Consider the following 57671-nt stretch of genomic DNA (forward strand, 5'->3'; position numbering starts at 1 on the left):
CGTCGACGGTGCGGGACGGGTCGTGGGCGCCCCGCCGTTCTCCCCCGCCGGGTTCGGGCGCGGGGTTGCGTGGTGCGCGGACGGAGGTCACGGGCCTCACCTCGCCCGATCCGCGGTCAGCCGCTCCGCCCCGGGCAGGCGGCCGATCCAGCGGTCCAGCGGGAGCAGATTGATCACGACGACGATCGGGATGTGCGCCAGGGCGAACGCGATCGTCGCGCCGAAGGAGATCGGTCCCCCGGTGAACACCGTGATGTGCGGGGCGTCGATGGACGCGGGGATCTCCACCGGGTTGACCAGCTGCCACATGATGTCGAGGAAGCCGGAGAACACGATGACGATGCCGCTGAAGGCGATCTTCAGGCAGCGTCCCGGGGTGCCTCCGCCGATCCGGTAGGCGGCCGCGGAGGTGAGCACGATCCCGGGATAGAGCAGCAGGTACAGGTGCGTGTAGAAGCTATCGTCCTGCACGCGCCCGACGTCGCCGTAGTAGAAGTAGCTGATCCGCGGGATCACGTAGCCGGTGAAGAAGACGAACGGCACGTACAGCAGCCAGTGCTGCCGCCACGACACCCACGGGAAGAACGCGACGGCGCAGCACAGGAGGGCGAAGGCCAGCAGCTTGGCCGCGAACTCCCACACCGTCCCGGCCTCCCGGCCGTGCGGCATGACCAGCCACACGAAGGCGAAGCCCGCCGCCCCGGCGAGCAGGGAGATCCACCACAGATGGGGGGCCCATCCGCGTGCGGCGGCCGGCGCGTCGTCGCGGTCCGGACCTTCCCCGGGGACGTCCCGGCCGTCGAGGGGCGGGGAGGACGGCGGGACGCCACCGCGCGCCGTCATGAGGTCCGGAACCTTTCATCCGATGTCAACGCCGGTTTTCCGGCGGGACGGGGCAGGTCGAGCGGCGCCTTCGCAGCGGAGACCAGGGGGAACATTCGCATTCACAGCCTTATGACGTGCGGCGCCCGGGAAGGCCGTTCACCGGGCCATTCTTTTCCCGAGGGATCGGTTTCCTTTCCCGATCGGGTTATTGCGTTTTTCAACCATCTGGGCGGCCGGTCATCCGACCCCGGATTTCTCGTACGCCTCCGGCCGGGTCCTTCTCCCCCGGTCCAGGAGCATCGCGGGCACGCGCAGGCAACCGGCGGCCAGCCCCGCGACGAGTGCCGTGTGCACGGCGAAGTGGACGGCCATGAAGTAGGCGGTGAAGGCCGCCCCTCGCTCCCGGTGGACGAACCTCAGCAGCGGCGGGTCGGCCAGGACGAACCCCACGACCATGGCGGCGGGTACGGCCAGCAGCGCGGGGTGCGCCAGGCCGAGCGGCAGCCCGGCCAGCGCCAGCGCGCAGGCGAGGATCCCCGCCGGGCGGTTGGCGTGCTCCGGCCTCCCGCCGTCCCGGGAGGCGGCGACCACGAGCAGCGGGATCAGCGGGAGGGCCCGCCGCCACTGCTCGGCGAGGATCGGCAGCAGCCGGCTCCCGTCGTCGTGGCGGCCCGCCACCGTGTCGGTGAGCACGATGCGGCAGCGGGCCGAGAGCCTGCTGCCGTACTCGACGTCCTCGGAGTCGCGCAGGCTCTCGTCGAGCCGTCCGGCCGCGAGCAGCGCCTCGCGCCGGATGGCGGCCAGGGCGAACACCACGCCGTTGACCTCGCCCAGGTGACGGCGGCGCCAGTGGACGGCGTGCAGGATCCGGTAGCGCTCGACCGGCCCGTCGTCGATGAGCGGCTCGGTGTCGTAGACGCCGTGCACGCAGCCGCATCCGGGGTCGCGGTCGAGGATCTCCAGCGCGTTCGCGACCGCGTCGGGCCGCAGCGCCACGTCGGAGTCGAGGAAGAAGACGACGTCCCCGTCCGTGCCGTCGACGCCGGCGTTGCGGGCGGCCGAGACGCCGCGGTTGTCGGGAAGGCTCACGACGCGGCAGCCGAGCTCGCGCGCGATCCGCGCGGAGTCGTCGGTGCTCGCGTCGTCCACCACGACGATCTCGTCGGGCGGCCGGGTCTGGGCCAGTACCGACTCCAGGCACAAGCGCAGCGTCCTGGCGGCGTTGTAGCACGGGATGATCAGGGAAACCGTCGTCATGAGTCCAGGCGTCCTGGCTGTCGGGGGCGAGGAGGACGCCCCCGACAGCGGCTCGGGCGCGCCCGCCGGGCGGGCCGCGGACCGGTGGGCGGGACCGCGAGGGCATGCCGGGACCCCGGTCGCCGGTCCGGCCTCGCGCACGGTCTTCGGAAGGACGCGACCGGCCCGATCACCGGTCAACGCTATGCACCGGGCAGGGTGAATGTCCGTGCGGGAATAACTGCTGTTTTCACCGTCATTGTTGCAACGATTCTCGCCGCGTCTCAGGAGTTGCGTTCGCGCGGGGATCCCCGGACCACGACATTCCATCCTTGAATTCTCATTTGTGAACACCGTAGCGGCGCAAGAGGCCGGAGACAACAGATACGGTCCAAAATTTGGGAGCGCTCCCACGGCAACATCCCGTCAACTTCCGGGTCAAGTCCGGAGTGTGCCGGTGGCCTGGGGCTTAACGGAGAGATCCGATGTCATCCTGCGGATCAGCACCTGTCCGTGCACGTCGGGGTGGTCATTCCCGGCGCCGGCTTCCCCACCGTGGTCATCCCCGGCTCCTCGCCGTAGCGCCCGGTCAGCTCCGCGCCGATCCTGGCGAGCTCGGCGCGGACCCCGTCCGGGGCCACGACCTCGACGAGGGTGCCCCAGCCCGCCAGATGCCGGGCGATGTCCAGGGCCGTGGGCGCCGCCAGGCGGACGCGGACGCGCCCGTCGTCGAGCGTCTCGCCGGCCTCGCAGTGACGTCCGAACTGGTCGCGCAGGACCCGCAGGTGGACGGCGCCGACGAGCACCGTCGCCGAGACGAGCGAGCGCCGCCGCTCCACCTCGTCCACGATCCGCCCCCATGCCTGCGGCAGCTCGAAGCCGCCGGGCCGTTCGAAGGGCAGGTCCGTCATCACGGCCTCGGCGATCCGGTCGATCCGGAAGGTCCGCTGCCCCTTCTCGGTCCCGGCCACGAGATACCAGACGTCGTCCTTGTCGACCAGGCCCCAGGGGTCCACGAGCCGCCGCGTGCGCTCGCGCGCCCGGCCGTCGTAGGTCAGGCGGATCTTGAGCCGGCGGACGACGGCGGTCTGCAGCAGCTCGACGACCTCGGGACGCTCCTGGTCGCGTTCCCCCCAGCGCACCGGGTCGACCATGACGGCGGCCGCCGCGGCCTCGGCCTCGGCCCGGAACGTGCCGGGCAGGGCCCGTACGAGCTTGCGCAGCGCCGACTTGACCGCCGGGGAGGCGGACGCCGCCGGGCCGACGAGCAGGAACAGCGCCCGCGCCTCGGTCGCGGTGAGCCCGCTGAGATCGGTCCTGGCCCCGCCCACCAGCGACCATCCGCCGCCCCGGCCCGGTTGCGGATACACCGGGACCCCGGCGGCCGACAGCGCCTCCAGGTCCCGGCGGGCGGTGGCCACCGACACCTCCAGTTCCCCGGCCAGTTCGGCGGCGGTCACCCGGCCGCGGGACTGCATCAGCAACAGGGTGGCCACGAGGCGGTCGGCGCGCATGGATCGATTCTCGCCAGAAAAGTGCTCATTCGGTGAGCGCTTTGAGGCGAAGAATGGTTCTCATCAGCCGAACGGGGACTGTCACCCCACGACGGAGGGACCTCAGATGTTGCGAGGATTCGCCACCATCTCGTTCTACGCGGCCGACCTCGAGGCGGCGAAGCGGTGGTACACCGAGGTGCTGGGCATCGAGCCGTACTTCAACCGGGAGAACCCGGACGGCAGCCTGGGATACATCGAGTTCCGCGTCGGCGACTACCAGCACGAGCTGGGCGTCATCGACAGCCGGTACGCGCCCGCCGGCCGGCCGGACGTCCCGTCGGGGGCCGTCACGTTCTGGCACGTCGACGACCTTCAGGGGGCCTTCGACCGGCTGCTGTCGCTGGGGGCGGAGGAGTACGAGCCTCCCGTGGAGCGCGGCGAGGGGTTCGTCACCGCCTCGGTGGTCGACCCCTTCGGCAACATCCTCGGCGTCATGTACAACCCCCACTACGTGGAGATGCTGAAGACGGCCCCGGCGACGTGACCGCCGGGGCCGGACCGCTCAGGCGGCCGCGGGGACCTTGTCGAGGAAGCCGTGCACGGCGCCGATCCGGCCGTCCCTCACGACCACGACGTCGAACCCGGTCACGATCCCCTCACCGTCCCGGGGACCGAGGTGCCAGGTGAAGCGGGCCAGGTCGTGGTGGCCGTCCACCGGTCCCCCGAGCCGGAAGACCATGCCGGGGAACTGCTCCCGCACCGCCCCGATCAGGCCGTCGAGGGCGTCGCGGCCCCGCACCGCCGCCAGCGGGTCGGTGTAGGCGACGTCCTCCTCGCACAGGGCGTCGATCATCTTGCGGCGGGCCGGGCCGGTCTCGTTCCAGAGGGCGATGTACTGCTCGGCCAGCGCGGTGAAGTCCGTCATCTTCCTGCTCCCGTCACCTTGGGACGTTCTTCCCTACGGGTCACGACGCTACGGAGATCCGGAGGAGGGCGAATCCGTCACGCATACCTGATCCGACCGGTCCCCGGCGGCGCGGATCAGGTATGCGCCCGGCGCGGATCAGGCGTCCGTACGGCGCGCCGTACCCGTGCGCACCGATCCGCACGCCGATCCGCGCGCCGGTCAGCGCCAGAACCGGACCTCCGGATAGCGCCGGGACGGGCCGTCGAGCAGCCGCTGGGGCCGCTTGCGCAGGTGCAGGTCGAGGAAGGCCGCGACGTACCCGCGGGTGATCTCCATCGAGCGGGTCCCGGGCAGCGTGCCCAGGTCCTCGAAGTCGACCTTGCCGGCCAGCAGCGGCGCGTAGTCGAGGAAGGAGGCGTGGCCCGCGCCGCCGACAGTGAGCCAGCGCTTCCACCCGGTCATCCGCTGCCAGTCGCGCTTCCAGGTGGTGTCCTGGCCGTCCGGCTCGTGGATCTCCCCGGCCCCCAGCAGCATGAACGGCCGGGAGAGCCCCTTGCCGGGGATCGGCATCCAGAAGCTGCCGTCCATGTTGATGCCGGCGCGCACCCGGGAGTCGTTGAGCATGGTCCAGGTGGCGCTGTTGCCGCCGATGGAGTGGCCGGCCATCGCGATCCGGGACGGGTCGATCAGCCCGGCGTGCTTCCAGGCCGGGTCCTCGCCGGTCAGCCGGTCGAGCACGAAGGACACGTCGGCCGCCCTGCCCCTGGTCGTCTTGGGTCCGTAGTCCTGCCCCCTGCAGGCGACGCAGGTGACGGTGCGGCCGTCGGGGAAGGTCGTGCCGGCGGCCTCGTAGGTGTGGTCGACCCCCGCCACGACGTACCCCCGGCTCGCCAGGTCCTCGGCCAGCCCCGTCAGCGAGGTGCGGGGGGCGCCGAACCCCGGCGACAGCACGACCAGAGGCAGGCCGCGCCGGCGCCCGAGCGGCGTGGCGCCGGTGACCGCGTTGGTCCGCGTCCCGCTGAGCAGCCGGGCGGGCACGCCGCCGATGCCGTTCTCCTTCAGCAGCAGCTCCGCCTCCTTCTCGGTCATGTACGGCGCCCGGCGCCCGCGGGACTCCCGGGAGGGGTACCACAGCGACACCATGAGCTCGCGCGACTTCACCGTGGGCACCCACGGATCCGGGCGGGAGTCGTCCACGAGGTGCAGGACGGTCGTGCCGACCGGGTACGGCCCGGTCGGCTCGGGCAGCGCGAGAGCGGAGGCGCCGGGCGGCTCGGTCGGGGTGGGGGCGGAGGCGCCGTCCCCGGCGGCGGGCGCGGCGGCCGCGGGTGCGGGTGCGGCGACGGCGGGTACGGCGAACGCGAGCACGGCGACGGCGGCGGCCAGGGCCCCGCGGATGGGTGACATGGACATGTGGATCACCCTGCCGGGGCCCGGCCCGCGGCCGCCTCGGCCGGGCGGTCACCGCCGGGGTGCGACTTTCGCCGACGGAGTACGACCGTCGTCGGACTCGCCCTCCGCCGGGAGGGCGGCGCCGTACCCCCGGAGCCGTACCCCCGGGACCGCACCCCCGACGCCGTACCCCCCGAATGGAGGAGCGGCGGGGAGGGGAGAATTGTCGGCGGAGACGGATACGGTCGAAGCGCCATGCCTACCGCGTCAGAGACGGCGATCTCGATATGACACCTGCGCTCATCGGGCGAGATCATCCCGCCGGGGTCCTGCGCGCCGAGATCGGGCGCGTGACCGACAGCCACGGCGGCCTGGTGCTGGTCACCGGAGAGGCGGGCATCGGCAAGACCGCGCTGGTGACCGAGGCGGCCGAGGAGGCGCGGCGGCGCGGGGCGCTGGTCCTCGGCGGCTCGTGCTGGGACTCCGACAGCGCGCCGGGCTACTGGCCCTGGGTCCAGGTCGTGCGCGCCCTGCGGCGCGGGGCCGGCGCCGGAGAGTGGGCCGCGGCCCTGGAGGCGGCAGGCTCCGGCCTGTCGCTCCTGCTGGGCGAGTCGCGCCGCGGCGGGGAGGCCGAGGCCTTCCGGCTCTACGACGCGGTGACCGGCGCGCTGGTGTCGGTCTCGCAGAACCGGCCGGTGGTCGTCGTCCTCGACGACCTGCACTGGGCCGACGTCGCCTCGCTCAAGCTGCTGGAGTTCGCGGCCCAGCACACCTGGTTCGAGCGGCTGCTGCTGGTGGGCACCTACCGTGATGCCGAGACCGAGGCGGCCGACCACCCGCTGCGGCCGATGCTCACCTCGCTGACCGCGAAGGCGACGACGGTGACGCTGACCGGCCTGGGCCACGAGGAGGTCGGGGCGCTGATGGCCCGTACGGCGGGCCGCGAGCCGGACGCCGGACTGGTCGCCGAGGTGCACCGCCGCACCGGCGGCAACCCGTTCTTCGTGGAGCAGACGGCGCGGCTGTGGCACGGCGGCGGCCCGGTCACCGCGACGGCGCCGGGCGTGCACGACGCCCTGCGGCGCAGGCTGTCGCTGCTGCCCCCGGCGGTCACCGGGCTGCTCACCACCGCGGCCGTCCTCGGCCGGGAGTTCCACCGCGAGGTCCTCGCGGCCGCCGGGTCCGTCCCGCTCGCCGAGGTGGACCGGCTGCTCGGCCAGGCGGTGGCCGCCCGGCTCGTCGTCGCGCGCGAGGACGGCCGCTTCGCCTTCGCCCACGACCTGGTCCGCGAGTCGCTCTACGAGGCGCTGGGCGGGCAGGAGGCGCGCCGCCGGCACGCCGGGGTGGTGGGCGCGCTCGACGGGGCGCCCGAGCTGGCCCGGCGGGTCTTCCCCAGCGACCTGGCCCGGCACGCCTATCTCGCGGGGGACGCCCTCGAACCGGCCCGCGCGGTGGCCCACCTGCTCGCCGCGGCGCGCGACGCGAGCACCCGCATGGCCGTCGAGGAGGCCATCGGGCACTGCCGCCGCGCGCTGGAGGTGGCCGACGACCCCGCCCGCCGCGCCCTGATCGCGCTCGACCTGGGCCGGCACCTGCGTCACGAGGGCGACAGGGAGGGCGCCTGGCAGTCCTTCGAGCAGGGCGTCGCCGTCGCCCGCGACCTCGACGACGGCAGACTGCTGGCGCGCGCGGCGCTCACGCTCCACTCGGTCGACGACCACGACGAGCGGGCCGCCCGGCTGCGGGCCGGGACGCTCAGACGGGCGTACGCCAAACTGGTCGGCGACGCTCCCGCCGAGTCCAGGTCGCCCGACGACCTCGCCCAGGAGCTGACCGTCCACCTCCTCATGCTCGCCCGGCGCGACGACGACGATGACGAGCTGATGTTCGGCCTGTGGGCGCGGCACGACACGATCTGGGGGCTGGGCACCGCCGCGGAGCGGGTCAAGCTCGTCGACGAGCTGATGGACGTGGCGCGCCGCACCGGAGACCGCGACACCGAGCTCCTGGCCTCCTCGCTGCGCTGGGTGGCCCTGCTGGAGCTGGGCGATCCCGGCTATCTCGACCAGTACGACGCGTTCGTCTCCCTGGCCGAGCGCCACGGCACGCCCCGGTTCGCCACCGCGCTGTTCATCGACAAGAACATCGTCAGCACCCTGCAGGGCCGCTTCGAGGAGGCGCACGGTCACCTCGACCACGGCCTGCCCGCTTTCTGCGAAGGCGACCACTCCGGTCTCCTGGCCATGGCGGACCAGCTGCGCTGGTCGACCCTGATCCCCCAGGGCCGCTTCGAGGAGCTGCGGCGACTGCGCCGCGACCTGCTGGAGCACGGCCACTCCCACCCCGACCTGCTGGAGGGCGTGGCCGCGTTGCAGCGGGGCGACGTCGGGACCGCGCTCCAGCTCCTGCCGGAGGAGGCGCCCGGGCAGGAGCCCTATCCGCGCAACCTCGCGCCGCTGGGCCTGCGCTTCCTGGCCCAGGCGGCGGCCGCGGCCCTGGACGGGGAGCTGTGCGACCGGGCCCGCGCCGCGCTGGAGCCCTACAGCGGGCAGTGGATGGTGTCGATGTACGGCTGCGACATCAGCGGGCCCGTCGACCTCTGGCTGGGCCTTCTCGACGCGGCGCAGGACCGCTGGGCCGAGGCGCTCACCCGGCTCACCGCCGCCTGCCGGTCCGCCGAACGGCTCCGGTCGCGCACCTGGGCGGTCGAGGCCCGCTGCCACCTAGCCGAGACGCTGCTCGCCCGGGGAGAGCCCGGCGACGCGCGGACGGCGGCGGCGATGCTCGACGAGATCGGGCGCGAGGCGGCCGACCTCGGCATGCGGCACATCTCCGGCCGGGTACGGCGTGCCCGCGACCGGGCGGCGCAGGCGGCCACGGCACCGGCGGGACGCGGCGCCCCCGCGGACGGATTCATCGCGGACGGATTCATCGCGGACGGGGCCACCGCGGACGGGTTCGCCGCGGACGGGTTCGCCGCGGACGGGTTCCGCCGGGAAGGAGCCGGTGAGGACGAGGCTGTCACCAACGAGTTCCGCCGGGACGGCGCGGTGTGGTCGCTGGCCTTCGGGGGGCGCAGGGTGCACGTGCCCGACGCCAAGGGCCTGCGCGACCTGCACGCGCTGCTGAGCCTGCCGGGTGCCGACGTGCCCGCCGTACGGCTGCTCGATCCGGAGGGCGGCGAGGTCGTGGTCGCCGCGCGGCGAATGGGCGGCGACCTCGTCCTCGACGACGAGGCCAGGACCCGCTACCGGCGGCGCCTGGCCCTGCTGGACGAGGAGATCGACCGGGCGGCGGAGCTGGGCGACGACCGCCGCGCGGTGGAGTACGACCGGGAGCGCGAGGCCCTGCTGAACGAGCTGCGCGCCGCCACCGGGCTCGGCGGGCGCGGCCGGCGGCTGGGCGACGAGGCCGAGCGCGCCCGCAAGGCCGTCACCGCCCGCATCCGCGACACCCTGCGCAAACTCGGCCCGATCCATCCCGAACTCGCCGCCCATCTCCGCGCCGCCGTCTCCACCGGATCCAGTTGCCGTTACCGGCCCGGCCACGAGATCCGGTGGAGTCTGTGAGAGGTGCTCACCTGCGGTTGTACAGCCGCATGGTGAGGGTGCCGAAGACCGCCATGATCACCGCGCCGGCCACCAGGACCCAGGCGACCTCTCCCGCGGCCGGGGCGCCGGCCATCAGCCCGCGCACCGCGGAGACGAGGTGGGTGACGGGGCTGGCGTCGACGAACACCTGGAGCCAGCCGGGCATCGTGGAGGGGTCGACGAAGACGTTGCTGAGGAAGGTGAGCGGGAACAGCACCATCATGCTGACGCCCATCACCGACTTCTCACTGCGCAGCAGCAGGCCGAACATGGTCCAGATCCAGGAGAAGGCGAAGGCGAAGGCCACCAGCAGGCCCACTCCGGCCACCACGCCCACCACGCCTCCGGCCGGGCGGAAGCCCATGATCAGCCCCACGACGATCATCGTGATCGAGGCGAGCACATACCTCAGCACGTCGCCCAGGAGATAGCCGACCATCGCGGCCGGCCGCCAGACGGGCAGCGTGCGGAACCGGTCGAAGATGCCCTTGGCGATGTCGGTGTTGACCGCCACCCCGGTGTACATCGTGGTCATGACCACGCTCGTCACCAGGATGCCCGGCAGCAGGAACTGCAGATACTCCTGCGTCGAGCCCGCCAGCGCACCGCCGAACAGGTAGGTGAACATCAGCACCATCATGATCGGGAAGGCGGTCACGTCGAAGAGCTGCTCGGGGACGTGCTTGATCTTCAGCATGGCCCGCCACCCGAACGCCGTCGACGCCGCCGCCGGGCTCGGCCGCTTCGGGCGCTCCCCCGGGGTCAGGACGGCGCCGATGCTCTCGGCCGCGGGCGTGTACGTCACCGCCGCGCTCTGCCCGGCCTCGGGCTCGACGCGGGTCTGAGTGGTCGTCTGGGTGCTCATGCTGCGGCCTCCTCGGTGGCGGCGGGCTCGGCGGGACGGTCGGTGAGGGCCAGGAAGACCTCGTCGAGGCTGGGCTGGCCGAGGGAGAAGTCGTCGACGACGATGCCGGCGGCGGCCAGCTCGGCGAGCACGCGGGAGGCCTCCTCCGCGGCGCCGTACTCGCTGCCGGTGCCCGAGACGCGGGCGGTCACCGCCACGGGGTCGGCCTCCGCGTGCGCCGGCACGCCCAGCGCGCGGGTGAGCACCCGTTGCGCCTCGGGTCGCTGCGCGGGATCGCGCAGCCGCAGGTGGACCGTGCCTGTGCCGATCGAGGACTTCAGCTCGCCCGGCGTGCCCTCGGCGATGACCCGGCCGTGGTCGATGACCGCGATGCGGCCGGCGAGCCGGTCGGCCTCGTCGAGATACTGGGTGGTCAGCAGCACCGTGGTGCCGTGGGCGACCACGGCCCGCACGATGTCCCACACCTGGCTGCGGCTGCGCGGGTCCAGGCCGGTGGTGGGCTCGTCGAGGAAGAGCAGGTCGGGGGTGCTGAGGATGCTGGCGGCGATGTCCAGCCTGCGGCGCATGCCGCCCGAGTAGGTCTTCACCTGGCGCTCGGCGGCCTCGCTCAGCCCGAACGCCTCCAGCAGCAGCCCGGCCCTGTCCCTCGCCGCGGGCTTGCGGTGTCCCAGCAGCCGGGCCAGCAGGACGAGGTTCTCCGTCCCGGTCAGGTCCTCGTCGACCGAGGCGTACTGCCCGGTCAGGCTCACCCGGCTGCGCACGGCGTCGGCCTCGCGCACCACGTCGTGGCCGAAGACCCTGGCCTGCCCCCCGTCGGGGCGCAACAGGGTGGCCAGCATCCGCACCGCGGTGGTCTTGCCCGCCCCGTTGGGACCGAGCACGCCGTACACGGTCCCGGCGGGCACCGTGAGGTCGAGGCCGTCCACCGCCCGGGTGTCTCCGAATATCTTGACCAGCCCCGACGTCTCCACCGCCAGGTCGGTCACTCGTCTGTTCATGATCTGTCCTTCGTCCGTCTCGGCATTCACCCCCCAGGCGCGAGACGGCCCCGGGCAGCCGCCAGATTCGATCTGGCAACCGGCCCGCCCGGACCCACCATGGTCATCTTCTCCGCCGCCCTCTAATCTCCTTGTCTCATGCGGACCCCCCTCTCCCTCCTCGTCGCCTGCCTCCTGGCGGTCGCGCTCTGTCCGGGTACGGCGCACGCCTCCGGATATCCCGTCAAGGACTCCCCCGTCCTGACCGACAACGCCCTCTACGAGACCGGCAGGCTGAAGACGACCTCCTGCCGGCCGGCCGCCCCCAAGGCGGGCAGCGCCTCCTCCGCCGAGCGCTACCTGCGGTCCGTGGCCCGGTGCCTGGACGCGACCTGGTCGGCGCACCTCAGGAAGGCGGGCAAGCCCTTCACCCCGCCCCGGATCCGCTTCCATTCCAAGCCGCGCGACTACTGCGGCAGGCCATGGCCCAAGGACATGCTGTCGGACTACTGCCTCCGGGACAGCACCATCGTGTTCCTTTTGAACGGATCGACCACCAAGGTGTCGAAGCAGTACGCCTTCATGGCGATGGCCCATGAGTACGCCCACCACGTGCAGAAGCTGTACGGCATCCAGCAGGCCTACGCCGAGCTGCCCCATCGGAACACCAGGGAGCGCTACGAGCAGACCCGCCGGTACGACCTGCAGGCAGACTGTCTGTCCGCCGCCTTCGCCCGCAGCGTGTGGAAGTCCCTGGACCTGCCGAAGAGCGCATGGAAGGACTTCCTGCTGGTGTCGATCCAAGGAGGTGACGGCTACTGGGGCACGCATGAATACGGCAAGGGCGAGTCCATCGTGCAATGGCTGCTCACCGGCTACGACGAGGCCTCTCCCGGCGACTGCAACACCTGGACCGCCGGACCCTCGTGGGTGGCCTAGCCGTACGGGCGCCGGCGATCCGGTCCGCGTCGGCGAGCTGCTCGGGGCGCTGCGGGAGCTTCCCGTCACGCCGGAGCTGCGGGCCGTAGGAGGACGGCGGCCCGGTGTCGGTCTCGTCCTGAACGGCGCACTGACCCTCCCGGGTTGCGGCCGCATGCCGCGAAGATGGGGTAACGACCCCATCCGACGTCGATTGGATAAACATGCGAGTCGTCGTTATCGGCGGGAGTGGGCACATCGGCACATTCCTCGTCCCCCGGCTGGTGCGGGCCGGTCACGAAGTGATCAGCATCAGCCGGGGCGCCCGCGCCCCCTACGCCGACGCTCCCGAATGGGAGCAGGTGCGCCAGGTCCTCGCCGACCGGCAGCGAGAGGACGGTGAGGGCGTCTTCGGCTCCAGGGTGGCCGGGCTGAGCCCGGACGTCGTGGTCGACCTGATCTGTTTCACCGTGGAGGCGGCCACCGCGCTGGTCGAACGGCTCCGCGGCGGGACCGGGCACCTGCTGCACTGCGGTTCCGTCTGGCGCTACGGCCCCAGTCACAAGCTGCCGATCTCCGAGACCACGGGCACCGCCCCCTTCGGGGAGTACGGGATCCAGAAGGATCGGATCGCACGGATGCTGAAGGAGGAGACCGCCTCCGGGGGCCTGGTGACCACGTCCCTGCACCCCGGGCACATCGTCGGTCCCGGCTGGCACCCGATCGGCCCGCTGGGGAACCTCGACCCCGCGGTCTGGTCCACGCTTTCGGCCGGGAAGCCGCTGCAGATCCCGGGCGACGGCGCCGAGCTGATGCACCATGTGCACGCCGACGACGTCGCGCAGGCCTTCGAGCGGGCGATCGAGCACCGGGACGCGGCGGCGGGAGAGGACTTCAACGTCGTCGCCCCCACGGCGCTGAACGTCCGCGGGTACGCTCACACGGCAGCCGGCTGGTTCGGGCAGAGCGCGTCACTGGAACCGGTGACCTGGGAGGAGTTCCGCCGGACCACGACCCCGGAGCACGCCGGGACGAGCTGGGAGCACCTCTACCGCAGTCACTGTTTCAGCATCGGGAAAGCCGAGGCCCTCCTGGGCTACGCACCGCGCTACGAACCGGAGGCCGCCGTGCTCGAATCCGTCCGCTGGCTGATCGAACACGACGGGCTGCAGGTGGCCCGCCCGCTCATCGCCTGACGGGGGCGAGCGATTCGCCCCCGCCACCCGGTCAGGCGCGCTGCTCCTGCAGGGTACGGAGCAGGTCGAAGGCGGGGCGGTCCAGCGACCGGTTCACGTTGGACAGCATGACGACGGCGACGCCCTTCTCCGGGTCGAAGCCGGTGAAGGAGGAGAACCCTCCCGTCATCCCGTTGTGCCAGATCTGCAGATGGCCGCCCTGCCGTTCGTGCAGACGCTGGCCCATCCAGCCCAGGTGCGTCCAGGAGAAGGGGCTGATCCGGTGCTCGGTCGCGCGGGTGAGCCGTACGGCCTCCGCGAGCTCTCCGGCGTCGTCCAGCTGGGCGCGGACGAAGGCGACCATGTCGGCCGCCGTCGAGCGCAGCCCGCCCGCCCCGGCCAGGTCGGCCAGGTGCCACGCCGGGACGGGACGGCGGCGCCGGTCGTGTCCCCGGGCAAGCCGCGCGGACCTGTCGCCCTCGACGGTGATGCCGGTGTCGGCCATGCCCAGGGGCGCGCAGATCTCCTTGGCGACCAGTTCCTCGTAGGAGGTGCCGGTCCGGTGGGCCAGTGCCAGCCCCAGCAGCCCGGCGCCGAGGTTGGAGTAGCGGAAGCGGCGTCCCGGCGTGGCGCCCAGCCGGGTCCCGGCCAGGCCCTTCAGCAGGAACTCGGCGGTGCAGCCGGCGTACGGGTCCGGCGCCGAGGGCCGCAGCAGCGCCTTCAGCAGCATCCCCTTGGGCAGCCGCGGCAGGCCGGAGGTGTGCGTGGCCAGGCGCCGCGGTGTGATCTCCTCGCCGTCCCGCGACGGCACGCGCGACCCCTCGGGCAGCAGCCCGGCCAGCGGCTCGTCGAGGTCGACCGTGCCCGCCACGGCCAGCCGGGCGAGCGTCAGCGCCGTGAACGCCTTGGTCACCGAGCCGATCTCGAAGATCGTGTCCGCGCCGGGCACACCGTCCCGATCGCCGCCCGTCCGGCCGGCGCCGTGGATCTCCACCGCCTCCCCGGAGACCGCGGCGACCACCACACCCACGTGCTGAGCCGCCAGGCGGTCAGCGGCTTCCCGGACAAGACCGGCAAAATCCGTCATGCCCGAAATTATGGGGCATTCCACGCCGCCCCGCGCGGTACGGCGGAGCGCGCCGGAACAGGGCGGCGGAGGGCGGGGATGCGGGCGGCGGGGAGGCCGGGCCTCAGGCGGAGGCCGGCCCGCCCGCGGACGGATCGGCGGGCAGGGAGAAGCGGGCGCGCTGGTCGGCGGGGACCAGGTCCAGATACTCGGGGTGCCGCTCGATGTAGCCGCGGATGAACGGGCAGAACGGCAGCACCGCCAGCCCCTGCGCCCGGGCGCCGTCCAGCGCGCCGCGGGCCAGGACGGAGCCGAGCCCCCTGCCCTCGAAGCCCGGGTCGATCTCCGTGTGGGTGAGCGAGATCTTCGAACCCGCCCGGGTGTACACGGCGAAGCCGGCCGTCGTCCCGTCCACCGTGATCTCGAACCGCCCGGCCCCGGGGTTGTCCGCGACCTTCGGCTCCGCCTGCTCCGTCACTGCCCGACTCCTACGATCGTCATGCGTTCAGCGGCACAGTACCGGGTCCGCGGCCGCCCGCCGCCCGCCCCGCCGCGCACCGCGGCCGCTCACCCGGCGGCCCGGCCGGTCTCCGGGAGCCAGGTGTCCTTCGACCCGCCCTCCGGAGAGGAGTCGGCGATCATGCTCCCGGCCGGGGCGACGCGGGTCAGCGCCGCCGGGGGGACCGCGACCGTCTCCCCCGACAGGACGAAGGCCCGCAGGTCGACGACGCGCGGGCTGAGCCGCTCGCCGTCGAAGGACGGGTGGGTCGCCAGCGGGATCGTCTCCTGGGCGACCCACCGGCCGGGCGAGGCGACGATCCTGTCGCGGAGCCCGTCGAGCTCCGCGGCGGACGCCTCGGGCCCGACGACCACGTCCTGCCCGCCGCGCCCGTCGACCGGCTTGACCACAAGCTCCTCCAGCCGGTCCAGCACCTGCTCCAGGTCGCCGGCTTCGCGGCACAGGTAGGTGGTGATGTTGCCGATGAGCGGCTCCTCGCCCAGGTAGTACTCGATGAGGCGGGGCACGTACCGGTACAGGCGCTTGTCCTCGGCGACGCCGTTGCCCGGCGGGTTGGCCAGGGTGAGCGCGGAGCTCCCGGCGGCCCGCAGGAGCTCCTCGCCGAGGGTCCCGGCGAACAGCGCGTCCTCGTCGATCCGGCGGTAGATCACGTCGATCGGGCGCCCGGCCGCCTCCACCCGCCCGTCCCTGACGCTCAGGTCGGCGGGATCGGCCAGGACCGCCCCCAGCTCCTCGGCGAGCATCCGGTGCTCGGAGTAGGCGGGCAGGTCCGGCCCGCCGGAGACCACGGCGATGTTCCGGCGCCCGCCCGCCAGCAGCGTCTCCCGCAGCATCCGCAGGCCCTGCCGCGGGTCGGCGACGCCCTCGGCGGGGACGAGCTCGGGCATGACCTCGGCCATCAGGCGCCTGCCGGCCACGGCGTACCCGAGACCCGAGGGCACCCGCAGGTTGTCCTCCAGCACCGCCCAGCGGCCGACGCCGTCGCGCACCAGGTCCAGCCCGGCGACCGCGCAGCGCACGGCCTCCCGCGGCGTCAGCCGCCCGGACTCGCGGTATCCGGGGGACTCCTCCACCACCCAGGCGGGGATCACGCCGTCGCGCACGATGCGGCGCTCGCCGTACACGTCGCGCAGGAAGGCCTCCAGCGCGCGCACCCGCTGCGGCAGGGCCCTGCCGATCTGCGCCCACTCGTCGGCCGGGACGAGCCGCGGGACCAGGTCGAACGGGAGGGCCCGGTGCCCGTCGCCGTCCTGCGGCCTGAAGGTCATGCCGTTGCGGCGCTGGTGCCGCTCACTCTGACGCTCCCGCTCGCGCAGGCCGTCGGCGCCCAGCCGGTCCAGGACCCGCAGGACCGGCTGGTACGGCTCCCGCACGGTGCCCTCGATCAGCACCTCGTCGCCGGGGGCGTCGTAGCCGTCGAGCAGGCGCGTGCGGATCCGCGGCGCCGGCCCGCCGAAGGAGGCCTCCCACTCCTGGGAGCGCGTCTCGGCCAGGACGAGGTCGACCACGTCGGCCAGCCGGCCCTCCCGGGCGAACGCCCGGCGCTGGCGGGCCGAGGAGCTGCCCCGGGCCAGCGACTCCCGGGCCAGCTCGGAGACCAGGTCCCAGTCGCCGAACTCCTCCAGCTGCGGCCGCAGGCCGTCCACCATCCGCCCGACCACCTCGGCGGCCGGGGCGGGCACCCCCTCGACCGGGTCCACGAGCCGGCCCTCCAGCCCCGACCGCGCCGCCCGCCAGCTCGCCGCCCGCACCATCTCCAGCCGGACCGAACGGTCGACCCCGTTGCGGACGTCCTGAAGCTCTCTGGCCACCAGCGCCCGGAACAGCCCGGCGATCAGCACGATGTCGCCCACCCGCGGGCAGGCGTCGCACACCCGCAGCTCGACGGTGGGCACGTGGGCCGAGGGCCGGATGTCGAAGTAGATCATGCCGGGGTCGGTGATCACCTCGGACCGCACCAGGTCCTCGATCAGCCGGTCGTACTCGGCGGCCGAGGAGAACCGGGCCACCGGCCCGGCCGTGGGCCAGCGCTGCCACACCAGCGGCCGGTAGGCGGCGTACCCGGTGTCGGCCCCCAGCCAGTACGGCGAGCTGACGCTCAGCGCGAGCAGCGGCGGCACCCACGGGGCCAGGCGGTGGGCGACGACGACGGCCAGGTCGCGGTCGTCGACCTCGGCGTGCACCTGGGTGCCGCAGATCACCTGCTCGCGGGTGAGCAGCTGGTAGTCGGCGAGCATCTGCTCGTAGCGCGGGTCCGGGGAGATCTTCAGGGCCTCCGTGTCGACCAGCGGCACGCTGCCGGCCGCCGCGATGCCCAGGCCCAGCCCGTCCGCCGCCTTGATCACCGTACGGCGCAGCGCGGTCAGGTCGTGCCCGAGGTCCTCCAGCCGGACGAACGGCCGGCTGTTGCCCTCCACCACCGACCGGTGCAGCTCGTGGGTGAAGCGCTCCTGCGGCAGCCGTTCCAGCAGGGCTCCCGCCCGCGGCACCAGGTGCCGGGTCTCGACGTCGACGACGTGGAACTCCTCCTCGACACCGACCGCGATCGGTTCCGCCAGACCCGCCATATACGACCACCCCTGAAGCGCGCCGGTTGATTTTCCGCACCCTTTGCCCAGAAAAAGGGTTCACGCACCTCAGGAGGCGGACGGGTCTCGATTACCGGGCGGCCCGATTACCGGGCGGCTCGGTCACAGGAGTGCTCAGTCACAGGGCGGCTGCAGCCGGGCGGGAGCGCGGTGGTCGTGCGATCCGGTCTCATCACCGTCCCGGCGGGCGCCCAGCAGCGAGAACAGCAGCGGGCTCGCCTCGTACCGGCTGCGGTCCTCGGCGATCAGGTCGACGTCCTCGATGACGACCATGGACGGCTGGAGCGTGCGGGCCATCGACACGGCGTAGTCGATCTTCCGCATGGCCGGCCCGGTCATCACGATCACGGTGCACTCGCGCAGCCGCCCGGCGGCGGTGAGCCGCTCGGCCACCTCCGCGATGCCCACGATGTGCTCCTCGACGGTCTCCAGCCGCCCCTCGGGCAGGATCACCTCGTGCGCGGCCAGCTCCGGCCGGGGCAGGAAGCTCACCAGCACGTTGTCCCGGTGCTCGGTGAAGCCGAAGCCGAGCACCTGGCCGCGGAACGGGTCGTGCTCCTTCTTGAGCCGGTTCACCTCATCGCGCACGGCCGTGGCCGTGTCCCGGTCGGCGGTCAGGGGGAGGCCGCGTTCTCCTCGCTGGCCTTCTCCGCGACGGCGCCGCAGAGCCGCCGGAGGCTCTCGGCCAGAGCGTGCGCACCGTCCCGATCGATGTCCGCCATGCCTTCCATAGTGGTCGACGGAACCACACGACAACCGTGAAAGCACTTTATTTTGCGACTTGTCACTCCTTCCTCTCCCATAGGCCGGAGACCTCCGCGGAGCGTGTGAACGGTCCGGATGGGTAGAGACGTGGTGCAGTGGCCACACATCGCCGGTTCGGGGTGGGCCCACCATGATCACAGGTGTCGAGGCGGCGGCCGCATGCCGGGCGCCGGAGGGAGAGAGACGACAGGTGGCGCACGGATTCCGGGTATGGGCCCCTGACCGCGAACGGGTGGATCTGGTGCTCGGCGAGCGCAGGCTGCCCATGCGGCGGACCGAGGGCGGCGGGTGGGAGCTGACGGTCCAGGACGCCGGTCCGGGCACCGACTACGCCTACTCGCTCGACGGCGGGCCGCCCCGCCCCGACCCGCGCTCGCCGTACCAGCCGCGGGGGCCGCACGCGCCCTCCCGGCTGGTCGACCACGCCTCCTTCGCCTGGAGCGACGACCGCTGGCGGGGCGTGCCGCTGCCCGGCGCGGTCCTGTACGAGCTGCACGTGGGCACCTTCTCCCCCGCCGGGACCTTCGAGGGGGCGATCGAGTACCTGCCCCACCTGGTCGAGCTGGGCGTGGACGCGATCGAGCTGATGCCGGTGGCGGAGTTCTCCGGCCGCAGGGGCTGGGGCTACGACGGCGTCAGCCTGTACGCGCCGCACCACGCCTACGGCGGGCCGGAGGGCCTCAAGCGCCTGGTGGACGCCTGCCACGCGCACGGCCTGGGCGTGGTGATGGACGTGGTCTACAACCACCTGGGGCCCTCGGGCAACTACCTGCCGGAGTTCGGCCCCTACTTCACCGACCGGCACAGCACGAACTGGGGCGACGCGGTCAACTTCGACGGCCCGGGCAGCGACGAGGTGCGCGACTTCGTCGTCGGCAACGCCCTCATGTGGCTGCGCGACTATCACTGCGACGGGCTGCGCCTGGACGCGGTGCACGCCATCGCCGACGACTCGGCGGTGCACATCCTGGACCGGCTGGCCGAGGAGGTGGAGCAGCTGGCCGCCCACGTGCGCCGCCCGCTGTTCCTCATCGCCGAGAGCGACCTGAACGACCCCAGGTTCGTGCGCCCGCGCGAGGCCGGGGGGTACGGCGTGCACGCGGCCTGGGCCGACGAGTGGCACCACGCCCTGCACGCCGCGCTGACCGGGGAGACCGACGGCTACTACGAGGACTTCGGCTCCCTCGACCTGCTGGCCAAGGCCCTGCGGCAGGCCTGGGTCTACGACGGCACCTGGTCGCCGCACCGCGGGCGGGTGCACGGCAGGTCCCCGGCGGGGCTGCCGGGGCACCGATTCGTGGTGTGCACGCAGAACCACGACCAGGTGGGCAACAGGGCCCGGGGAGAGCGCAGCTCCGCGCTGATGGGCGAGGGCCGCCTGCGGGTGGCCGCCGCCCTGCTGCTCACCGCGCCGTTCGTCCCCATGCTGTTCCAGGGGGAGGAGTGGGGGGCCACCACCCCCTTCCTGTACTTCACCGACCACGAGGACCCGGAGCTGGGCCAGGCGGTCAGCGAGGGCCGCCGCCGGGAGTTCGCCGTGTTCGGCTGGGAGCCCGAGCAGGTGCCCGACCCCCAGGAGGCCGCCACCTTCGAGCAGTCCCGGCTGGACTGGACGGAGGTGGACAAGGAGTCCCAGGCGCGGCTGCTGGCCTGGTATCGAGAGCTGATCGCGCTGCGGCGGCGGATCCCGGCCCTCACCGACGGCCGGATCGACCGGGTCGAGGCCGGGCACGACGGCGCCGGCCTGCTCAGCGTCGAGCGGGGGCCGGTCCTGGTGGCGGCCAACCTCGGCGCCTCCACCCGGACGCTGGTCGCCTGCGGACGCCGCGTCCTGGCCGTCTCCGACCCGGGCGTCCGGCTCTCCGGCGACGAGCTGACCCTGCCGCCGGACACCGTGGCGATCCTGGAGGGCTGAGCGCCCCCGCGGGGGTCATGCCCGGGCCGCACACCGCGCGGCCCGGGAATCACTCCGCACCGGGCGCCGCGGCGGTCACACGGTCCCGGGCTCGGCGCAGTACACCGACCCGCCCGCGCGCACGGCGACGGCGGGCTGGGAGGCCGGCACGAAGGCCGACTCGCCCTGACCCAGGTCGAGGGAGCCCACCCCGGCCGTGCCCTCGGCGCACAGCAGGATCCTGGGCACGCCGCCCTCCAGGCGGTGCTCGCCCTCGGCCAGCCGGCGCAGGCTGAACTCCGGCGACGGCGTGGAGTACAGGCCCTCGGCGGTGGCCTCCACCTCCAGCGGCGCGGCCGACGGGTCGGCCACGCGCAGCAGCTCCTCCACGTCGACGGGCTTGCCGGTCAGGCCGGCGCGCACGACGTTGTCGGAGCTGCCCATGATCTCCACGCCGAACCCGCGGATGTAGCAGTGCAGCACCCCCGCGCCCAGGAAGAGCGCCTGGCCGGGCAGCAGCTCGTGCCGCCGCAGCAGCAGCGGCGCCAGGCAGGCGGGGTCACCGGGGTAGCAGCGCGCCAGCCGTACCACCAGCTGGTAGTCGGGGTGGTGCACGGCGGAGGCCGCCCACACCACCTGCTCGACCACCTGGCGGTCGCGCAGCAGCGCCCGCAGGGCCTCGCGGATGTCACCGGCCTCCAGCAGGGACACCGCCGGCTGCAGCCCCGGCACGCCGAGCCGCTTGACGAGCATCGCCGACTGCTCGGGCGCGCGGAAGCCGGCCAGCGCGGTGAACGGCGTCAGCGCGCACACCAGCTCGGGCTTGGGCCACGGGTCGGCGTAGACGCCCCGCGCGTGCCCGTCGGCCGCCTGCTCGGCGGTCGGGTGCACCTGCAGGGAGAGCGGCCGGGCGACCGCGATGAGTTTCATCAGGTACGGCAGGCGCGCGCCGAAGCGGTCGACGACCGCCTGCCCCAGCTGCCCGGCCGGGTCGGCGCCGATGGCCTCGCCCAGCGAACGGCCGTCACCGGCCAGCAGCGACGGCCCGGCAGGATGGGCGCCGAACCACATCTCGGCCTCCGGCCGGGGGGCGGGCACAGGCCTGCCGGTGAACGCCGCGATATCGGTCTGCGATCCCCAGGCGTAGTCCTTGACCGTGTTGTTCAGCAGATACATGTGCTCTCCGTGGGGGTAGGGGAGCCGGGGCGCGGAGAACGCCTCAGCACGGGCTGTCCTGGGGGAGGACGAGCGCGGCGGCGCCGAGCAGCCCGGCGTCGCGTCCGAGCGAGGTGGGATCCACACGCACGCGACGCAGGAAGCCTAACCCGGCCGACCCGGTGACGGCCCGCCGGAGCGGATCGAACAGGACTGTTCCGGCGGCGGCCACCCCGCCGCCGACCACCACGTGGTCCAGGTCGAACAGGGCCGCCGCCGTCAGAATCGCGGTCGCCAGCGCGTCGGCCGCGCGCCGGAAGGCGCGCAGCGCCACGGGGTGGCCGAGGCGGGCGTCGGCGGCCAGCGCCTTGGCGTCCTCGCCGCTCCAGCCGTTCGCGCGGGCCCAGCGGACCATGTTCGGGCCGCTGGCCACGGTCTCGACGCAGCCGGCCGCCCCGCACGGGCAGGGCTCGCCGCCCGGGTCGACGGCGATGTGGCCGATGTGCCCGGCGTTGCCGGTCGGGCCGAGGTAGGGCGTGCCGTCCAGGACCAGGCCGCCGCCGACCCCGGTGGAGACGACCATCCCGAGCACGGCGCGGGAGGGGGTGTGCTCGGCCAGGCCGCGCCACCACTCCCCCAGCGCCATGCACTGGCCGTCGCCGGCCAGCCGCACGGGCCGGCCGGGCAGCATCCGGCTCACCGCGTCGGCCAGCGGGAAGTCGCGCCAGCCGGGGATGTTGACCGGGCTGACGCTGCCCTTGACGGAGTCGAGGGGGCCCGCGGACCCGATGCCCACGCCCTCGATCCCGTCCCGGTCCACCCGCGCCGTGACGCGCCCGACGACCTCGGCCAGCGCCGCGTCCGCCGAGGCGAAGGCGCTCAGCGGCACCTCGGCGCGGACCGGCATGCCGCCGTCGGCGGTGACCGCGGCCGCGGCGAACTTGGTGCCGCCGATGTCCACGGCCAGCACGGTCCGGGTCTCCCCGGTTCCGTTCGGGGAGCTCACCGCCGGGCCTCGTTCACGCAGCGCAGGACCGGGAAGGCGGTCAGCGCCGCCGGGTCCAGCCGCCGCCCGGTGGCGACGTGGAAGACGGCGCTCTCGCCGGGCAGCAGGGTCACCAGCATGTCGTCCACCGAGGCGGCGGGGTCGAGCCGGTCGGGGAACAGCGCCAGCTCGCGCAGCAGGGTGCGCGCGGTGACGGTCACCCGGTAGCCGCCCTCGACCGGCTCGGCCTGCGCGTCGTAGGCGGCCTCGGGCAGGGCCACCCGCGTGTCCTCGGCGAAGAACGCGACCGTACGGCTCTCGCCCAGGCGGGCGGCCAGCAGCTCGCCCCCGGGGTCGTCGGGCGTGCCGACCGCCGCGGGCAGCGCCACCGCGGCCACCGAGCGCGGTGCCGCCTCCACGGCGACGACCTCCTTGGCCAGCGGCTCCCCGGCCAGGCTGTGCCGTACCAGCTCCAGCTCGCCCCGCCACGGCTCGTCGCCGTCGTTGACCACCGCGACCGAACCGTCGCCGACGACGAGCAGGCGGTCGGCGTAGACGCGGCGCAGGGCGTACCACAGGGGCTTGCGCCGGCCGTCGCCGTCCACGGCGGACCAGGAGGTGACCGGCCAGCAGTCGTTGAGCTGCCAGACGATCGTGCCCGCGCAGTGCGGCGCCAGCGACCGGAAGCGCCCGATGCCGAACTCGATCGCGCGGGCCTGGTTGAGCTGGGTCAGATAGTGCCAGTCGTCGAAGGTCTCCGGCTGCGGCAGGTGCTCGCCGAGGCCGCGCAGGAGCTTGCCGTTGCCGTCGATCGCCTTCTGGTGGTGCAGCACCAGCGGCGCGTCGGCGGCCAGCTCGCCGCTGATCGCGCGGCGCATGGTGGCGTACGCGGCCGGTCCCTGGAAGCCGAACTCGGCCACGAAGCGCGGCGTGTAGGCGCCGTAGCGGGAGTAGTCCTCGCGGTTCCACACGTCCCAGATGTGGATGGTGCCGCGGGCCGGGTCGTTGGGCGGCAGGTCTGGCGCGCCGGAGTACGGGCTGCCCGGCCAGTAGGGGCGGGTGGGGTCCAGCTCGGCGACGATCGAGGGCAGCAGGTCGTAGTAGTAGCCGGCGCCCCAGCTCCGTCCGGCCAGTTCCTCCTGCCAGCCCCAGTCGGCGCGTCCCTCGATGTTCTCGTTGTTGCCGCACCACAGCACCAGGCTGGGGCGGTGCGCGAGCCTGGCCACGTTCTCGCGCGCCTCGGCCTCGACCTCCGAGCGCAGGGGCTCCTCCTCGGGGTAGGCGGCGCAGGCGAAGGGGAAGTCCTGCCAGACCAGCAGGCCCAGCTCGTCGGCCAGGTCGTAGAAGTCCTCGCTCTCGTACAGGCCGCCGCCCCACACCCGCAGCAGGTTGACGCCCGCGTCGGCGGCCTGCCCGAAGCGCCCGGCCAGGCGCTCGCGGGTGACCCGGTTGGGGAAGCAGTCGTCCGGGATCCAGTTGACGCCGCGCACGAACACCGGAACGTCGTTGACGTGCAGGGTGAAGGCGCCGTCGGTCGTGTCGAGCTGTACGGAGCGGAACCCGATCCTGCGGGTCACGCTCTCCTCGCCGAGCCGCACGGTCAGCTCGTGCAGGGGCTGCGCGCCGTACCCGCGCGGCCACCAGCGCTCGGGCTCCGGCACGGTCAGCTCCAGCACCGCCTCGCGCCCGCCCGGCGCCAGGCGCGCCTCGGCCGAGACGCCCGCGACCTCCGCGGTGACCGTCACGGGATCCTCGGTGACGCGCTCGACCCTGACGCGCACCTCGACGTGGCCGTCCGCGCCCCGCATGGTCACCAGCGGCCGCACCTCGGCCAGGCGGGCGCCGCTCCAGCTCTCCAGGCCGATCGGCCGCCAGATGCCGGCGGTGACCACGGTCGGGCCCCAGTCCCAGCCGAAGTTGCAGGCCATCTTGCGGATGAACGGGTACGGCTCGGTGTAGGGGCCGGGCCGCTCGCCCAGCGCGGCCCGCCGCGCCTCGGTGTAGGCGTAGGCCGAGCCGAAGCGCACGGTCAGCGTGTTGGTCCCCTCGCGCAGCAGGTGCCGCACCGGGAAGCGGTAGGAGCGGTGCTGGTTGGCGGTCTCCGCGATCTGCACGCCGTTGAGCGTGACCGTCGCCGCCGTGTCCAGCCCCCGGCAGACCAGATCGGTCCGCTCGTGGTCGTCGGGGACCCACTCGAAGGCGGTCTCGTAGATCCAGTCGGTGCGGCCTATCCAGGACAGCCGGGTCTCGTTGTCGTCCAGGTAGGGATCCTCGATCATCCCGGCGGCGAGCAGGTCGGTGTGCACGCAGCCGGGCACGGTCGCGGCCACGCCCGCCACTCCGGCGTCCGGTGAGGCGGCCATGAGGATCCAGCCGTCGTGCAACGGACGGTACGAACTCAAGTGAAGCTCCTTCTGACGGTCGCTCGCGCCGGTCACTGCGGGCAGGCGTCGAGCTGGGCGCAGGCCACGAGATGTCCGGGCTCCGCCTCGAACATCGCGCCGGAGGCCGCGTTCTCGTGATAGTGGCAGGTCTGCATGGGGGCGGCGTCCTCCCAGGGGGAGTGCAACCGGGGCACCGCCGACAGCAGCTGCCGGGTGTAGGGGTGCAGGGGGTTGCCGAAGACCTTGCCGGTCACCCCCATCTCGACCACGGTGCCGCGCCGCAGCACGACCGTGCGCTCGGCCAGGTAGTTGCCCAGCGACAGGTCGTGCGTGACGTACAGCACCCCGAGGCCGCGCTCCTTCAGCTCGGCCAGCAGGTTGAGCACGTCGATGCGGGTCGAGGCGTCGAGCATGCTGGTGATCTCGTCGGCGACCAGCAGCTTGAGATCCAGCAGCAGCGCCCGGGCGATGAGCAGGCGCTGGAGCTGGCCTCCGCTGAGCTGGTGCGGGTAGCGGCCGAGCACCTGGTCGGGGTCGAGCCGCACGTCCCTGACCGTGGAGCGGACCCGCTCGTCCCACTCCTTCTCGCCGACCTGCGGGTAGTAGGCCTCCTTGATCATCCGGAACACCCGGTCGGCCTTGAACACCGGGTTGTAGCAGCTGAAGGGGTCCTGGAAGACGCCCTGCACGTGCCGGTAGTAGTCCTTGCCGGGCTTGACCGGGACGCCGTCGACGGTGATCGAGCCGCCGGTGATCGAGGCCAGCCCGAGGATCATCTTGCCGATCGTGCTCTTGCCGCTGCCGCTCTCGCCGATGAGGGAGACGACCTCGCCGGCCTGGACGTCGAAGCTCACCCCGTCCACGGCGGCGAAGACCTTCCCTCCGAAGGCGCCGACCTTGTAGACCTTCGTGACGTTGTCGAGTTTCAGCATCAGGCCTTCCAGCACGCGACGAAGTGGTTGGGCTCGATCTCGGCCATGGGCGGCTCCTGCGCGCACTCCTCACCGGCGATCGGGCAGCGGTCCCGGAAGCGGCAGCCCGCGGGCGGGTCGAGCAGCGACGGCGGGCTGCCGGCGATGCCGGCCAGCCGCTTGTCGGTGTACCGCACGCCGACCTCGGGCAGCGAGTCGAGCAGGAGCTTGGTGTACGGATGACGCGGCTTCTTGACGATCGCGGTGGCGGGCGCCTTCTCCGCGAGCTTCCCTGCGTACATGACCATGATCGTGTCGGCGATGTGGGAGGTGAGCGCGAGGTCGTGGGTGACGAAGATCATGCTCTTGACGAACCCGGCGTCGCGGAAGCCGATCAGGGCCCGGGCCACCGCCTTCTGCGTGGAGACGTCCAGGGCGGAGGTGACCTCGTCGGCGATGAGCAGCGACGGGTCGAGCAGCGTGGAGATGACCATGACCATCCGCTGCTTCATGCCGCCCGACAGCTCGATCGGATAGCGGTCCAGCACCGCGTGGGGCAGCTCGACCAGGCTCAGCCGCGACTCCAGCTCGTCGAGGTCCAGGGTGGCGCCCCGGGACCTGAGCAGCTCGCGCACCATCCTGCCGATCTTGCGGGTCGGGTTCATGGCGCTCATGGAGTACTGCGGGATGAGGGAGACCTCGCGGAAGCGGAAGTCGTTCATCCGCCGGTCGTCGCCGATGGGCAGCTCCCGGCCGTCGAGCTCGACCGTGCCGCCGATGTGGCGCATGCGGCCGTCCATCCGGATGAGGCTCTTGCCGAGGGTCGTCTTGCCGCAGCCCGACTCCCCGGCCAGGCCGAGGATCTCCCCGTCCTCCATGGAGAAGGAGACCCCGTCGAGCGCCTTCACATCCCCCTTGAGGGTCCTGTAGTAGACCCTCAGGTCGTCGACCTGCAGACTCATGTCTCCCTCAGCTTCGGGTTGAAGACCTCGTCGAGCCCGACGTTGGCCACGTACAGGGAGCCGACGATCGCGGTGATCCCGGCGCCCGGAGGGATGAACCACCACCACATGCCCAGCTGCATCGCGCTCCACTGGTTGGCGTTCTGCAGCATCAGCCCGAGCGAGGTGCCCTCGGTGGGCCCCAGGCCGATGAAGTCCAGCGAGGAGGCGATGAGGACCGAGCCGCCGAACAGCAGGATGAAGGTCATGAACAGGTAGGAGCTCATGTTCGGCGCGATCTCCCTGGTGATGACCTTCCAGGTGTTCGCGCCGCTGAGCCTGGCCAGGTCCACGAAGTCCCGGGTGCGCAGCGAGAAGGTCTGCGCCCTGATCGCCCGCGCCGCCCACGGCCAGGAGGTCAGGCCGATGAACAGCGCCTGCGCGCCGACGCTGCGCACGCCCAGGTAGGCGTTGATGATCAGCAGGACGGCCAGCGTCGGGATGACCAGGACGATGTTGGTGAACATGTTGAGGATCTCGTCCACCAGCCCGCCCCGGTAGCCGGCCACGAAGCCGACCAGCATCGCGATGACCGCCGCGATGCCGCCGCCCAGGGCGCCGACCACGAAGGTGGTGCGCAGGCCGTACACGAACTGGGTGAAGACGTCCTGGCCGAAGGTGGTGGTGCCGAACCAGTGCTCGGCCGAGGGCGGCTGCATGGGCTGGGTGCCGTACTCGCTGCCGGTCCCGCTGAGGAACAGGGGGCCGAGCAGGCCCAGCAGCAACAGCGCCAGGACGATGCCGAAGCCGGTCAGCAGCTTGCCGTTGCGCAGCGCGAAGTACAGGGCCTCGCGCCGCACGCCCGCGGGGGCCGCCGCGTCCTGCGCGGGAACCTCCTGAAGTGCCGTCATGCCGCAGCACCCGCCATTCCCGCCCGCGTGCGCGGATCGACCACGACGTAGACGATGTCGATGATGAAGTTGGCGATCAGCACGCCGAGCACGATGAACAGGAACGCGCCCTGCAGCAGGAAGAAGTCCTGGTTCTGGATCGCCTTGAGGATGAGGCTGCCGAGACCGGGATAGGAGAAGACGATCTCGGTCACCAGCGCCCCGGCCACCAGCACGCCCAGCTGCAGCGCCAGGCCGGTGATCTGCGGCAGCACCGCGTTCCTGAAGGCGTAGCGGCGGATCAGCCGCTGCGGCGCCCCGAGCGCGGCCAGGTAGTTCGAGTAGTCCGACTCCAGCTCATAGATGATCATGTTGCGCATGCCGATCGCCCAGCCGCCGAGCGCCACCAGGAACAGCGAGCTGAACGGCAGCACCCAGTGGTGCAGCAGGTCGAGGATGAAGTCCCACGACCAGCTGGGCTGCATGGAGAAGCTGTAGCCGCCGGCGACCGGGAACCACCCCGCCACCACGCCCAGCCCCCAGGCCAGGAGCACCGCCAGCCACATGTACGGCATCGCCGTCAGGACGTAACCGACCGGCAGGAGGGTGTTGTCCAGCACCTTGCGCCGGGCGGCGTAGGCCCCGAACCAGTTGCCCACGACCCAGCTGAGCAGCACCGAGGGGATCATCAGCCCCAGCGTGTACGGCACGGCGCCCAGGATGACCTCGCTGACCGGGGTGGGGAACACCCAGATGCTGATGCCGAAGTCGCCCTGGAACAGGGCCGCCCAGAAGTTGACGTACTGCTTCCACAGCGGCTGGTCGAAGCCGAAGAGGTTGGTGTAGTAGACCCGCATGGTCTCCGCGGCGGCGGGGTTGCTCGCCCCCGTCCTGGCCACCATGCTCGAGACGGGATCGCCCGGCATGAACCGCGGGATCATCCAGTTGACCGTGACGGCGACGAAGAACGTCAGCCCGTAGACCAGAAGTTTCCGGCCGAAGTAACGACGCACGAGAAGTCTCTCCAGGAAGGCCCCCTCCTCCCCGGTGGGGGAAGGGAGGAGGGGGCGCGGTGTCAGCCGGTCAGGAGGCGGCCGGCTGCAGCTGCGTCAGCGTCTCGAAGCCGCCGAGCTCGAGCCAGTTGCGCCACATGGTGGGCGCGGTCTTGGGAGCGCCCTCGGCCGAGGACGGCCAGTTCTTCCAGGCCGCGCCGCTGACCTGCGACCACAGGCCGTTGTACCAGAGCGGGATGATCGGCATCTCCTCCAGGTGGATCTTCTGGATCTCGGAGATGACCTTCTTCATGCCCTCGGTGTCGTCGGACTTGACCTGGTCGAGCTGCTGGACCAGCTCCCAGACCTTCTTGTTCTCGTACCGGCCGAAGTTGACGGTGTTCTGCGTCTTCTGGACCGGCAGCTGGAACATGTAGTCGTAGTAGGTCCACGGGGTGTTCGACAGCTGGCGCTCGTTGTTGATCAGCATGTCGAAGTCGCCCTTGCTGCGCTTGTCGACCAGGGCGTTGAAGTCGGGGAAGTCGGTGGTGACGTTGATCCCGGACTCCTTCGCGCTGGCGGCGATGACGCGGATCGACTCCATCCAGTCGGTCCAGCCGGAGGGCACGATGAGGTTCAGGCTGATCTTCGAGCCGTCCTTGTTCTCCACGAACCCGTCACCGTCGCGGTCGCGGTAGCCCGCGTCCGACAGCAGCTTCTTGGCCTTGGCGGTGTCGAAGGAGAAACCGTTCTGGCTCACGACGGACTGGTCGACGAACTGCTCCCACTGGGGCAGCAGGCCGGTCGGGCTGGCGGGCTTGACGAGGTTGCCGTAGACGCCCTCGACGATCTTCTTGGTGTCGATCGAGTTGGCCAGCGCCTTGCGGAAGGCCGGGTCGTCCATCGGCTTCTTGGTGGTGTTCAGCACCAGGAAGGCGGTGTTGGCCGAGAGCATGTACGGCGCCTCGGGATAGTAGGTCGAGATGCCGAAGTTGCCCTTGACCAGGTTCGCCGCGCCGGGCAGGAAGTTGTTGCTGAGGTCCATGCCCTTCTGCAGCAGCAGGCCCATCGCGACCTCGTTGCTGGAGTTGACGATGTCGACGATGTACTTGGGCTTGGGCTCCATCTTGAGCACGGTCTTGCCCCACCAGTCGTCGCGGCGCTGCCAGACGACGCGGTCCTGGTCGTGGCTCATGTACTTGTAGGCGCCGGTGCCGATCGGGTTCTCGTTCTTGCCGTCCAGCACCTCCTGCTCGGAGCGGCCCTCCCACACGTGCTGGGGCACGATGGCGCGGCCGTACAGCTGGAAGTCCCACTCCTGGTAGTTGCTCTTGGAGAAGGTGACCTTCACGGTCTGGTCGTCGACCGCCTCGGCCTTCTCGATCCACTCCCAGATGTTGTGGTACGGGACCGTCTCCATCTTGCCGAGTTCGAGGGTGAAGACGACGTCCTTGGCTGTGAACGGCTTGCCGTCCGACCAGGTGACGCCCTGGCGGAGCTTGATCTCGTAGGTCTTGTCGTCGCTCCAGGCCCCGCTCTCGGCCAGCCACGGGACGAGCTTGGAGGTGTTCGGGTCGAAGTGGAACAGCGACTCGTAGACCAGCCCCTCCGTCCCGGTCGCGTAGTCCCACTCCCGGACCGGGTTGAAGTTGGCCGGCGGGCCCCACTGCGTGCCGCTGGTGTAGAGCGTCTCGTTGCGGGGCAGCGAGTTGGGGTTGGCCTGGTTGGCGGCGGGTGCGCTGCCCCCCGGCGAGGCCTGGCCGGCGGGCGTCTGCCCACCGGAGGTACAGGCTGCGGCGAGCAGGCCCGCAGCCAGGAGCGGGATCGTGATCCGCACCCGGTTTCGCATCGCGTCTCTCCTTCCTCCGCGCTGTGCGGAGGTCCGAACGTCTTCACAGACCCCGATGGCGGAGGGTTACGGCCCCGCCTGGCTGGGAGCGCTCCCATACATGTCGGACGGGGCCGCCCCTGCCCTCATCCGGTCCGCGTCGACGCCGACCACCCCCGGAGCGGATGGTCCGGCATCCGCCCCGGTCGTCCACGCTTCCGCTGAACCGGATAAGCACCGTGAACGTAAATTCCGCGTGACCGCGGCGTCAATAGTCGTGACCCGTTCGAGACGTACCGCCCGGCCCGTGCACACTCTCGTGAAAGGTCCATTTTTCCCTCCTGACCACGCCCCGGTCACACTCAGTGAAAACCCGCCATGTCCAAGCGAGGGTACCCGCCCGGCGCCGCTGTGGAGACCGGACGACGACCAGGTAGTAAGGTCAGGTCGACATGATGGCTAACCGGTTCAATCAGGGGGTTCGGTGAAGCGACCGACGATCGCCGACATCGCCCGGCGCGCGGGCGTCTCCAAGGTCGCGGTCTCATACGCGCTGAACGACCGCCCGGGGGTGTCGGAGGCCAAAAGGGCCACGATCAAGGCCATCGCCGAGGAGATCGGCTGGCGGCCCAACAGCGCGGCGCGGGCCCTCAACGGCGCCCAGGCGCACACCGTCGGCCTGACCGTGTGCCGCCCGGCGCGGATCCTGGGCGTCGAGCCGTTCTTCATGGAGCTGATCAGCGGGATCGAGACCGAGCTGTCGGCGCACTCCTACGCGCTGATGCTGCAGGTGGTGGCCGACCCCGGTCAGGAGATGGAGGTCTACCGCCGCTGGTGGGGCGAGGGGCGGGTCGACGGCGCGATCCTGGTGGACCTGCGCTTCTCCGACCCGCGCATCACCGAGCTGGAGGAGCTGGGCCTGCCGGCCGTCGTGGTGGGCCACCCCTCGGAGTCGGGCTCGCTGGCGCCGGTCTGGTCCGACGACACCGTGGCCGTGCGCGAGACCGTCCAGTATCTGGCGGCGCTCGGGCACCGCAGGATCGCCAGGGTCGCCGGACTGCCCGAGCTGGTCCACACCGTCCTGCGCGACCAGGCGTTCACCGCCGTGTGCGGGGAGCTGGGACTGGCCGCGCACACCATCATGCACACCGACTACACCGGCGAGGAGGGCGCGCGGGCCACCCGGCGGCTGCTCAGCTCCCCCGGGCGGCCGACCGCGATCGTCTACGACAACGACATCATGGCCGTGGCCGGCCTGTCGGTGGCCCAGGAGATGCGCCTGGAGGTGCCGGCCGAGCTGTCCGTCGTGGCCTGGGACGACTCCCCGCTCTCCCGGGTCGTACGGCCCTCGCTGACCGCGCTGACCCGCGACATCCCCGCCTACGGGGCCCACGCCGCGCGGACCCTGCTCTCGCTCATCTCCGGCGAGGAAGAGAAGATCACCGGCTTCGAGGACCAGGCCGCCCGGCTCGTGCCGCGCGGCAGCACCGCCCCTCCCCCGGCGGCCTGACCGACCGGCGTGACCCCGGGGGCGGGCCGACCGACCGGCTGGGCCTCAGGCGGCGGTGAGCTTGCCGGCCACGCGGACGACACGGCCGGCCATGTGGTCCAGGGCGGCGTACTGCGCGTCGGTCAGCGGGTCGGTGTTGCTGCCGCCGGTGACGTGGGAGACGCCGTAGGGGTTGCCGTCGGCGAACTTCAGCGGATCGGTGTAGCCGGGGGCGACGATGACGCCGCCGAAGTGGTGGATGGTGTTGTAGAGCGCCAGCAGGGTGGACTCCTGCCCGCCGTGGGAGGTCATCGACGCGGTGAACCCGGCGTAGACCTTGTCGGCCAGCAGCCCCTGGGCCCACTGCGGGCCGAGGGTGTCGAGGAACTGCTTGAGCTGGCTGGAGACGTTGCCGTAGCGGGTGGGCGTGCCGAACAGGACGGCGTCGGCCCAGACGATGTCGTCGGCGGCGGCCTTCGGCTCGTCCTTGGTGCGGTCGAAGTGCTGGCTCCAGGCCGCGTTGGAGGCGATGGCCTCGGCCGGGGCGAGCTCGGGCACCTGGCGCAGGCGCACCTCCGCGCCCGCCTTCTGACCGGCCGCCTCCAGGCGTTCGGCCATGGCGTGGAGCGTGCCGGTGGCCGAGTAGTAGATCACTGCGAGTTTGACGCTGCTCATGAAGGACGGCTCCTCAGATGTGTCCCGGCGGGATGGCCTCTTGCGTTCCCGATCGGTCGTCCCGGACGTTGTTCCTGCTGGCGGAGGGGGCAAACGGCCGCCACGGGGCGCTGCGGGTAAACAGTGGGGGAAGATCGGGCCAAGGGGACCGGGCGCGGACCCGGCCGGCGGGCGGGAGTCCCCGGCGGGCCGCGGGGCGTAGGGTCGGACCATGAGTGATCTCGGCCGGGAGTCCGGCCAGGCGGTGTACGGCTGCACGGTCGCGCAGGAGGCGGAGCCGGAGAGCGTGCTGCTGCCCGGCCACGACGTGCCGCTCGGCCGTTACACCACGGTGCGCCGGCTGCTGCCGCAACGGCCGCGCCGGATGGTCGGCGCCTGGTGCTTCGTCGACCACTTCGGCCCCGACGACGTGAGCGGCCGCCCCGGCATGCAGGTGCCACCGCACCCGCACACCGGCCTGCAGACCGTCACCTGGCTGGCCGAGGGCGAGATCATGCACCGCGACAGCCTGGGCAGCGCCCAGACGATCGTCCCCGGGCAGCTCAACCTGATGACCTCCGGCCACGGCATCTCCCACTCCGAGCAGTCCCCGCCGGACCACCCGCCGGGCATGCACGGGGTGCAGCTGTGGATCGCCCTGCCGCAGGAGGCCCGTCACGGTCCGGCGCGTTTCGAGCACCACCCGGTCATGCCGGTGCTGCGGGAGGGGGAGGCGACCGTCACCGTCGCGGTGGGCGAGCTCGGATCGGCGCGCTCGCCCGCGCTCGTGCACACTCCCCTGGTGGCCGCCGAGATCCTGTTCGCCGGCCCCGGGCGCTGCCTGCTGCCGGTCGAGCGCGGCTTCGAGACCGCCGTCCTGGTCATGTCCGGCGCCGCGACGGTCGCCGGGACGGCCCTGGAGCCCGGCGCGCTGCTGTACCTCGGGCGGGGCCGGTCGGAGACGTCCGTCGAGACCGCCGGTCCGGCCCGGCTGTTCCTGATCGGCGGGGAGCCGTTCGAGGATCCGCTGGTGATGTGGTGGAACTTCGTCGGCCGCTCCCACGAGGAGATCGTGCGGGCGCGCGAGGACTGGATGGGGGGCGACCGCTTCGGCACGGTCTCCGGCTGCGACGCCGCGCCGCTGCCCGCCCCCGAACTGCCCACCGTCCGGCTGAAGGCACGCGACCGGCACGGCCGGATCATCGGCTGAGCACCGTGTCCGGCCGTGCCGGTCGTCCTGCCCGGGGTTCTCCCGCGGAGGGTCAGCCGAGCCAGACGGCGGTGTCGGAGGGCAGGTCGGCGCCGTCGAGCGGGCCGCTGGACAGCAGGACCCGCTCGTGCGGCGGCAGCCGTACGGCGTCGGCGCCGAGGTTGACCACGCAGGTCAGCCCCGACTCGCGGGTGAAGGCGAGCACCTCGGGACCGAGGTCCAGCCAGATGAGCGCGCCGTCGCCGAGCCGCTCCCGGCGGATGCGCAGTCCGGCGCGGTAGAGGTTGAGCGTCGAGCCCAGGTCCGCGGTCTGGGCCTCGACGGTGAGCTTGCGCCAGTCCTCCGGCTGCGGCAGCCACGGCTCGCCCGAGCCGAAGCCGAACGGCGGCTCCTCCCCCGACCAGGGCAGCGGCACCCGGCAGCCGTCGCGGCCCGGCACGGTGTGCCCCGAGCGGGTCCACATCGGGTCCTCGCGCAGTTCGTCGGGGATGTCGTCGACCTCGGGCAGGCCCAGCTCCTCGCCCTGGTAGACGTAGACGCTGCCGGGCAGGGCCATGGCCAGCAGCGCGGCGGCCCGAGCCCGGCGGTGGCCGAGCTCCAGGTCGGAGGGGACGCCGTCGCGGCGGTCGCCGTGGTCCCAGGAGGTGTCGGCCCTGCCGTACCGGGTCGCCACCCGCGCGACGTCGTGGTTGGACAGCACCCAGGTGGGCGGGGCGCCGAGCGGGATGTGCGTGTCGAGGGTCTGCTCGATCGAGCGGCGCAGCGCGGCGGGCTCCCAGGGGCAGGCCAGGAAGTCGAAGTTGAAGGCGGTGTGCAGCTCGTCCGGGCGCAGGTAGCGGGCGAAGCGCTCCTGGTCGGGGAACCAGACCTCGCCGACGAGGACGCGCTCGTCGTACTCGTCGGACAGCCGGCGCCAGCCCCGGTAGATCTCGTGGACCTCGTCCAGGTCGGTGTAGCCGTCGGGGTCGCCGCCGTCGAAGTCCTTGACCAGCACCGCGGCCGAGTCGATGCGGATGCCGTCCACGCCCCGGTCGAACCAGAAGCGCAGCACGTCGTGGAACTCGGCGTGCACCTCGGGGTTGGTCCAGTTGAAGTCGGGCTGCCCGGGGTCGAACAGGTGCAGGTACCACTGCCCGTCGGGCACCTGGGTCCAGGCGGGCCCGCCGAAGATGGACTTCCAGTCGCCCGGCTCGTCGCGGAACCAGAACCGCTCCCGGGCCGGCGACCCCGGCCCGGCGGCCAGCGCCTCCCGGAACCACGCGCTCGCGGTGGAGCTGTGGTTGGGCACCACATCGATGATCACCTTGATGCCCAGGCCGTGGGCCTCCCGGATGAACTCCTCCGCCTCGGCGAGCGTGCCGAAGACCGGCTCGATGTCCCGGTAGTCGGCCACGTCGTACCCGCCGTCGGCCATCGGGGAGGGGTACCACGGGTTGAGCCAGACCGCGTTCACTCCGAGGTCCGCCAGGTACGGCAGACGTGTGCGCAGGCCGGCCAGGTCCCCGATCCCGTCACCGTTTCCGTCGGCGAAGCTACGCAGGTAGACCTGGTAGATCGCGGCCCCCCGCCACCACGTTTCCGGCATGCTGAACACAACTCCTTGCTGTAGGTAAGGGCTGATCTGTAGCGATCGGCTGGAGATATCAGCCCTTGAGGCTTCCGGCGGTCAGGCCGGCCATGATGTGACGCTGGAACAGGAAGAACACGACGATGGTCGGCAGGCTCGCGATCACGAGCGAGGCGATGAGCACGTTCTGCGGCATCTGCGACGACAGGCTCGCGATGCCGATGCTCACCGACATCTTCTCGCTGTCGGTCAGCACCAGCAGCGGCCAGACGAAGTCCCGCCACACCGCGACCACGGTCAGGATGGAGACCACGCCCAGGATCGGTCGGGAGACCGGGATCACGATCGACCACAGGATGCGGACGGGGCCCGCGCCGTCGATCTCGGCGGCCTCCAGCAGCTCACGCGGGATCGAGTCGAAGAAGCGCTTGAGCAGGAAGATGTTGAACCCGTTGGCCGCCGCCGGCAGCCAGATCGCCCACGGCGTGTTGAGCAGGTCCCAGCCCAGCAGCGGCAGGTCCTTGACCGTCAGGTAGGCGGGCAGCATGATCACCATCGGCGGGATCATGAGCGTGGCCAGCATCAGCGCCAGGACCAGCTTGCCGAGGACCGGCCGGAGCTTGGACAGGGCGTAGGCGGCGGTGACGTCGATCGCCAGTGTGAACAGCCACGCCCCGCCGGCGTACAGGGCGGTGTTGCCCAGCAGCAGGCTCAGGTCCATCAGCTCCCACGCCTCGGCGTAGGCGTCGAGCGTGAACCGCGGCGGCAGGAACGTCGGCGGGATCTGCACCAGGTCCTCGGTGGTCTTCATCGCCCCGGTGACCATCCAGTACAGCGGGAAGACGAAGGCCGCGGTGAAGCTCACCACCACCGTGACCAGGACGATCCAGTAGATCACCCGGCCGTGGCGGGAGTTGAGCTGGTGCGGGGAGACGACGGTGCGGAACTCCTGCCGGATCTTCCGCGGCGTCCGCCGGGCCCTCCGCTCCGGGCGGGCGGCCGCCGAGGCGGGCGGCCCGCTCCTGCCGGGCCGCTTCGGCGACTCGGGGATGACGGTGAGGTTCGACATCAGCGCTTGTCCTCCCGCGAGACGCGCAGGTAGATGGCGGAGAAGACCATCAGAACGATCATCAGCATGACGCCGAGCGCGTTGCCGCCGTTGATGTTGCCGAAGTTGAAGGCGTACTGGTACATGAGGTAGACGACGCTGACCGTGGCGTTCTCCGGGCCGCCGCCGGTGAGCAGGAAGGGCTCGATGAAGACCTGCATGGTCGCCACGATCTGCAGCAGCAGCATGACCAGCAGGATCAGCTTGGTCTGCGGGATCGTGACGTGCCAGATCCGCTTGAAGATCCCCGCGCCGTCCAGCTCCGCGGCCTCGTACAGCTCACCGGGGATCGTCTGCAGCGCGGCGAGATAGATCAGCGTGCCGGTGCCGAGGTTCATCCAGGTGGAGACGATGACCAGGGAGATGAGCGCGGTGTCGGTGGAGTTCAGCCAGTCCAGGCCGGACAGCCCGAAGAAGCCGAGGACCTGGTTGAACAGCCCGTACTCCGGCTCGTAGAACCACTGGAACAGCAGCACGCCGACGGCCGGGGGCAGCATCACCGGCACATAGACGACGAAGCGCAGATAGGCCCGCGCGTGGCGCAGCTCGTTGAGGACGAGCGCGATGACGAACGGCACGCCGTACCCGAAGACCAGGGCGAGCACGGTGAACATCACCGTGTTCTTCCAGGCGGGGCCGAACGCCGCGTCCTGGAAGACCGTGACGAAGTTCTCCAGCCCCACCCAGATCGGCGGGTCGACGAAGTTCGTCTGCTGGAAGCTGAGCACGACCTCCCAGATCATGGGGTACCAGGAGAAGAACGCGAAGCAGATCAGTGCCCCGCAGAGGAATCCGTAGGCGGTGATGTTCCGCCGCACCTCGCGCCGCCGCTTGGTCGCGGGCCGCCCCCGTGATCCCCGCGGGCTCCGCGAGAGGCGCATGCTGGTTGCAGTCATCCGTTTTCCGATCTCGACATGATGGCCGGGGGCGGCGGTCCCGCCGCCGCCCCCGGCCCCTGCGGGGTCAGCCCTTCTTCTCCAGCAGGGCGTTGACCTTCGCCTCGGCGTCGGAGAGCAGCTTGGCGATGTCGGCGTCCTGCCTGGTCAGCACCGCGGACATCGGGGTGTCGAGGATCGCGTAGATCTCCTGGGCGTACGGCCCCGGCTCGGCCTTCGGCGCGATGCCCTTGGAGCCCTCGACCCAGAGCGCGAACTGCGCGGGGTCGACGTTGGCGTTCTCGGTGCGCAGCTTCAGGACCTCCTGGCCGGAGGGCGTGTCGGCGCCGTACAGGTCGGGGTAGGGCTGGCCGACGGTGAGGTTGGCGCCCTTGGCCCGCACGTAGTCGAGCTGGCCCTTGCCCGGGGTGAGGAACTCGTACTCGATCCACTTCAGGCCGGCCTTGATCTGCTCGGGCGTGGCCTTGGGGTTGATCATGTAGCCGGCGCCGCCGTTGAACAGCGCCTTGGCCTCGGGCAGGGAGGTGACCTGGTAGTTCTCGAACTTCGCCTGGAAGTCGTTGCGCAGCCCGATCAGCACGTCGGGGGCGCCGAGCATCATGCCCATCTTGCCGCCGGCCATGGCCTTCATCAGGGCGGGCCAGTCGATGTAGAGCTTGGACCCCATGCTGTTGTCGGTCCAGCGCATCTGCTTGAGGTTCTCCAGCACGGCCTGGCCCTCGGGGGTGTTGAAGGCGGCCTTCTTGCCGTCGGGGGTGAGCACGTCGCCGCCGCGGCCGTAGAGGGAGGCGGTGAAGTGCCAGCCGCCGACGTTGTTGCCGCTGTACTCGCCGAAGCCCACGTAGCCGGGGCCGAGGGCGGCGATCTTCTTGGCCGCGGCCTGCACGTCGGCCCAGGTCTTGGGCGGGTTGTTCGGGTCGAGCCCGGCCTTGGTGAAGACCTCGCGGTTGTAGACCAGGCCCATGCCGTACCCGTCGGTGGGCAGGCCGTAGATCTTGCCGTCCTTCTTGAAGATGTCGATGGAGGCGTTGTAGTCCTTGAAGGTCTTCAGCTCGCCGACGTAGGGGGTCAGGTCGGCGGCCTGGCCGCTCTCCATCAGGCGCCCGACGTTGGGGAAGTTCACGTAGAAGACGGTCTCCAGCTGGCCGCCGGCCAGCTTGGCCTCGAACGTGCGCGGCTCGTAGCACGGGAAGGCGTCGGTGGCCTTCTCGATCTTGATGTTCGGGTTGAGCTTCTGGAACGCGTCGAGGTCTTCCTGGAAGGTCGCGCGCTGCGCCTTGTTCGTCTTCGGCGGCATGCAGTTGACGGTGATCGACACCGGCCCGGCGGCGGCGCCTTCGGCCGTGGGCTTGGCGTTGTCCCCGGCGGGCGCCTCGTCGGTGCCGCACGCCGACGCCGTGAGGCCGAGGGCGGTCGCGAGCAGCAGTCCCGCGGTTCTGCGATAGCCGGATCTCGTCATGGAGCTGACCCTTCTGATGCGGATGGACGCCGGCGGAGTGAGACGGGCGATCCGCTCCGGCGTGGCCCTCACGATAGGCTCCACGACACATCTCTGCAATGTTTCGACAGAGAATTGCAATATAACGACTGAGTTACGTGACATGCTGGTACGGCGTGGGCCTGACACATGTCCGACAACACGAAGAGGGGGTGACACGATCACCGTGTCACCCCCTCGCGGGCGGCGGGCCCGATCAGAGCGAGGGCCCGATCAGGGCGGGAGCCCCGTCAGAGCGAGGGCCGCGCCGTGGAGGCGCGCACCACCAGCTCCGGCTCGAAGAGCAGCTCGTCGGCCGGGACCACCGCCTTGTCGATCAGCGCCGTCAGCAGGTCCACCGCCGCCCGCCCCATCGCGTCGATCGGCTGGCGCACCGTGGTCAGCGGCGGCTCGGTGCAGTTCATCAGCGCCGAGTCGTCGTAGCCGATGACCGAGACGTCGGCGGGGACCGACAGCCCCGACCGGCGGGCCGCCCGCACCGCGCCGAGCGCGAGCAGGTCGCTGGCGCACACCACGCCGGTGACCCCCTTGCGCAGCAGCCTGGCCGCCGTCGCGTGCCCCCCTTCGAGGGAGAACATCGTGTGCTCGACGAGCGCCGGATCGCCGCCCGAGGCCAGGAACGTCTCCAGCTTGCGGCGCGAGGGCATGTGGTCCCTGGGGCCGAGCACCATGCCGATGCGCTCGTGGCCCAGCGCCCTCAGGTGCCCGACCGCCATCTCCGCGGCCACCACGTCGTCGCAGGAGACCTGGGGGAAGCCCAGGTGCTCGACGGCCGCGTTGACCAGCACCGTGGGGAGTTTGCGCTCCCGCAGCAGCTCGTAGTGCTCGTGGGAGGCGTCGCCCTGGGCGTACAGGCCGCCGGCGAAGACCACGCCCGAGACCTGCTGCTGCAGGAGCAGGTCGACGTAGTCGGCCTCGGAGACCCCGCCCACGGTCCGGGTGCACAGCACCGAGGTGAAGCCCTGCTGGGCCAGCGCGCCGCCGACGACCTCCGCGAAGGCCGGGAAGATCGGGTTCTGCAGCTCGGGCAGGACCAGGCCGACCAGCCGGGCCCGGTCGCCGCGCAGCTGGGTGGGGCGCTCGTAGCCGAGCACGTCGAGGGCTGTCAGCACGGCCTCGCGGGTCGCCTCGGACACGCCGGGCTTTCCGTTGAGCACGCGGCTGACCGTCGCCTCGCTCACCCCGACCTTCTTGGCCACCTCTGCAAGTCGTCGCGTCATGCCGCAAACTATACGACAAACAGCGCAACCATTTGCACACACTTGCGCTGATCGAACGTCAACCCGTTACGCAGCACGAAACAGGTTTTCCGCCCGCTAACGGCCCTCCCGCCAGCGATGACGCAGCCTCCCCTCATGCCGCATCCCACCATACGTCTTGCGAAATTCAGTCGAAATATTGCCGATATCTGCTTGCCATCTTACGGTTCGGCCAGCTGCCCTTACCGGGAGCAGTTGAGATCACACGAGTGCCGAGTCATGTCCCCGTCGTTCTGCGAACGAGACAGAGGAACGGATGAGAACCCCCCACACAGCGCTCTCACGACTGGTCGCCATCCTGGCCGTGATCGTCCTGACCGTCACCGCCGGACCGGTCTCCCCCGCCTCCGCCGCCGGCGGACCCAACCTGGCCGCGGGCAGACCCGCCGCCGCCAGCGCCTCCAACGGCCCCTACACGCCCGGCAACGTCAACGACGGCAACCAGTCCACCTACTGGGAGGGCCCGAACAACGCCTTCCCGCAGTGGGTCCGGGTCGACCTGGGCGCCTCCACGAGCGTCGACCAGGTCGTGGTGAAGCTCCCGCCGAGCTGGGAGGCCCGCACGCAGACCTTCGCCGTGCAGGGCAGCGCCGACGGCACGTCCTACACGACGCTCGCCGGTTCGGCCGCCCACGCCTTCAGCCCCGGCTCCGGCAACACCGTCACGGTGGACTTCCCCGCCGCCCAGGCCCGTTACGTCCGGCTGAACGTGACGGCCAACACCGGCTGGCCCGCCGCGCAGGTCGCCGAGCTGGAGGCGTACGGCGCGACGGGCTCCTCGGGCAACCTCGCCCAGGGCAGGCCGATGACCGCCGGCAGTTCCACGCAGACCTACGTGGCGGCCAACGCCGGTGACGGCAACCAGTCCACCTACTGGGAGAGCGCCGGCAACGCCTTCCCGCAGTGGCTCCAGGTGGACCTGGGCTCCGCCGTACGGGTGAACCGGCTCGTGCTGAAGATCCCGGCGGGCTGGGAGGCCCGCACGCAGACCCTGGAGGTGCAGGGCAGTACCGACGGCACGTCCTTCTCCACCGTCGTCGCCTCGGCCGCGCACCGTTTCGAGCCGGCGGCCACGATCACCTTCAACGCCGTCACCACCCGCCACCTGCGGCTGCGCTTCACCGCCAACACCGCCTGGCCCGCCGCCCAGATCGCGGAGTTCGAGGTGTACGGCACCGCCGGCGGCGACACCCAGGCGCCCACCGCGCCGGGCAACCTGGCCTACACCGAACCCGCTCCCGGGCAGATCCGGCTCACCTGGACCGCCTCCACCGACGACACCGGTGTCACCGCCTATGACGTCTACGCGGGCGACGTCCTGCGCACGAGCGTGGCGGGCGGCGTCCTGACCTACACCGACACCCAGCCCGCGGGCGCCACCGTCACCTACCACGTCAAGGCCAGGGACGCCGCGGGCAACCAGTCCGCCGCCAGCGACACGGTGACCAGGAGGGGCGACACGGGTGACACCCAGGCGCCCACCGCACCGGGCAACCTGGCCTACACCGAACCCGCTCCCGGGCAGATCCGGCTCACCTGGACCGCCTCCACCGACGACGTCCGCGTCACCGGCTACGACGTCTACGCCGGCGACGTCCTGCGGGGCAGCGTCGCGGGCGACGTCCTGACCTACACCGACACCCAGCCCGCGGGCGCCACCGTCACCTACCGGGTCAGGGCGAAGGACGCGGCGGGCAACCAGTCGGCCGGCAGCAACGCCGTCACCCGCACCGGCAGCGGCGGCGGCTCGAACCTGGCCGTCGGCAAGCCGATCAGCGCCTCGTCGTACGTCCACACCTTCGTCGCGGCCAACGCCAACGACAACAGCACGGCCACCTACTGGGAGGCCGCGCCCGGCGCCTACCCGAACACGCTGACGGTGAGGCTGGGCGCGAACGCGAGCATCACCTCGGTCGTGGTCAAGCTCAACCCGGACGCCGTCTGGGGCGCCCGTACCCAGACCATCGAGGTCCTGGGCCGCGAGCAGGGCGCCTCGGCGTTCACCACGCTGAAGGCGGCGGCGCCGTACTCCTTCGACCCGGCCGGTGGGAACACGGTGACGATCCCCGTCACCGCCGACACGGCCGACGTCCAGCTCAAGATCACCTCCAACACCGGATCGAGCGGCGGGCAGGTCGCCGAGCTCCAGGTGATCGGCACCCCTGCGCCCAACCCCGACCTCATGATCACCGCGCTGACCTGGACGCCCTCCTCCCCGGTGGAGACCGACACGATCAGGCTCCAGGCCACCGTGCGCAACTCCGGCACCCGGGCCTCGGGCGCCACCGAGGTGAACTTCTACCTCGGCGGGACCAAGGTCGGCACCGCTCCGGTGGCGGCGCTGGCGACGGGCGCGTCCGCGACCGTCCCGGCGGACGTCGGCGCGCGGAATGCGGGCTCCTACCCGGTCACGGCCAAGGTGGACGAGGCCAACGCGGTCATCGAGCAGAACGACCTGAACAACGAACTCACCGCCTCCTCCCCGCTGACCGTCCGGCCGGTCGACAGCTCCGACCTCATCGCCTCGCCGGTGAGCTGGACGCCGGGCAACCCCGCCAACGGCACCGCCGTCATGTTCTCGGTGGCGATCAAGAACCAGGGCAACGCCGCCTCGGCGAGCGGCGCGCACGGCATCACGCTGACCGTGCTCAACGACGCCGGAACCGTCGTGCGCACGCTGACCGGCTCCCACAACGGCACGATCAACGCGGGCGCCACCACCGCGCCGGTGAACCTCGGCACGTGGACCGCCGCCAACGGCCGGTACACCGTCCGGACGGAACTGGCCGCCGACGCCGATGAGCTGCCGGTCAAACGGGGCAACAACGTCAGCACGGTCCCGTTGTTCGTCGGCCGGGGCGCGAACATGCCCTACGACATGTACGAGGCCGAGGACGGCTCCGTCGGCGGCGGCGCACAGGTCGTCGGCCCGAACCGGACCGTCGGCGACCTGGCGGGCGAGGCGTCCGGGCGCAAGGCGGTGACGCTGAACACCACCGGCTCCTACGTCGAGTTCACCACCAAGGCGCCGACCAACACCCTGGTCACCCGCTTCTCCATCCCGGACGCGCCGGGCGGCGGCGGGATCACCTCCACGCTCAACGTCTACGTCGACGGCGCCTTCCACAAGGCGATCAACCTGACCTCCCGGTACGCCTGGCTGTACGGCAACGAGACGAGTCCCGGCAACTCCCCCGGTTCGGGCGGGCCGCGTCACATCTACGACGAGGCCAACATGATGCTCGACACGACCGTCCCGGCCGGAAGCAGGATCAGGCTGCAGAAGGACGCGGCCAACACCACCACGTACGCGATCGACTTCGTCAACACCGAGCAGGTCGCGCCGGTCGCCAACCCCGACCCGGCCCGCTACGTCACGCCGACCGGCCTCACCCACCAGGACGTGCAGAACGCCCTGGACCGGGCCCGGATGGAGTCGGGATGGCTGGGCGTCTACCTGCCGCCCGGCGACTACCAGACCTCGAACAAGTTCCAGGTGTACGGCAAGCCGGTGAGGATCGTCGGAGCCGGGCCCTGGTACACGAGGTTCCACGCACCCGCCACGCAGGACAACACCGACGTCGGCTTCCGCGCCGAGGCCTCGGCCAACGGCTCGACGTTCGCGGGCTTCGCCTACTTCGGCAACTACACCTCCCGCATCGACGGCCCCGGCAAGGTGTTCGACTTCGCCAACGTCGCGGACATCACCATCGACGACGTCTGGGCCGAGCACATGGTCTGCCTCTACTGGGGCGCCAACACCGACCGGATGACGATCAAGAACTCGCGCATCCGGAACACCTTCGCCGACGCGATCAACATGACCAACGGCAGCACCGGCAACCTGGTCGGCAACAACGAGTCGCGGGCCAGCGGCGACGACAGCTTCGCGCTGTTCTCCGCCATCGACGCGGGCGGCGGTGACGTCAAGGGCAACGTCTACGAGAACCTGACCTCGATCCTGACCTGGCGGGCCGCCGGCGTCGCGGTCTACGGCGGGTACGACAACGTCTTCCGCAACATCCACATCGCCGACACGCTGGTGTACTCCGGCATCACGATCAGCTCGCTCGACTTCGGCTATCCGATGAACGGCTTCGGCGCCGACCCGCCCACCCGGTTCGACAACATCTCGATCGTCCGGGCCGGCGGCCACTTCTGGGGCTCCCAGACCTTCCCCGGCATCTGGGTCTTCTCCGCCTCGAAGGTGTTCCAGGGCATCCGGGTGAGCAATGTGGACATCGTCGACCCGACGTACCACGGCATCATGTTCCAGACCAACTACGTGGGAGGCCGGCCGCAGAACCCGGTCAAGGACACCGTGTTCACCAACGTCTCGATCACCGGCGCCCGCAAGAGCGGTGACGCCTACGACGCCAAGTCCGGGTTCGGGATCTGGGCCAACGAGATGCCCGAGGCCGGCCAGGGCCCGGCGGTGGGCTCGGCCGTCTTCGACAACCTGCGGATGAGCGGCAACGCCCAGGACATCAGGAACACGACGTCCACCTTCACCATCACGGTCAACGACTAGCCGGGCACGGCCTCGGGTCAGGAGCGGGTACGGCGGGCGCACCGGGTGGTGCGCCCGCCGTACCGCGAAAGACGGCAGGGGTGCCCGGCGGAGCACGTCCTGCCCACCCGTGGGGCGCGTCCGCAGCCGGTCAAGCGTTGCCCGCCCGGGCTGCGCCTCGGGCAGGCCGGGCCCCATCAGCCTGCACCGGCCACGTCGTCAGAGCCGTCGCCGCAGTTGTGCGATGCCCGGGCAGGCGTCCTGCCGGTCAGGCGGTGTCCGGTCAGGCGCCCTGCCGGTCAGGCGCTCAGGACGTTCTCCGCGAAAGCGCCTTGCATGTTTCCGCGCGGCTCGAATACGAACACGATGTACGTCTCGACGAATTCGCCGACCTGTCCCGAGACCCGTGCGATGCCGACCTTTGTGCTGGACTTCCAGACGAGCTGGGTGAAGTGGCCGGCGCCGGATGAGAACTGGGCCGCGGCGAAGTCGTAGTTCTTGACCTCGTTGTACCACTCCTGGACCGCTTTCGATCCGGGCAGCGCTTCCATGTCGCCGCCCCAGAAGATGTTCTCGCCCGTCTGCGAGCGCAGGCCGGTGTGACCGGCCTTGAGCCCTTCCTGCTCGGAGCGGGAGGACGCCCGCTCCTTGGCGTAGGTGTTGAGCTCCGGGTCCATGACCAGCGGAGGCGCGTGGTGCTTGGCCCGGTAGGCGTTGGCTTCGGCGAGTGCTTCGGCCTGGAACTCAGGTGTGGTGGTGTCGGGCAGGGCAGGGCGAGTTCCTGTCATCAGAGATCCTCTGACAGCGCTGGTGATACCTGCCGAATCATGACCGCTGCGACTTCACATCCGGCGGGGGACGGCTGTGCCGCTCACACCTCATCCTCCGCCGCCCACCGACGTTGACCAGGCCCGCTTCTGTCCAATAGCGGACAGCATGTCCTAATTCAATTAAATGGCGCAGAGAAATCATTCAGGAGAATTGACGACATTCCCATCCAGAGGTCGAGTCTGTCCGCAACACCGGAATGACAGCCGCGAAGGGTGGTGAGGTGGGCCGGGTGTCGCCCACCCGAGCTGCGCCTTACCCCGGACGGGCAGCCCACCGATCTCACCCCCTCCACCGTCGCCGCCCCAGCCCCGAAGGCGGACTCGGCCGTCGGGAGGCGCAGCCTGGGCGGGCAGCGCGTGGCCCGCCGTGGACGCGCTCCACGGGTGGGAAGGACACGCTCCGCCGGGCACTCCCCGAGCCCGTGTCCTTTTTCCTGTGGTTGGCGGCATTCCTTCCCGTTGACGGGATATCAGGTGGGACGGCACCGTGGAGAAGTGGATCACTGGCGCCACGCCGCCGGAGCACCGGGCAGGCGATCGACGAGGGAGTGCGCGTGACGACATACGGACTGCTGATCTTCGAAGGCGTCGAGGAGCTCGACTTCACCGGACCGTGGGAGGTGTTCACCGTCTCCTCGGCGCTGCGGGGCGGCGCCGACACCTCGGTCCTGATCGCCGAGCAGGACGGCCCCGTACGCTGCAACAAGGGCATGCGGGTCCTGCCCGACCACACCCTCGACGACCATCCGCCGCTGGACGTGCTCCTGGTGCCCGGCGGTACGGGGACCCGCAGGGAGGCGGGCAACCCCGCGGTGATCGAGTGGATCACCAAGACCTCCGCCGAGGTCTCGTGGGTCACCAGCGTGTGCACCGGCGCGCTCCTGCTGCACGAGGCGGGCCCGGCGCGCGGCCGCCGGGTGGCCACCCACCGCTCGTTCGAGGACGGGCTGCAGGCCCGCGGCGAGATCACCGTGGTCCGCGACGCCCGGTACGTCGTCGACGGGAACCTGGTCACCAGCCAGGGCGTGTCGGCCGGGATCGACATGGCCCTGTGGCTGATCGGCCGGCTCCACGGGCGCGACCACGCGCGTGCCGTCCGCCGCCTCATCCAGTACGACCCCGCGCCGCCCTACCTGTCCGACGAGCCGCTCCCGGACTGAGGCCCGGGGAAGGCCCCGCATCCGCGGCTCCGCCGTACGACCACGCGGAAACCCGGGAACACGGGCCTCACAGAGGACCCGAAACCATGGGACCCGAAACCATGGGACCCGGGAACACGGACCTCGGAAACGCCGGACCCCGAAACCATGGGACCCGGGAACGCGACCCTCACGAGCCGCCCGAAGGAGCCGTGGAGTCGCGCACCACCAGCCTGCACGGCATCGCGTGCACACCGGGCGTCGCTCTGCCGTCGATCGCCGCGAACAGGTGCTGGGCCGCGGTGTGGCCCAGGCGTTCCAGGTTGGGATCGACGCTGGTCAGCGCCGGGCGGGTCTCGACCGACAGCACCTCCCAGTTGTCGTAGCCGACCACCGCCACGTCCCCCGGTACGCGCCGGCCGCGCTCCCTGGCCGTCTCCACGAACCCCGCGGCGATCTGGTCGCTGCCGCAGAACACCGCGTCCACCTCGGGCTCCGCCGTCAGCAGCAGTTCCGCCGCGTGCCGCCCCCAGCGCTGCGACCACGCGCCGTAGAGCGTCTCGCCCGCCTGCGCGAGACCGGCCTCGGCCAGCGCCAGGCGCGCCCCCTCGGCCCTGTCGGTGGCCGCCTTGTAGTCCATCGGGCCGGTGACGTGGGCGATCCGGCGCCTGCCCATGGCCAGCAGGTGCCGTACGGCCAGCATCGCCCCGCCCACGTCGTCGGGGACGAACGACACGTCGTCGGGGTCGCCGGAGGGACCGTAGGCGTAGACGACCGGGACGGGCACGTTGCGGCTGATGGAGGGCCTCGGGTTCGTGCTCTCCCCGACCACGATGAGGCCGTCGACCCGGCGTGACAGCAGCGTGCGGAGGTGGTGGATCTCCCTGATCGCGTCGCCGCGGGCGTCGCAGAGCAGCACCGCCATCTCCCCCGCGCCGAAGGCGTCCTCCGCGCCGAGCAGGACCGGGATGCCGAACCTGCCGACGCTGTCGCTGGTGAGCAGCCCGACGGTGCGGGTCTGCCCGGACAGCAGGCCCTTGGCCAGGGCGTTGGGCCGGAAGGAGAGCCGCTCCGCCGCCTCGATCACCCGCTGGCGCGTCTCGGCCCGCACCCGGTCGCGCCCGTTGAGCGCCTTGGAGGCGGTGGCGATCGACACCCCCGCCAGCGCGGCCACGTCGCTGATGGTCACCGGTCGTGATCGCCTGTCGGTCATGGAGCGAAACCCTTTTCTCTCAGTCGCACCCAGCCGAACAGCGCCGGGAAGCCGCCGCCTGGACCTTAACCACCCTTCTCACCGGCGCGCAAGCGGGCCGGGAACATGGGGCATTGACACGCCCCCCGGTTTCTCTTACGTTTCCGAAAACCTTTTATTTCTGTTTCGCGCGTCACGGGGGGATGCCGGGAGGAGAGGTCATGAAGCCACGCTGGCGCATCCGTCTCGCACTGCTCGCGATGTTAACGCTAACAACTGCCTCCGCCTGCGGCGGAGCCGAGGAGCAAGCCGCTCCCGGCGCCACCGGGGGCGTCACGATCACGATGTGGACCCGCGCCGCGACCCAGGCGCAGAGCGAGCGGCTCGTCGCCGCCTACAACAAGGGTCACAAGAACCAGGTGAAACTGACCGTCATCCCGACCGACAACTACCAGCCGCGCATCGCCGCCGCGGCCGGGGCCGGGCAGCTGCCGGACGTCTTCGCCGCCGATGTGATCTTCGTGCCGAACTACACCTCGCAGGGCCTGTTCCTGGACATCACCGACCGGGTGGGCGCTCTGCCGTTCAAGGACGAGCTGGCCCCCTCGCACATGAAGCTCGGCACGCTCGACGGCAGGACGTACACGGTGCCGCACACCCTGGACCTGTCGGTCTGGTTCTGGAACAAGGACCTGTACGAGAAGGCGGGGCTGGACCCGGAGAAGGGCCCGGCCACCCTGAAGGAGTTCGCCGAGCAGGCGAGGGCCGTCGACCGGAAGCTCGGCAAGGACGGCAAGGTCCACGGCACCTTCTTCGGCGGCAACTGCGGCGGCTGCTACGTCTTCACCTTCTGGCCCTCGGTCTGGGCCGCGGGCGGGCAGGTGATGGACGCCGAGGGCACCACCTCCTTCAACGACAGGCCCCCGATGACCGACGTCTTCGAGGTCTACCGGGACCTGTACGCCGACGGCGTCACCGGGCCCACCGCCAAGGAGGAGCAGGGGCCGACCTGGACCGGTTTCTTCCCCAGGGGCGAGATCGGGGTCATGCCCATGCCCTCGACCACGCTCGGCACGATGCCCGAGGACATGAAGATCGGCGTCGCGCCGATCGCGGGCCCGGACGGCGGTGAGTCCACCTTCGTCGGCGGCGACTCGGTCGGCGTCTCCGCCACCTCCAAGAACGCGGACGCGGCCTGGGAGTTCCTGGCGTGGACGGTCTCCGACGAGGCGCAGGTGGAGGTCATGGCCAAGAACAAGGACGTGGTCGCGCGCACCGACCTGGCCGACAACAAGTACTCCGCCGAGGACCCGCGCGTGGTGCTGATCAACTCACTGGTCGCCAAGGGGCAGACGCCGTACGCGCTGCGCTTCGGCCAGACCTACAACGACCCCCAGGGGCCGTGGCTGCGCCTGGCCCGCGAGGCGGTGTTCGGGGACCCGGCCAAGGTGCCCCAGCTCAACACCGAGGTCACCAAGTCACTCCAGCAGTGACCGGCAGCCGACCCGGTCCCCGATCCGGCAGCCGGCCCGGGAGCCGGCCTTCGAGGAGAAGCACATGAGTGTGACGCTCGCCCGGCCGCGGTCCGGGCCCGCGCACCGGCCAGGACCGCCGCCCGCGCCGTGGTGGCGCGGGCGGCGGGCCCAGGGCTGGTGGTACGCCATGCCCACCGCGCTGATCGTGTCCGTCCTGTTCGTCGCGCCGCTGGCGCTGGTGGTCTGGATGTCGCTGCACCGCTGGCCGCTGCTGGGCCCGGCCCGGTTCAACGCGCCGGACAACTACATCAAGATCGCCGACAACCCGCTGTTCCTGGACGCGGTGACGTTCACCCTCAAGTACACGGTCCTGACCACGATCCTGCTGTCCGGGCTCGCGCTCGGCCTGGCCCTGCTCGTGCAGGAGCGCAGGCCGGGCGTGGGCTTCTTCCGCACCGCGTTCTTCCTGCCGGGGGCGGTCGGCTTCGCCGCGGCGGCGCTGCTGTTCTACGGCATGCTGAACAACGACTTCGGCCCGATCGACCCGATCCTGCAGACCCTGGGGATCACCGACGAGCCGGTCAAGTGGATCGGCACCCCCGACATGGCGCTGTTCTCCACCATCGGGCTGGTGCTGTGGCGCTTCGCCGGGTTCAACATGCTCATCCTGCTGACCGGGCTGCAGGCGATCCCGGCGGAGGTCTACGAGGCGGCCAGGACCGACGGCGCGAGCCGCCTGCAGATCTTCACCAGGATCACCCTGCCGCTGCTGCGGCCCACGATCGCGTTGATGCTCATCCTCAGCGTCACCGGCTCGCTGCTGGCCTTCGACCAGTTCTTCGTCTTCACCAACGGCGGCCCGGACAACAGCACGGTCTCGATGGTGATGGTGGTCTACCGGGACGCCTTCTTCCGCTTCGACCTGGGCGGCGCCGCCGCGCTGTCGGTCGTGCTGCTCGTCGCGCTGGTCCTGCTCAACGTCCTGCAGATGCGGGTGCTCCGGGGGAGGGGGAGATGAGGTACTACACCACGGTCTCCGCGCTGGCCGTGCTCTTTCTGTTCCCGCTGCTGTGGAGCGGGTGGGCGTCGCTGGAGGATCCCGGCAGCTATCTGGAGATGGCCCGCTACGGCGAGGGCGTCGGCGTCTACGCCGCCAACAGCGTGCTGGTCTCGGCGATGACCGTCACGGGGACGCTCGTCGTCTCCTCGCTCGGCGGCTACGCCTTCGCCCGCTTCGACTTCCCGGGCAAGAACCTGCTGTTCCTGGTCACGCTGGCCATCCTGATGGTGCCGTACGCGACCATCCTCATCCCGCTCTACGTGCTGCTCGGCGTCATCGGCCTGCAGAACTCCCTGGTCGGGCTGGCGCTGGTGTTCGTCATGTTCCAGCTGCCGTTCGCGCTGTTCATGATGCGCAACGCCTTCGAGGCCGTCCCCCGCGAGCTGGAGGAGGCCGCCCTGGTCGACGGCTGCGGCACGTTCAGGGCCTTTCGCCGCATCCTGCTGCGCGCCGTACGGCCCGCTCTGATCACCGTCGGCCTGTTCGCCTTCCTCGCCTCGTGGAACGACTTCTTCGCCCCGCTGATCCTGCTCAACGACGGCGCGAACTTCACCCTGCCGGTGGCGGTGGTCAGCATGACCCAGCAGACCTTCGGCGCCATCCACTACGGCATGTTGCAGGCGGGTGTCATGACCATGGCCGTCCCCTGCCTGATCCTCTTCCTCGTCCTGCAGCGCCACTACGTGCGCGGATTCATGTCTGGAGCCCTGCGTGGTTAGTCCCGTCCTGCCCTCCTGCGGCGTGCTGTCCCCCCTGGGCCTGCAGGCCGTACGGCTCTCGCCGGGTTTCTGGGGCGACCGCGTCCGGCTCGGCCGCGAGGTCGTCATCGCCCACTGCCGGGACTGGATGGAACGGGAGGGCTGGATCGGCAACTTCCGCTCCCCCGGCGGTCCGCACCGCGGCAGGGAGTTCAGCGACTCGGAGATCTACAAGCTGCTGGAGGCCATGGCCTGGGCCGGCGATCCCGGCCTGCCCGAGCTGGCGGGGACGGTGGCCGCCGCGCAGGAGCCCGACGGCTACCTCAACACGCGCTGGGGCGGCGCCCGCTACACCGACCTGGAGTGGGGCCACGAGCTCTACTGCTACGGCCACCTCATCCAGGCGGGCGTGGCCCGACTGCGGGCGCACGGGGAGGACGAGCTGACCGGGGTCGTGCGCCGGGCGGCCGACCACGTCTGCGACCGCTTCATGGACACCGCCCAGACCTGCGGCCACCCGGTGGTGGAGATGGCGCTGGTCGAGCTGTACCGGGCCACCGGCGCCGAGCGCTACCTGGAGATGGCCCGCCGCTTCGTCGAGCGCCGGGGCCTGCCCGCGCTCGGCGAGATCCCCTTCGGCCGCGGCTACTTCCAGGACGACGTGCCGGTACGGCAGGCTCGGGTGCTGCGCGGGCACGCCGTACGGGCGCTCTACCTGGCCTGCGGCGCGGTGGACGTGGCCGTGGAGACGGGCGACGCGGAGCTGCTGAAGGCCGTGGAGGCGCAGTGGGAGCGCGCGGTCGCCCGGCGCACCCACCTGACCGGCGGCATGGGCTCGCGCCACACCGACGAGTCGTTCGGCGAGGACTTCGAGCTGCCACCGGACCGGGCCTACGCCGAGACCTGCGCGGGCGTGGCCTCGGTCATGCTCTGCCACCGGCTGCTGCTGGCCACCGGCGACGCGCGCTACGCCGACCTGGCCGAGCGGACCATGTTCAACGTCCTGGCGGCCGCCCCCGCACTGGACGGCCGCTCGTTCTTCTACTCCAACCCGCTGCAGGTCCGGGTCCCCGCCGAACCGCCCGCGGGGATCAACCCGGCGGCCGAGGGCGGGCTGCGCTCGCCGTGGTTCGAGGTCTCGTGCTGCCCCAACAACATCGCCCGCACGTTCGCCTCGCTGCCCGCCTACGTCGCGACCGGTGACGCGTCGGGGGTGCAGATCCACCACCACGCCTCGGGGGAGATCCGCAACGGCGGCCTGGTGCTGCGGGTGGAGACCGGTTATCCCTGGTCTGGCGGGGTGACCGTGCACGTGGTCGAGGGCGGTCCCGGCCGGGTGTCGCTGCGGGTCCCGCCGTGGGCGCGCGGCGCGGTGCTGTCGTACGGCGGTCCCCGCCAGGACGCGTCCGGGCGGGGACCCGACGGACGGGGCGTCGCCGGGGAGCCGTCCGGGCGGCTCTCCCGGGGGGACGACTCCGGATGGGTGAGCCGGGAGGCGGCGCCCGGGTACGCGGTGGCCGACGGGGACTGGCGGCCGGGCGACGTGATCCGGCTCGACCTGCCGGTGCGGCCCCGGTGGACCGGGCCCGGCCGCGGGATCGACGCGCTGCGCGGCTGCGCCGCCGTGGAGCGCGGCCCGATCGTCTACTGCGCCGAGTCACCGGGGGACGAGCCGCCGCTCGCCGAGGTGGACGTCCTGCCCGGTCCTCTCACCGAGCGGGAGGCCGAGGGGGTCGTCGAGCTGGAGACGGAGGCCCTGCTCCACTCCCCCGGCCAGACCGCCTGGCCGTACACCACCCTGCCCGGCCAAGCGCCGCCCGCCGGATCCGGGCCCTCCGGGGCGGACCCGGATCCGGCAGGCCCGGATCCGGCGGGCACGGACCCGGTGAACGCGGAACCGGCCGGCGCCGGGGCGACGGGTCCGGACGACGGGCGGAAGATCACCCTGCGGCTGGTGCCGTACCACCGCTGGGGCAACCGCGGCCCCGCGACGATGCGCGTCTGGCTGCCCATGGCGGAGTGACCCCCCTGTGACATCGTCCGGCACGGGCTCCGCGCCCCTCCGGCGGTGAAGATCGTGAGAGCCCGGTGAGCGCACCCCACCGCCCACCGGGCTCTCACCTGCCCGGCCACTCGTGACCCACCTCACATCCCTGCCCGGTCCTCCTTCCTCATGCCCTTCGCGTGACGGCCGATCGGAGGGGGGAACGCCGGCGCCGCAGAGCGCCCTGTGAGGGATGGGGCATCAGTGAAACGTCTGTCCGGAACTGTCCTCGGCGGGCTGGTGCTCGCCTCCGCCGCGTGCGTGGCGGTCCCCGGGCCGGCGCTGGCCGCCTCCGTCCCGGCGGGTATCCAGGGGCTGGACGTCAGCTCCCACCAGCCGAGCGTGTCGTGGCCGTCGGTGTACGGCGCGGGCGGGCGGTTCGCCTACGTCAAGGCCACCGAGTCGGTGACCTACCGCAACCCCTACTTCGCCACGCAGTACCAGGGCGCCCGCCAGGCGGGCCTGATCCGGGGCGCCTACCACTTCGCGCTGCCCCACAAGTCCGGCGGCGCCGCCCAGGCCGACTACTTCGTGAAGAACGGCGGCGGCTGGACGGCCGACGGCTGGACCCTGCCCGGCGCGCTCGACATCGAGTTCAACCCCTACCAGTCCTCCAACGGCCTCGACACGTGCTACGACCTGTCGCCCGCCCAGATGGTGAGCTGGATCCGCTCCTTCAGCGACCGCTATCTCGCGCTGACCGGCAGGCGGCCCACCATCTACACCAACACCTACTGGTGGCAGACCTGTACCGGCGGCAGCGCCGCCTTCGGCGACCACCCGCTCTGGATCGCCCGCTACGCCTCCTCCGCCGGCACCCTGCCCTCGGGCTGGACCCGGCACACCATCTGGCAGTACGCCAGCTCCGGGACCTTCCCCGGCGACCAGAACGTCTTCAACGGCACCGCCGCGCAGCTCAAGCAGCTGGCCACGGGCCAGAGCACCGGGGCCGTCACCCCCGCCCCCGCGGCCAAGGCCGAGACCCGCGTCTCCCTGGTGAACACCGGGCCCGACCGGATCAAGCGCGGCCGGAAGATGACGCTCGTCGGCACCCTCAGCCAGTACACCGCCACCGGCACCCGCACGGGCGCCGCCAAGCAGCGCGTCACGATCAGGTTCAGGCCCCGCGGATCGGCGGCCTGGCGTACGGCGGGCACCGCCACGACCACCGCCACCGGTACCTTCCGCAAGACGTTCACGGCGGGCAAGGACGGCTCCTGGCAGGCGGTCTACGCCGGGGACTCCAAGCGCCTGGCCACCAGGAGCGCCACCGGCTACGTCGACGTCCGCTGATCGGCACCCACCCCCGCTGATCGATCTCCGCCGGGGCCCTTCCGCGCCAAGCCGTCCTCCGGGGACGGCAAGGGGAGCGTCCCGGCCGTCACCGTGATCCTCCCGGCGTCGCCAAATCCGTCCCCCGGATTGCCGTTCACGGGGTTCGGTCCGTGTGTCGCCGAGGAGTTCCGGGTGGCATGAGGACGCTGACGCGCCGGCGGGCGGCGGGCTCGGGAGTGTGCGATCGGGAGGACGATGTCGTCGCTGCTGTACTCGCTCGGGCGGGCCTGTTACCGGGCGCGGACACCGGTGATCATCGGCTGGATCGCGCTCCTCGCCGCCCTCGGCTCCGCCGCGGGTGCGGTCTCGGCCGGGACGAGCGACTCCTTCGCCATCCCCGGCACCCCGTCGCAGAACGCGCTGGACACCCTGGACAGACGGTTCCCCCAGGCCGGCGGCGCGCAGGCGCAGATGATCGTGGTGGCCCCCGCCGGCGGGAAGGTCACCGACGCCCCGGTCAAGGCGCGGGTGGAGCAGGTCGCCGACGCGCTCGGCGAGGTCGACGGGGTGGCCGCGGTGGTCGACCCGTACGACGAGGACGTCACCTCGGCGCTGTCGCAGGACGGCCGCGCGGCCCTGGTGACCGTCCAGCTCGACATGGCCGGGGACGACGTGACCGACGAGCTGCGCTCCGCCCTGGTCTCCGCCGCCCGGCCGCTCCGGGAGGCGGGCGCCGTGGCGCGCTTCGGCGGAGCCGCCTTCGGGACCGCCCCGCCCCGGCCCGGCGTGACGGAGGCGCTCGGCGTCCTGGTCGCGCTCATCGTGCTCGCGGTCACCTTCGGCTCCCTGCGCGCCGCGGGGATGCCCCTGCTGACGGCGGTGGTGGGCGTGGGGATCGCGATGGCGGCGGTGATGGCCGCGACCGCGTTCACCGCGATCTCCTCCACCGTCCCGCTGCTCGCCCTGATGATCGGGCTGGCCGTCGGGATCGACTACGCCCTGTTCATCCTGTCCCGGCACCGCGACCAGCTCGCCGAGGGGCTCGACGCGGAGGAGTCGGCCGCGCGGGCCGTGGCCACGGCCGGGTCTGCGGTCGTGTTCGCGGGGCTCACCGTGGTCATCGCGCTGCTGGGACTCGCCGTCGCGCGGATCCCCTTCCTGACCACGATGGGCCTGGGGGCCGCCGGCGCGGTGCTCGTCGCCGTCCTCGTCGCGCTGACCCTGCTGCCGGCCCTGTTCGGCGTCTCGGGGGACCGGCTCCGGCCGCGCCGGGCCCCCTCCCGCCTGCCCTGGCGCAAGGAGCGCAGGGAGCGCACCGGCGGCACCCGCCCGGCCGAGCGCTGGGTCCGCGCCGTCACCCGCCGGCCGGCCGTCACCGTCGCACTGGTGGTGCTCGCCATGGGCGCGCTGGCCCTGCCGGCGCGCGACCTGCGGCTGGCGCTGCCCGGCAACGGCACCGCGCCGCCGGACAGCACCCAGCGCCAGGCCTACGACCTGGTCGCCGAGCATTTCGGCCCGGGGTTCAACGGCCCGCTGCTCGTCACCGCCGACATCATCAGGACCACCGACCCCGTCGGCGTCGTGCGCCGGATCGCCGACGAGCTGCGGGACCTGCCCGGGGTCGCCGCCGTCACCACCGCCACCCCGAACCCCACCGCCGACACCGGGATCATCGCCCTGGTCCCGGAGGGCGACCCGCAGTCGCGGGCCACCGAGGACCTCGTGACCCGCATCCGCGGCCTGAGCGGGCACTTCGCCGACGAGTACGGCGTCGAGGTGGCCGTGACGGGCCACACGGCGGTCGCCGTCGACGTCTCCGCCCGGCTGGCCGGGGCGCTGCCGCCCTTCGCCGTCCTGGTCATCGGCCTGTCCCTGATCCTGCTCGGTGCGGTCTTCCGCTCGGTCACCATCCCGATCAAGGCGACCGCCGGGTACCTGCTCTCGGTCGGGGCGTCCTTCGGGGTGACCGCCGCGGTCTTCGAGTGGGGCTGGGCGGCCGGCCCGCTGGACGTCGCCCGCACCGGCCCCGTCATCAGCTTCATGCCGATCATCGTGATGGGCGTGCTGTTCGGCCTGGCCATGGACTACGAGGTCTTCCTCGTCTCGCGGATGCGCGAGGAGTACGTGCACGGCCGGGACGCCCGCGACGCCGTGACCGTCGGCTACGTCTCCGGCGCGCGGGTCGTGACCGCCGCCGCGCTGATCATGATCGCGGTCTTCGCGGCGTTCGTCCCGCACAGCGACGCGAACGTCAAGCCGATCGCCCTCGCGCTCGCCGTGGGGGTGCTCCTCGACGCCTTCGTCGTGCGCATGACCTTCGTGCCCGCCGTACTGGCCCTGCTGGGGCGCGCGGCGTGGTGGCTGCCCGGCCGGCTGGACCGCCTGCTGCCCTCCTTCGACGTCGAGGGCGAGGCGCTGCGTCACCGGCTGGAGCTGGCCGGCTGGCCCGCGCCGGGGTCCGCCGACGTGATCCGCGCGGAGGGTCTCAGCCTCTCCGGCCCGCGGGGGCCGGTGTTCACCGGCGTCGACCTGGCCGTCCCGCCCAGGACGGTGCTCGTCGCGTACGGCCCGCCGGGCACCGGCAAGACCGCCCTGCTGCTCACCCTGTCCGGCCGCATGCCCTTCGACTCCGGCCGGCTGAAGGTCTGCGGGCACGGCCTGCCCGGCGAGGCGGGCGCGGTCAGGGAGCGCAGCGCGCTCGCCGAGACCCCGGGCATCAACGACCTGGAGGAGTCGCTGAGCGTCGAGCAGCACGTCGCCGAGCGGCTGGCCGTCCTGTCGCTGCGGCCGTGGGTCTCCCGGGCCGCCGTGACCCGGGTCCTCGACACCATCGACGCCGCGGTGGCCGCCGCCACGGGGGCCGCCGCCCGCCTGGACCGCACCAGCCTGGTCGCCGACATCACGCCGCTGGAGCGCAGGATCCTCGGGCTGGCGCTCGCCATGATCGGCTCTCCCTCCCTCGTCGTCGTCGACGACGCCGACGGCCTGCGCGCGCCGGACGAGCGCAGGGCGCTGTGGCGGGCGCTGGCCTGGCTCACCGGGAGCCCGGAGATCCGTCACCCCGGCGGCGCGGCGGACACCCTGCCCGCGGTGACCGTCGTGGCGAGCTGCCAGGACCCCGCCGAGGCGCTCGCCGCGATCCCGCGCGAGCGGCTGATCCCGTTCGACATGACCACCGTCCACCCGGCGCGCGAGAAGGTCCGCTGATGCTCCCGTTCCCGTCCCTGCCCTGGTTCGAGCTCGCCCGGTTCCGGCGCAACCGGCTGACCAGGGCCGCGCTGGTGGCGGTGACGGTGGTGCCGCTGTTCTACGGCGTGCTGTACGTGTGGGCGAACTGGGACCCCGTCGGCAACCTCCACAACGTCGACGCCGCCGTCGTCAACCTCGACAAACCCGTCACCACGACGGGCGCCGACGGCACGCGCCGGACCGTGCCGCTCGGCCGCAGCCTGGCCGGTGAGCTGACC

Annotated in this window: 43 protein-coding genes (1 of these 43 running past the window's edge); 16 read left to right on the forward strand and 27 right to left on the reverse strand. The window is 71.8% G+C overall.

Annotated features, from left to right (window positions below; genetic code table 11):
• Nucleotides 1-96: 96 nt before the first annotated feature.
• The 3 genes from Pta02_RS32490 to Pta02_RS32500 all read right to left on the reverse strand — a co-directional run bounded on the left by Pta02_RS32490 (nucleotide 97) and on the right by Pta02_RS32500 (nucleotide 3575).
• Complete coding sequence (locus Pta02_RS32490; protein ID WP_239131408.1) at nucleotides 97-843, reverse strand: hypothetical protein; 747 nt, start codon at nucleotides 841-843, stop codon at nucleotides 97-99.
• Nucleotides 844-1062: 219 nt separating this feature from the next.
• Nucleotides 1063-2082 (reverse strand): glycosyltransferase family 2 protein, encoded by a 1020-nt coding sequence (locus tag Pta02_RS32495; RefSeq protein WP_239131409.1) that lies wholly within the window; start codon nucleotides 2080-2082, stop codon nucleotides 1063-1065.
• A 479-nt stretch (nucleotides 2083-2561) separates the two neighbouring features.
• Entirely contained in the window at nucleotides 2562-3575 is a 1014-nt protein-coding gene (locus Pta02_RS32500; RefSeq protein ID WP_203878819.1) for a helix-turn-helix transcriptional regulator, read from the reverse strand.
• 106 nt (nucleotides 3576-3681) lie between these two features.
• On the opposite strand from Pta02_RS32500, the gene Pta02_RS32505 reads away from it, so the two are divergent.
• Nucleotides 3682-4101: a VOC family protein gene (locus tag Pta02_RS32505; RefSeq protein ID WP_203878820.1), complete on the forward strand. Its 420-nt coding sequence runs from the start codon at nucleotides 3682-3684 to the stop codon at nucleotides 4099-4101.
• 18 nt (nucleotides 4102-4119) lie between these two features.
• Here the strand turns inward: Pta02_RS32505 and Pta02_RS32510 are convergent, their stop codons facing one another.
• On the reverse strand, nucleotides 4120-4482 hold the full coding sequence (locus tag Pta02_RS32510) for a nuclear transport factor 2 family protein (protein WP_203878821.1): 363 nt from the start codon (nucleotides 4480-4482) through the stop codon (nucleotides 4120-4122).
• Nucleotides 4483-4683: 201 nt separating this feature from the next.
• Complete coding sequence (locus tag Pta02_RS32515) at nucleotides 4684-5877, reverse strand: alpha/beta hydrolase family protein (protein WP_203878822.1); 1194 nt, start codon at nucleotides 5875-5877, stop codon at nucleotides 4684-4686.
• A gap of 266 nt (nucleotides 5878-6143) precedes the next feature.
• Between Pta02_RS32515 and Pta02_RS32520 the strand changes: the two genes are divergently transcribed.
• The gene (locus Pta02_RS32520; RefSeq protein WP_203878823.1) at nucleotides 6144-9425 is read left to right on the forward strand and encodes an ATP-binding protein; all 3282 of its coding nucleotides are present in this window, start codon (nucleotides 6144-6146) and stop codon (nucleotides 9423-9425) included.
• A gap of 7 nt (nucleotides 9426-9432) precedes the next feature.
• Here Pta02_RS32520 and Pta02_RS32525 read toward each other — a convergent pair whose 3' ends face one another.
• Nucleotides 9433-10311, reverse strand: coding sequence for an ABC transporter permease (locus Pta02_RS32525; RefSeq protein ID WP_203878824.1), 879 nt, complete (start codon nucleotides 10309-10311; stop codon nucleotides 9433-9435).
• Complete coding sequence (locus Pta02_RS32530) at nucleotides 10308-11309, reverse strand: ATP-binding cassette domain-containing protein (protein ID WP_203878825.1); 1002 nt, start codon at nucleotides 11307-11309, stop codon at nucleotides 10308-10310. Before Pta02_RS32530 ends, Pta02_RS32525 begins: the two co-directional genes overlap by 4 nt.
• Nucleotides 11310-11447: 138 nt before the next feature.
• On the opposite strand from Pta02_RS32530, the gene Pta02_RS32535 reads away from it, so the two are divergent.
• Complete coding sequence (locus Pta02_RS32535; RefSeq protein WP_203878826.1) at nucleotides 11448-12227, forward strand: neutral zinc metallopeptidase; 780 nt, start codon at nucleotides 11448-11450, stop codon at nucleotides 12225-12227.
• A gap of 203 nt (nucleotides 12228-12430) precedes the next feature.
• Nucleotides 12431-13402 (forward strand): NAD-dependent epimerase/dehydratase family protein, encoded by a 972-nt coding sequence (locus Pta02_RS32540; protein ID WP_203878827.1) that lies wholly within the window; start codon nucleotides 12431-12433, stop codon nucleotides 13400-13402.
• A gap of 31 nt (nucleotides 13403-13433) precedes the next feature.
• On the opposite strand, the gene Pta02_RS32545 is transcribed toward Pta02_RS32540, so the two are convergent.
• From Pta02_RS32545 to Pta02_RS32560, 4 genes are all read right to left on the reverse strand, one after another.
• The gene (locus Pta02_RS32545) at nucleotides 13434-14468 is read right to left on the reverse strand and encodes a serine hydrolase domain-containing protein (protein WP_203878828.1); all 1035 of its coding nucleotides are present in this window, start codon (nucleotides 14466-14468) and stop codon (nucleotides 13434-13436) included.
• 103 nt (nucleotides 14469-14571) lie between these two features.
• Nucleotides 14572-14925, reverse strand: a complete 354-nt coding sequence (locus tag Pta02_RS32550) for a GNAT family N-acetyltransferase (protein ID WP_203878829.1) — start codon at nucleotides 14923-14925, stop codon at nucleotides 14572-14574.
• A gap of 89 nt (nucleotides 14926-15014) precedes the next feature.
• Nucleotides 15015-17534, reverse strand: coding sequence for a carboxylate--amine ligase/circularly permuted type 2 ATP-grasp protein (locus Pta02_RS32555; protein WP_203878830.1), 2520 nt, complete (start codon nucleotides 17532-17534; stop codon nucleotides 15015-15017).
• A gap of 135 nt (nucleotides 17535-17669) precedes the next feature.
• Entirely contained in the window at nucleotides 17670-18143 is a 474-nt protein-coding gene (locus Pta02_RS32560) for a hypothetical protein (RefSeq protein ID WP_203878831.1), read from the reverse strand.
• A 367-nt stretch (nucleotides 18144-18510) separates the two neighbouring features.
• On the opposite strand from Pta02_RS32560, the gene treZ reads away from it, so the two are divergent.
• Nucleotides 18511-20235, forward strand: a complete 1725-nt coding sequence (gene treZ, locus Pta02_RS32565; RefSeq protein WP_203878832.1) for a malto-oligosyltrehalose trehalohydrolase — start codon at nucleotides 18511-18513, stop codon at nucleotides 20233-20235.
• Nucleotides 20236-20310: 75 nt separating this feature from the next.
• On the opposite strand, the gene manA is transcribed toward treZ, so the two are convergent.
• From manA to Pta02_RS32605, 8 genes are all read right to left on the reverse strand, one after another.
• Nucleotides 20311-21390: a mannose-6-phosphate isomerase, class I gene (gene manA / locus Pta02_RS32570; protein WP_203878833.1), complete on the reverse strand. Its 1080-nt coding sequence runs from the start codon at nucleotides 21388-21390 to the stop codon at nucleotides 20311-20313.
• A gap of 43 nt (nucleotides 21391-21433) precedes the next feature.
• Nucleotides 21434-22375, reverse strand: a complete 942-nt coding sequence (locus Pta02_RS32575; RefSeq protein WP_239131410.1) for an ROK family protein — start codon at nucleotides 22373-22375, stop codon at nucleotides 21434-21436.
• Nucleotides 22372-24756, reverse strand: a complete 2385-nt coding sequence (locus Pta02_RS32580) for a glycoside hydrolase family 2 protein (RefSeq protein ID WP_203878834.1) — start codon at nucleotides 24754-24756, stop codon at nucleotides 22372-22374. Before Pta02_RS32580 ends, Pta02_RS32575 begins: the two co-directional genes overlap by 4 nt.
• A 32-nt stretch (nucleotides 24757-24788) precedes the next feature.
• Nucleotides 24789-25670 carry an ATP-binding cassette domain-containing protein gene (locus Pta02_RS32585; RefSeq protein WP_203878835.1) on the reverse strand — a complete coding sequence of 294 codons (882 nt, stop codon included), beginning with the start codon at nucleotides 25668-25670 and terminating at the stop codon, nucleotides 24789-24791.
• Nucleotides 25670-26611, reverse strand: coding sequence for an ABC transporter ATP-binding protein (locus Pta02_RS32590; RefSeq protein ID WP_203878836.1), 942 nt, complete (start codon nucleotides 26609-26611; stop codon nucleotides 25670-25672). Before Pta02_RS32590 ends, Pta02_RS32585 begins: the two co-directional genes overlap by 1 nt.
• Nucleotides 26608-27501, reverse strand: coding sequence for an ABC transporter permease (locus Pta02_RS32595; RefSeq protein ID WP_203878837.1), 894 nt, complete (start codon nucleotides 27499-27501; stop codon nucleotides 26608-26610). The genes Pta02_RS32590 and Pta02_RS32595 overlap by 4 nt, the downstream gene beginning before the upstream one ends.
• The gene (locus tag Pta02_RS32600) at nucleotides 27498-28493 is read right to left on the reverse strand and encodes an ABC transporter permease (protein WP_203878838.1); all 996 of its coding nucleotides are present in this window, start codon (nucleotides 28491-28493) and stop codon (nucleotides 27498-27500) included. Before Pta02_RS32600 ends, Pta02_RS32595 begins: the two co-directional genes overlap by 4 nt.
• A 70-nt stretch (nucleotides 28494-28563) precedes the next feature.
• Nucleotides 28564-30321 carry an ABC transporter substrate-binding protein gene (locus Pta02_RS32605; RefSeq protein WP_203878839.1) on the reverse strand — a complete coding sequence of 586 codons (1758 nt, stop codon included), beginning with the start codon at nucleotides 30319-30321 and terminating at the stop codon, nucleotides 28564-28566.
• A 463-nt stretch (nucleotides 30322-30784) separates the two neighbouring features.
• Between Pta02_RS32605 and Pta02_RS32610 the strand changes: the two genes are divergently transcribed.
• Nucleotides 30785-31810 (forward strand): LacI family DNA-binding transcriptional regulator, encoded by a 1026-nt coding sequence (locus tag Pta02_RS32610; RefSeq protein WP_203878840.1) that lies wholly within the window; start codon nucleotides 30785-30787, stop codon nucleotides 31808-31810.
• Between the two features lie 45 nt (nucleotides 31811-31855).
• Here Pta02_RS32610 and wrbA read toward each other — a convergent pair whose 3' ends face one another.
• Entirely contained in the window at nucleotides 31856-32464 is a 609-nt protein-coding gene (wrbA, locus tag Pta02_RS32615; RefSeq protein ID WP_203878841.1) for an NAD(P)H:quinone oxidoreductase, read from the reverse strand.
• Nucleotides 32465-32675: 211 nt separating this feature from the next.
• Between wrbA and Pta02_RS32620 the strand changes: the two genes are divergently transcribed.
• Nucleotides 32676-33653: a pirin family protein gene (locus Pta02_RS32620; protein ID WP_203878842.1), complete on the forward strand. Its 978-nt coding sequence runs from the start codon at nucleotides 32676-32678 to the stop codon at nucleotides 33651-33653.
• 52 nt (nucleotides 33654-33705) lie between these two features.
• Here the strand turns inward: Pta02_RS32620 and Pta02_RS32625 are convergent, their stop codons facing one another.
• The 5 genes from Pta02_RS32625 to Pta02_RS32645 all read right to left on the reverse strand — a co-directional run bounded on the left by Pta02_RS32625 (nucleotide 33706) and on the right by Pta02_RS32645 (nucleotide 39942).
• Entirely contained in the window at nucleotides 33706-35238 is a 1533-nt protein-coding gene (locus Pta02_RS32625; protein WP_203878843.1) for a glycoside hydrolase family 13 protein, read from the reverse strand.
• Nucleotides 35239-35296: 58 nt separating this feature from the next.
• A complete protein-coding gene (locus Pta02_RS32630) occupies nucleotides 35297-36289 on the reverse strand; it encodes a carbohydrate ABC transporter permease (protein ID WP_203878844.1) in 993 nt (330 codons plus the stop codon).
• Complete coding sequence (locus tag Pta02_RS32635) at nucleotides 36289-37224, reverse strand: carbohydrate ABC transporter permease (RefSeq protein ID WP_239131411.1); 936 nt, start codon at nucleotides 37222-37224, stop codon at nucleotides 36289-36291. The genes Pta02_RS32630 and Pta02_RS32635 overlap by 1 nt, the downstream gene beginning before the upstream one ends.
• Nucleotides 37225-37291: 67 nt before the next feature.
• Complete coding sequence (locus Pta02_RS32640) at nucleotides 37292-38683, reverse strand: extracellular solute-binding protein (RefSeq protein ID WP_203878845.1); 1392 nt, start codon at nucleotides 38681-38683, stop codon at nucleotides 37292-37294.
• 269 nt (nucleotides 38684-38952) lie between these two features.
• A complete protein-coding gene (locus Pta02_RS32645) occupies nucleotides 38953-39942 on the reverse strand; it encodes a LacI family DNA-binding transcriptional regulator (RefSeq protein WP_203878846.1) in 990 nt (329 codons plus the stop codon).
• Between the two features lie 295 nt (nucleotides 39943-40237).
• On the opposite strand from Pta02_RS32645, the gene Pta02_RS32650 reads away from it, so the two are divergent.
• A complete protein-coding gene (locus tag Pta02_RS32650) occupies nucleotides 40238-44512 on the forward strand; it encodes a discoidin domain-containing protein (RefSeq protein ID WP_203878847.1) in 4275 nt (1424 codons plus the stop codon).
• Between the two features lie 278 nt (nucleotides 44513-44790).
• Here the strand turns inward: Pta02_RS32650 and Pta02_RS32655 are convergent, their stop codons facing one another.
• Nucleotides 44791-45279, reverse strand: a complete 489-nt coding sequence (locus Pta02_RS32655; protein ID WP_203878848.1) for a CAP family protein — start codon at nucleotides 45277-45279, stop codon at nucleotides 44791-44793.
• 596 nt (nucleotides 45280-45875) lie between these two features.
• Here Pta02_RS32655 and Pta02_RS32660 point away from each other — a divergent pair.
• Nucleotides 45876-46481 carry a DJ-1/PfpI family protein gene (locus Pta02_RS32660; RefSeq protein WP_203878849.1) on the forward strand — a complete coding sequence of 202 codons (606 nt, stop codon included), beginning with the start codon at nucleotides 45876-45878 and terminating at the stop codon, nucleotides 46479-46481.
• Nucleotides 46482-46650: 169 nt separating this feature from the next.
• Here the strand turns inward: Pta02_RS32660 and Pta02_RS32665 are convergent, their stop codons facing one another.
• Nucleotides 46651-47673, reverse strand: a complete 1023-nt coding sequence (locus Pta02_RS32665; protein WP_203878850.1) for a LacI family DNA-binding transcriptional regulator — start codon at nucleotides 47671-47673, stop codon at nucleotides 46651-46653.
• A gap of 200 nt (nucleotides 47674-47873) precedes the next feature.
• Here Pta02_RS32665 and Pta02_RS32670 point away from each other — a divergent pair, with 200 nt between their 5' ends.
• From Pta02_RS32670 to Pta02_RS32700, 7 genes are all read left to right on the forward strand, one after another.
• The gene (locus Pta02_RS32670) at nucleotides 47874-49145 is read left to right on the forward strand and encodes an ABC transporter substrate-binding protein (protein ID WP_203878851.1); all 1272 of its coding nucleotides are present in this window, start codon (nucleotides 47874-47876) and stop codon (nucleotides 49143-49145) included.
• A gap of 64 nt (nucleotides 49146-49209) precedes the next feature.
• On the forward strand, nucleotides 49210-50145 hold the full coding sequence (locus Pta02_RS32675; protein WP_203878852.1) for a carbohydrate ABC transporter permease: 936 nt from the start codon (nucleotides 49210-49212) through the stop codon (nucleotides 50143-50145).
• Nucleotides 50142-50906: a carbohydrate ABC transporter permease gene (locus Pta02_RS32680; protein ID WP_203878853.1), complete on the forward strand. Its 765-nt coding sequence runs from the start codon at nucleotides 50142-50144 to the stop codon at nucleotides 50904-50906. The genes Pta02_RS32675 and Pta02_RS32680 overlap by 4 nt, the downstream gene beginning before the upstream one ends.
• Nucleotides 50899-52908, forward strand: coding sequence for a glycoside hydrolase family 127 protein (locus tag Pta02_RS32685; protein ID WP_203878854.1), 2010 nt, complete (start codon nucleotides 50899-50901; stop codon nucleotides 52906-52908). Before Pta02_RS32680 ends, Pta02_RS32685 begins: the two co-directional genes overlap by 8 nt.
• Nucleotides 52909-53133: 225 nt before the next feature.
• On the forward strand, nucleotides 53134-54222 hold the full coding sequence (locus tag Pta02_RS32690; protein ID WP_239131412.1) for a lysozyme: 1089 nt from the start codon (nucleotides 53134-53136) through the stop codon (nucleotides 54220-54222).
• Nucleotides 54223-54459: 237 nt separating this feature from the next.
• Entirely contained in the window at nucleotides 54460-57411 is a 2952-nt protein-coding gene (locus Pta02_RS32695) for an MMPL family transporter (protein ID WP_203878855.1), read from the forward strand.
• Nucleotides 57411-57671, forward strand: the 5' portion of a protein-coding gene (locus Pta02_RS32700) for a YhgE/Pip domain-containing protein (protein ID WP_203878856.1). Its footprint extends 2142 nt past the window's final position; 261 of the gene's 2403 nt are visible here — the first part of the coding sequence; its start codon is at nucleotides 57411-57413; the stop codon falls past the right edge of the window. The genes Pta02_RS32695 and Pta02_RS32700 overlap by 1 nt, the downstream gene beginning before the upstream one ends.

The sequence above is a fragment of the Paraplanobispora takensis genome (genome assembly GCF_016863195.1).
Taxonomy (GTDB): Bacteria; Actinomycetota; Actinomycetes; order Streptosporangiales; family Streptosporangiaceae; genus Planobispora; species Planobispora takensis.

Coding starts and splice junctions, on each gene's coding strand:
- Pta02_RS32545 (WP_203878828.1), bottom strand. CDS start 14,468: ATGACGGATTTTGCCGGTCTTGTCCGGGAAGCCGCTGACCGCCTGGCG.
- Pta02_RS32635 (WP_239131411.1), bottom strand. CDS start 37,224: ATGACTGCAACCAGCATGCGCCTCTCGCGGAGCCCGCGGGGATCACGG.
- Pta02_RS32670 (WP_203878851.1), top strand. CDS start 47,874: ATGAAGCCACGCTGGCGCATCCGTCTCGCACTGCTCGCGATGTTAACG.
- Pta02_RS32665 (WP_203878850.1), bottom strand. CDS start 47,673: ATGACCGACAGGCGATCACGACCGGTGACCATCAGCGACGTGGCCGCG.
- Pta02_RS32535 (WP_203878826.1), top strand. CDS start 11,448: ATGCGGACCCCCCTCTCCCTCCTCGTCGCCTGCCTCCTGGCGGTCGCG.
- Pta02_RS32505 (WP_203878820.1), top strand. CDS start 3,682: ATGTTGCGAGGATTCGCCACCATCTCGTTCTACGCGGCCGACCTCGAG.
- Pta02_RS32525 (WP_203878824.1), bottom strand. CDS start 10,311: ATGAGCACCCAGACGACCACTCAGACCCGCGTCGAGCCCGAGGCCGGG.
- Pta02_RS32625 (WP_203878843.1), bottom strand. CDS start 35,238: ATGCCGGAAACGTGGTGGCGGGGGGCCGCGATCTACCAGGTCTACCTG.
- Pta02_RS32645 (WP_203878846.1), bottom strand. CDS start 39,942: ATGACGCGACGACTTGCAGAGGTGGCCAAGAAGGTCGGGGTGAGCGAG.
- Pta02_RS32650 (WP_203878847.1), top strand. CDS start 40,238: ATGAGAACCCCCCACACAGCGCTCTCACGACTGGTCGCCATCCTGGCC.
- Pta02_RS32630 (WP_203878844.1), bottom strand. CDS start 36,289: ATGTCGAACCTCACCGTCATCCCCGAGTCGCCGAAGCGGCCCGGCAGG.
- wrbA (WP_203878841.1), bottom strand. CDS start 32,464: ATGAGCAGCGTCAAACTCGCAGTGATCTACTACTCGGCCACCGGCACG.
- Pta02_RS32590 (WP_203878836.1), bottom strand. CDS start 26,611: ATGAGTCTGCAGGTCGACGACCTGAGGGTCTACTACAGGACCCTCAAG.
- Pta02_RS32520 (WP_203878823.1), top strand. CDS start 6,144: ATGACACCTGCGCTCATCGGGCGAGATCATCCCGCCGGGGTCCTGCGC.
- Pta02_RS32585 (WP_203878835.1), bottom strand. CDS start 25,670: ATGCTGAAACTCGACAACGTCACGAAGGTCTACAAGGTCGGCGCCTTC.
- Pta02_RS32555 (WP_203878830.1), bottom strand. CDS start 17,534: ATGGCGGGTCTGGCGGAACCGATCGCGGTCGGTGTCGAGGAGGAGTTC.
- Pta02_RS32515 (WP_203878822.1), bottom strand. CDS start 5,877: ATGTCCATGTCACCCATCCGCGGGGCCCTGGCCGCCGCCGTCGCCGTG.
- Pta02_RS32655 (WP_203878848.1), bottom strand. CDS start 45,279: ATGACAGGAACTCGCCCTGCCCTGCCCGACACCACCACACCTGAGTTC.
- Pta02_RS32620 (WP_203878842.1), top strand. CDS start 32,676: ATGAGTGATCTCGGCCGGGAGTCCGGCCAGGCGGTGTACGGCTGCACG.
- Pta02_RS32605 (WP_203878839.1), bottom strand. CDS start 30,321: ATGCGAAACCGGGTGCGGATCACGATCCCGCTCCTGGCTGCGGGCCTG.
- Pta02_RS32640 (WP_203878845.1), bottom strand. CDS start 38,683: ATGACGAGATCCGGCTATCGCAGAACCGCGGGACTGCTGCTCGCGACC.
- Pta02_RS32530 (WP_203878825.1), bottom strand. CDS start 11,309: ATGAACAGACGAGTGACCGACCTGGCGGTGGAGACGTCGGGGCTGGTC.
- Pta02_RS32495 (WP_239131409.1), bottom strand. CDS start 2,082: ATGACGACGGTTTCCCTGATCATCCCGTGCTACAACGCCGCCAGGACG.
- Pta02_RS32695 (WP_203878855.1), top strand. CDS start 54,460: ATGTCGTCGCTGCTGTACTCGCTCGGGCGGGCCTGTTACCGGGCGCGG.
- Pta02_RS32510 (WP_203878821.1), bottom strand. CDS start 4,482: ATGACGGACTTCACCGCGCTGGCCGAGCAGTACATCGCCCTCTGGAAC.
- Pta02_RS32540 (WP_203878827.1), top strand. CDS start 12,431: ATGCGAGTCGTCGTTATCGGCGGGAGTGGGCACATCGGCACATTCCTC.
- Pta02_RS32500 (WP_203878819.1), bottom strand. CDS start 3,575: ATGCGCGCCGACCGCCTCGTGGCCACCCTGTTGCTGATGCAGTCCCGC.
- Pta02_RS32595 (WP_203878837.1), bottom strand. CDS start 27,501: ATGACGGCACTTCAGGAGGTTCCCGCGCAGGACGCGGCGGCCCCCGCG.
- manA (WP_203878833.1), bottom strand. CDS start 21,390: ATGTATCTGCTGAACAACACGGTCAAGGACTACGCCTGGGGATCGCAG.
- Pta02_RS32675 (WP_203878852.1), top strand. CDS start 49,210: ATGAGTGTGACGCTCGCCCGGCCGCGGTCCGGGCCCGCGCACCGGCCA.
- Pta02_RS32490 (WP_239131408.1), bottom strand. CDS start 843: ATGACGGCGCGCGGTGGCGTCCCGCCGTCCTCCCCGCCCCTCGACGGC.
- Pta02_RS32680 (WP_203878853.1), top strand. CDS start 50,142: ATGAGGTACTACACCACGGTCTCCGCGCTGGCCGTGCTCTTTCTGTTC.